At 60.3% G+C, this 47,028-nt stretch carries 40 protein-coding genes; 13 read left to right on the top strand and 27 right to left on the bottom strand.

Annotation, left to right across the window (positions count from 1 at the left end; genetic code table 11):
* Positions 1-63: 63 nt before the first annotated feature.
* From ispG to tilS, 7 genes are all read right to left on the bottom strand, one after another.
* Positions 64-1,212, bottom strand: a complete 1,149-nt coding sequence (gene ispG / locus FJY67_01955; protein ID MBM3328222.1) for a flavodoxin-dependent (E)-4-hydroxy-3-methylbut-2-enyl-diphosphate synthase — start codon at positions 1,210-1,212, stop codon at positions 64-66.
* Between the two features lie 121 nt (positions 1,213-1,333).
* On the bottom strand, positions 1,334-2,104 hold the full coding sequence (locus FJY67_01950) for a glycerophosphodiester phosphodiesterase (protein ID MBM3328221.1): 771 nt from the start codon (positions 2,102-2,104) through the stop codon (positions 1,334-1,336).
* Positions 2,067-3,674 carry a tetratricopeptide repeat protein gene (locus FJY67_01945; protein MBM3328220.1) on the bottom strand — a complete coding sequence of 536 codons (1,608 nt, stop codon included), beginning with the start codon at positions 3,672-3,674 and terminating at the stop codon, positions 2,067-2,069. The genes FJY67_01950 and FJY67_01945 overlap by 38 nt, the downstream gene beginning before the upstream one ends.
* A 365-nt stretch (positions 3,675-4,039) precedes the next feature.
* Positions 4,040-5,095 (bottom strand): Fic family protein, encoded by a 1,056-nt coding sequence (locus tag FJY67_01940; protein MBM3328219.1) that lies wholly within the window; start codon positions 5,093-5,095, stop codon positions 4,040-4,042.
* A gap of 1 nt (position 5,096) precedes the next feature.
* On the bottom strand, positions 5,097-5,654 hold the full coding sequence (gene folE / locus FJY67_01935; GenBank protein ID MBM3328218.1) for a GTP cyclohydrolase I FolE: 558 nt from the start codon (positions 5,652-5,654) through the stop codon (positions 5,097-5,099).
* A complete protein-coding gene (hflB, locus tag FJY67_01930; protein ID MBM3328217.1) occupies positions 5,647-8,013 on the bottom strand; it encodes an ATP-dependent zinc metalloprotease FtsH in 2,367 nt (788 codons plus the stop codon). Before hflB ends, folE begins: the two co-directional genes overlap by 8 nt.
* A 119-nt stretch (positions 8,014-8,132) precedes the next feature.
* Positions 8,133-9,632 (bottom strand): tRNA lysidine(34) synthetase TilS, encoded by a 1,500-nt coding sequence (tilS, locus tag FJY67_01925; protein MBM3328216.1) that lies wholly within the window; start codon positions 9,630-9,632, stop codon positions 8,133-8,135.
* Between the two features lie 169 nt (positions 9,633-9,801).
* Between tilS and FJY67_01920 the strand changes: the two genes are divergently transcribed.
* The 8 genes from FJY67_01920 (at position 9,802) to FJY67_01885 (ending at position 22,382) form a co-directional block, all read left to right on the top strand.
* Positions 9,802-10,116 (top strand): LapA family protein, encoded by a 315-nt coding sequence (locus FJY67_01920; protein ID MBM3328215.1) that lies wholly within the window; start codon positions 9,802-9,804, stop codon positions 10,114-10,116.
* A gap of 37 nt (positions 10,117-10,153) precedes the next feature.
* On the top strand, positions 10,154-11,323 hold the full coding sequence (locus FJY67_01915) for a tetratricopeptide repeat protein (protein ID MBM3328214.1): 1,170 nt from the start codon (positions 10,154-10,156) through the stop codon (positions 11,321-11,323).
* Positions 11,324-11,565: 242 nt separating this feature from the next.
* Positions 11,566-12,144 carry an SPOR domain-containing protein gene (locus FJY67_01910; GenBank protein MBM3328213.1) on the top strand — a complete coding sequence of 193 codons (579 nt, stop codon included), beginning with the start codon at positions 11,566-11,568 and terminating at the stop codon, positions 12,142-12,144.
* A 5-nt stretch (positions 12,145-12,149) separates the two neighbouring features.
* Positions 12,150-15,350 carry a T9SS type A sorting domain-containing protein gene (locus FJY67_01905; GenBank protein ID MBM3328212.1) on the top strand — a complete coding sequence of 1,067 codons (3,201 nt, stop codon included), beginning with the start codon at positions 12,150-12,152 and terminating at the stop codon, positions 15,348-15,350.
* Positions 15,347-17,851, top strand: a complete 2,505-nt coding sequence (locus tag FJY67_01900) for a hypothetical protein (protein ID MBM3328211.1) — start codon at positions 15,347-15,349, stop codon at positions 17,849-17,851. Before FJY67_01905 ends, FJY67_01900 begins: the two co-directional genes overlap by 4 nt.
* Positions 17,852-17,928: 77 nt before the next feature.
* Positions 17,929-19,680 (top strand): PDZ domain-containing protein, encoded by a 1,752-nt coding sequence (locus FJY67_01895; protein MBM3328210.1) that lies wholly within the window; start codon positions 17,929-17,931, stop codon positions 19,678-19,680.
* Between the two features lie 151 nt (positions 19,681-19,831).
* A complete protein-coding gene (locus FJY67_01890) occupies positions 19,832-21,184 on the top strand; it encodes an MFS transporter (protein MBM3328209.1) in 1,353 nt (450 codons plus the stop codon).
* Between the two features lie 22 nt (positions 21,185-21,206).
* Complete coding sequence (locus tag FJY67_01885) at positions 21,207-22,382, top strand: HAMP domain-containing histidine kinase (protein ID MBM3328208.1); 1,176 nt, start codon at positions 21,207-21,209, stop codon at positions 22,380-22,382.
* Positions 22,383-22,554: 172 nt separating this feature from the next.
* Here FJY67_01885 and FJY67_01880 read toward each other — a convergent pair whose 3' ends face one another.
* The 10 genes from FJY67_01880 to FJY67_01835 all read right to left on the bottom strand — a co-directional run bounded on the left by FJY67_01880 (position 22,555) and on the right by FJY67_01835 (position 29,420).
* Positions 22,555-23,247, bottom strand: coding sequence for an FKBP-type peptidyl-prolyl cis-trans isomerase (locus FJY67_01880; GenBank protein ID MBM3328207.1), 693 nt, complete (start codon positions 23,245-23,247; stop codon positions 22,555-22,557).
* 103 nt (positions 23,248-23,350) lie between these two features.
* On the bottom strand, positions 23,351-23,794 hold the full coding sequence (locus FJY67_01875) for a DUF2335 domain-containing protein (protein MBM3328206.1): 444 nt from the start codon (positions 23,792-23,794) through the stop codon (positions 23,351-23,353).
* Between the two features lie 325 nt (positions 23,795-24,119).
* The gene (locus tag FJY67_01870) at positions 24,120-24,485 is read right to left on the bottom strand and encodes a hypothetical protein (protein MBM3328205.1); all 366 of its coding nucleotides are present in this window, start codon (positions 24,483-24,485) and stop codon (positions 24,120-24,122) included.
* Entirely contained in the window at positions 24,472-24,708 is a 237-nt protein-coding gene (locus FJY67_01865) for a hypothetical protein (GenBank protein ID MBM3328204.1), read from the bottom strand. Before FJY67_01865 ends, FJY67_01870 begins: the two co-directional genes overlap by 14 nt.
* Before the next feature lie 164 nt (positions 24,709-24,872).
* The gene (locus FJY67_01860) at positions 24,873-25,127 is read right to left on the bottom strand and encodes a hypothetical protein (GenBank protein ID MBM3328203.1); all 255 of its coding nucleotides are present in this window, start codon (positions 25,125-25,127) and stop codon (positions 24,873-24,875) included.
* 2 nt (positions 25,128-25,129) lie between these two features.
* Positions 25,130-25,318: a hypothetical protein gene (locus FJY67_01855; GenBank protein ID MBM3328202.1), complete on the bottom strand. Its 189-nt coding sequence runs from the start codon at positions 25,316-25,318 to the stop codon at positions 25,130-25,132.
* 44 nt (positions 25,319-25,362) lie between these two features.
* The gene (locus tag FJY67_01850; GenBank protein ID MBM3328201.1) at positions 25,363-26,589 is read right to left on the bottom strand and encodes a hypothetical protein; all 1,227 of its coding nucleotides are present in this window, start codon (positions 26,587-26,589) and stop codon (positions 25,363-25,365) included.
* Positions 26,589-27,152 carry a hypothetical protein gene (locus FJY67_01845; GenBank protein MBM3328200.1) on the bottom strand — a complete coding sequence of 188 codons (564 nt, stop codon included), beginning with the start codon at positions 27,150-27,152 and terminating at the stop codon, positions 26,589-26,591. The genes FJY67_01850 and FJY67_01845 overlap by 1 nt, the downstream gene beginning before the upstream one ends.
* A 101-nt stretch (positions 27,153-27,253) precedes the next feature.
* Complete coding sequence (locus FJY67_01840; GenBank protein ID MBM3328199.1) at positions 27,254-27,928, bottom strand: hypothetical protein; 675 nt, start codon at positions 27,926-27,928, stop codon at positions 27,254-27,256.
* Positions 27,929-28,040: 112 nt separating this feature from the next.
* Positions 28,041-29,420, bottom strand: a complete 1,380-nt coding sequence (locus FJY67_01835; protein ID MBM3328198.1) for a hypothetical protein — start codon at positions 29,418-29,420, stop codon at positions 28,041-28,043.
* 89 nt (positions 29,421-29,509) lie between these two features.
* On the opposite strand from FJY67_01835, the gene FJY67_01830 reads away from it, so the two are divergent.
* Positions 29,510-30,178 (top strand): hypothetical protein, encoded by a 669-nt coding sequence (locus FJY67_01830; protein ID MBM3328197.1) that lies wholly within the window; start codon positions 29,510-29,512, stop codon positions 30,176-30,178.
* A gap of 151 nt (positions 30,179-30,329) precedes the next feature.
* Here the strand turns inward: FJY67_01830 and FJY67_01825 are convergent, their stop codons facing one another.
* The 6 genes from FJY67_01825 to FJY67_01800 all read right to left on the bottom strand — a co-directional run bounded on the left by FJY67_01825 (position 30,330) and on the right by FJY67_01800 (position 35,484).
* On the bottom strand, positions 30,330-31,637 hold the full coding sequence (locus tag FJY67_01825; protein ID MBM3328196.1) for a hypothetical protein: 1,308 nt from the start codon (positions 31,635-31,637) through the stop codon (positions 30,330-30,332).
* A 198-nt stretch (positions 31,638-31,835) separates the two neighbouring features.
* On the bottom strand, positions 31,836-32,687 hold the full coding sequence (locus FJY67_01820) for a hypothetical protein (protein MBM3328195.1): 852 nt from the start codon (positions 32,685-32,687) through the stop codon (positions 31,836-31,838).
* 33 nt (positions 32,688-32,720) lie between these two features.
* The gene (locus tag FJY67_01815) at positions 32,721-33,089 is read right to left on the bottom strand and encodes a hypothetical protein (protein ID MBM3328194.1); all 369 of its coding nucleotides are present in this window, start codon (positions 33,087-33,089) and stop codon (positions 32,721-32,723) included.
* A gap of 441 nt (positions 33,090-33,530) precedes the next feature.
* Entirely contained in the window at positions 33,531-34,592 is a 1,062-nt protein-coding gene (locus tag FJY67_01810) for a hypothetical protein (GenBank protein MBM3328193.1), read from the bottom strand.
* Positions 34,593-34,718: 126 nt separating this feature from the next.
* A complete protein-coding gene (locus tag FJY67_01805; protein ID MBM3328192.1) occupies positions 34,719-35,159 on the bottom strand; it encodes a hypothetical protein in 441 nt (146 codons plus the stop codon).
* A gap of 67 nt (positions 35,160-35,226) precedes the next feature.
* Entirely contained in the window at positions 35,227-35,484 is a 258-nt protein-coding gene (locus FJY67_01800) for a hypothetical protein (protein ID MBM3328191.1), read from the bottom strand.
* 229 nt (positions 35,485-35,713) lie between these two features.
* Here FJY67_01800 and FJY67_01795 point away from each other — a divergent pair, with 229 nt between their 5' ends.
* Positions 35,714-37,948, top strand: coding sequence for a M1 family metallopeptidase (locus FJY67_01795; protein MBM3328190.1), 2,235 nt, complete (start codon positions 35,714-35,716; stop codon positions 37,946-37,948).
* Between the two features lie 107 nt (positions 37,949-38,055).
* Here FJY67_01795 and FJY67_01790 read toward each other — a convergent pair whose 3' ends face one another.
* Complete coding sequence (locus FJY67_01790) at positions 38,056-39,678, bottom strand: hypothetical protein (protein MBM3328189.1); 1,623 nt, start codon at positions 39,676-39,678, stop codon at positions 38,056-38,058.
* Positions 39,679-39,698: 20 nt separating this feature from the next.
* Between FJY67_01790 and FJY67_01785 the strand changes: the two genes are divergently transcribed.
* Positions 39,699-39,755: a hypothetical protein gene (locus FJY67_01785; GenBank protein MBM3328188.1), complete on the top strand. Its 57-nt coding sequence runs from the start codon at positions 39,699-39,701 to the stop codon at positions 39,753-39,755.
* A gap of 3 nt (positions 39,756-39,758) precedes the next feature.
* Here FJY67_01785 and trxA read toward each other — a convergent pair whose 3' ends face one another.
* Positions 39,759-40,082: a thioredoxin gene (gene trxA / locus FJY67_01780; protein MBM3328187.1), complete on the bottom strand. Its 324-nt coding sequence runs from the start codon at positions 40,080-40,082 to the stop codon at positions 39,759-39,761.
* Between the two features lie 480 nt (positions 40,083-40,562).
* Positions 40,563-41,036, bottom strand: coding sequence for a ribonuclease HI (gene rnhA, locus FJY67_01775; protein ID MBM3328186.1), 474 nt, complete (start codon positions 41,034-41,036; stop codon positions 40,563-40,565).
* A 195-nt stretch (positions 41,037-41,231) separates the two neighbouring features.
* Between rnhA and FJY67_01770 the strand changes: the two genes are divergently transcribed.
* Both FJY67_01770 and FJY67_01765 read left to right on the top strand, forming a co-directional pair.
* Positions 41,232-42,581: a hypothetical protein gene (locus tag FJY67_01770; GenBank protein MBM3328185.1), complete on the top strand. Its 1,350-nt coding sequence runs from the start codon at positions 41,232-41,234 to the stop codon at positions 42,579-42,581.
* Positions 42,582-42,772: 191 nt separating this feature from the next.
* Entirely contained in the window at positions 42,773-43,666 is an 894-nt protein-coding gene (locus FJY67_01765; GenBank protein MBM3328184.1) for a lysophospholipid acyltransferase family protein, read from the top strand.
* A gap of 178 nt (positions 43,667-43,844) precedes the next feature.
* Here FJY67_01765 and FJY67_01760 read toward each other — a convergent pair whose 3' ends face one another.
* Positions 43,845-46,796: a hypothetical protein gene (locus FJY67_01760; protein ID MBM3328183.1), complete on the bottom strand. Its 2,952-nt coding sequence runs from the start codon at positions 46,794-46,796 to the stop codon at positions 43,845-43,847.
* Positions 46,797-47,028: the final 232 nt, after the last annotated feature.

The following is a 47,028-nucleotide window of genomic DNA, read 5'->3' as shown; positions in this document are numbered from 1 at the left end:
GTGCCACAAGCATCAAACCCCTACGCGGGCGCGATTCTTCGCGCCCCTACCGGGCATCGGTCATTACGCGGTTCGACCTCGCTCCTCTTCCACCAGCGCCGCCAGTTCCTCCCGGAACTTCGGCAGCAGATCCTCCTCCGCGACGGTGTGGACGATTGCGCCATGGCGCAGGATCAGCCCTTTTCCCTTGCCGCCCACCAGCCCAATGTCGGCGTCGCGGCACTCCCCCGGCCCGTTGACGACGCAGCCCATCACGCTCACTTTGATCGGCAAATCGAGGCCCTTCAGCATTTTCTCAACCTCCGCCGTCAGGCTGAAGAGATCAATCTCGATCCGCCCGCAGGTCGGGCAGGCGACCAGTTCCGGCGAACGACGCCGCACCCCGGTCGATTCGAGTATCCACCAGCAGACCTTGATCTCCTCTTCCGGCTCGGCAGTCAGACTGACCCGGATCGTCTCGCCGATGCTATCGATCAAGAGACTGCCGATCCCGATCGCCGACTTGATCGAGCCGTAGCCCTCCAGCCCCGCTTCGGTGATCCCCAGATGGAGTGGGATGTCGGTCGCCCGGCGAAAGAGGCGGTTCGCCTCCACCATCACCTTCGTCTCCGTTGCCTTCATCGAAACGACGATGTCGCGGAAGCCTTCCCGCTCGAGGAGTTCGACCTCGCGGAGAGCGGCATCGACCATCCCCTGCGGCGTAACGATGTAGTTATCGCGCTGGAGGATGTCGTCGGGCATCGAGCCGCTGTTGACGCCGATTCGGATCGGAATACCGGCTTCGCCGGCAGCCTCGACGACCGCTTTCACCCGGTCGCGCGAGCCGATGTTGCCCGGATTGAGCCGCACCTTGGCGACGCCGGCGGCGATCGCTTCGAGCGCCCGCTTGTAGTGAAAGTGAATGTCGGCGACGATCGGGACGCCGGCCTCTCTCACGATGTCCGGCAGCGCTGCCGAAGCCTCCTCGTCCGGCACCGCGACGCGCACCAGTTCGCAGCCGGCTTCGACGAGACGATGCACCTGCGCAAGGGTCGTCCGGACGTCGCGGGTGTCGGTCGAGCACATCGACTGAACGACCACCGGCGCGCCGCCGCCGATCTGGAGCGGTCCTACCCGCACCTTACGGACCGCAGGATCGCTGGTCCATCTCGTCTCGTGGTGCGCCTCGCGGCCGTTTGCGCTGCGGAGGGTCTGTAGTTTGCGTAAACCCATTCTACTTACAAATGGAAAAGGGTATGGGAAGAGAAGAATCCTGTGAAGTCCGGCCTACGAGCGTTAGACGAATCGAAAATCAAGAAATTGGATAGGGTGATGCGGAGTTACCGGAGGAGCATTAAATGCCTTCGCCCGGCCGCTTTTCGCGGATGAGCGGTTTAAGGTAGTCGGGACGGTCGGAGATGATCCCGTCGATGCCCCAATCAAGTAGCCTTGCCGCATCGTCCAGCCGGTTCACCGTCCAGGCGACGACCTTGAGCCCCTCGACGTGGGCTTCGACGACCCATTCGGGCGTCAGGAGGGTATGATGAGGGAGAAGATAGTCGCAGCCCAACAGGAGCGCCCCTCGGACACCGCTGCGACCGCGGACTATCCGGCCCGTTAGCCGGTCCACCAGAAGCCCCCGCACGAGCGACGGCTTATGGTCCCGGGCAGCCTGCAGCGCTTCCGGAATGAACGACGTGACCATAGACCGGTCGCTCATATGACACCGGTCGATCACGTCGAGCGCGTGCTCGACGGCGTCGAGTTCCTTCAGTTCGACATCGAAGGCCAGTTGCCCGCCGAAACGTCGAAAGGCATCATCGAGCGTCGTTACGCCTTCGCCGCCGCCGATGTCGGCAGCGCGCAACTCGGCACTTGTCAACTCCCGCACCCGCTTCGAGCCGTTATGCGGGAAGACAACCTCCTCGTCGTGATAGAGGACGCATTTCAGGTCTTTCGAGAGACGCACATCGCACTCGACCCAGCCGATGCCATTGTCAAGCGAGTAGGCGAACGCTGCGAGGCTGTTCTCAGGGCGGTAGTAAAGCCCGCCCCGGTGCGCGCTCAGCATGAATCCGTCGAAGGGGCTAATCATCGGCCGCAGCCTCCACTTCATGGTCCACATTCAACGTCGGACGAGACCGGGTCGTATCGGCGAGCCAGGCGCGCAACATCTCGATGCGCGCCCGGGCCGACTTGGCGCCCTGGTCATCGCTGCTCTTGAGGGCAGCGAAGCGTCGCTGATACCATTTAATGGCCTCCTCGTAACGTCCCGTTTTCTGATGGACGACTCCGAGGTAGTAGTAATTTTCGGGCGTCCCGCCGGCTTCGAGCGACTCCTTGAAGGACCCGACCGCTTCATCGTAACGTTTTACCCCGATAAGCGCCAGGCCGCGGTTATAGAGTGCCTTCGGATGACGGGGCGAGTATGTAAGGAGCGAATCGCAGGTCGCGATGGCTGCCGGAAAGCGGGTCATTTCGATCTCGAGCGACGACTTCGACAGAAGCAGCGTCGGCGATTTTTGATTGATCGCGAGGCCGTCTTCAAGCACCTTATGGGCGATCGGCCGGCGCCCGCGACGTTTCCACTCACTTGCCAGGAGCAGCCGCGCCGCCTCATAGCCGGGATCGAGGACGATCGCCCGCTCGAGGAGGTCAATCCGCGACTTCAATCGGAGGTCGGCAAGTCGCGCTTCTGATAGCCGTGCCAAGTAGAGATAGACCCGCGGATCATCGGGGCCATAGTGGAAAGCCAACTTGAGCGCCGACTCGGCTTCGTCCCAGCGGCGAAACTCGAGGTTGAACCGACCATATTGCAGGAGCCCTTCGGCACGGTCCGGTTCGACATGAAGAGCCTCGGTCAGCAGCGAGTCGATCTCGTCTGGATAAAGCCCCGGATTGCTCTGCAGGAGGTGGCTCGCGAATGCGATTCGGGGCGCTGCCCACTTGGGATAGTCGGCAGCGAGTTGCCGCAGACTGTCGAGCGGCGCTTGAGTCGTTTCCCGGGTCAGGCTAGCAAGTGCGGTGTAGTAGCGTTGGAAGGCAATGCCCGGCAGATTGGGAGGCATTCCGGGCCAGGGATTTGGATTCGACCGGTCGCCGATCCTGACGGCAACTTCCCGCGCCGCCCAGACTGCGGCGCGCGGCCCTTCGACGGGCGGCGTATCGAACTCCGCGACCTCGCGGTAGGTCTCCCCGCTCCGCCGCAGAATATGCACCGTGACGACGCCGGCGGTGTCCTTCAGTCCCACCCGAACGATGTAGTTGACTCGCAGATCGAGGAGCAATCGGTCGAGAGCATGAGGATCGGGCGGCACGAACCAACTGCCCGGCGTGAAGTTGCCGATCCGGACGTTGATCGGGTCCGGCGATGCGACGAGCCGGTTCTGGATCGTTTCCGACACCAGTTGCGTCCGCCACGCGCCGGTGGTGTAGTAGGTAGGGTCGTATAGGATCGTGTGGACCCGGATCGGCACCGGCGGCGGAGGCTTGAGCGACCAGAGCGCCGTATAGAGCGTCACGACAGATGCCCAGCCAATGAGTAGGACAAGGCGAAAGCGCCGGACGGTGTAGAATCCCGTCCCCTTCCAGACCGTCCACCAGATGAAGGTGAAGGCTCCGCCCACGAGCGGGATTATGCCAAGGCCGAAGGGTATCCAGCCGGAAAGATAGGCGAGGTGATCGGTGAGAAACACTGACTTTTATTCACCACAGAGGACACGGAGAAGCACAGAGTCAAATCTCTGTGTCCCTTTGTGCTCTCTGTGGTGAGATATCTATTTTCCCAATACGATAGACTTGCTGACCGTCCGATTTCCTGCAGTGAGATTCAACTGATACCACCCGGCGGGGAGGGCGGTGGCGTCGATGGTGAGAACGCGAGGCGGCGATTAGTGGTATCAACAACCACTTTAATGCCACTAATACTCTGGCATACGCTAATCGAGACAATCGTGTAACTTATTAAAATAAATTGAGTTGTGCATCGTGGAAGGTAGTCTGGCTGGAGATTCTAATACCATAAATGCCCCAAAATGCCCCAAAGTCGATTTCATTGCCTTCACAGTCCCGTCTTCCGCCAGCGCGCCGCTTTGCCATGTCCGACAACCTCCAAGCGTCCCTCTCGCCGGGCCGCATTCAGCACCTGACGAATATGGTCGATGCCTACTATTGAACAGCGCTCCGCGATCTCTCTAATGGTGAACGAAGCGGCTCGACTCTCTATTGCTGCCAGCACCATATCGCGCTTGAAGCCTCGCTTTCCCGACACCTTTCCAACCCTTTCCTCAAATTTGCGATACGCAGCCGTCAGCATGCCGAGGAAGTATTCCGTCCACGGCGCCAGACTGTGCTCGCCATTATGCCAACCGGCGGACGACAGTTCGAGCGTTCGGTAGTATTCCTCCTTAGTCTTCTCTATGATTCGCTCAAGGCTGATGTATCGACCGACCTCGAACCCTGCCCGATAGAACAAGAGCAGGGTGAGAAGGCGCGCCATCCGGCCGTTGCCGTCGCCAAAGGGGTGGATGCAGAGAAAATCGAAAACATATGCCGGTATCAGGAGCAACGGGTCAATTTGCTGCGCCTGCCAGTTTCGGTCGAAGGACTCGTGCAGGTCCCGCATCGCTTGATCGGTCAAGTGCGGCGCGACCGGAAGGAATCGTTGCCACCTGCTGCCATCGGGCAGGGTCTCGGTGATCTCGTTCTGTGAGACCTTCCAATGCCCCCCGCCGGCAGCGGTGTATCTGAAGAGATCGCGGTGGAATTGGAGGACGATGTTCACATTGAAGGGAATACCCCGGTGGTGCTCATGTATAGTGTTGAGAACGTCCCGGTAGCCAGCGACCTCCTGTTCGGATCGGTCACCATTGGGGGCTTGCCCCTCGACGATTTCCACCAACCGCTTTCGCGGGGGGGCAATTCCCTCAATCCGGTTGCTCGACTCCGTCGATGCTATGATGGCGGTGCGGCGCAGGGCTTGTAGAACTTCGGGACGCTGCCTGATAAAGAGCGCTTCTTGCCCGCGAAACTCGCGGAGTGAACCGACAGCGCGCAATAGTCGGTGCGATAGAGGCAGTCGTGCATCGAAATCGCTGTCGAATGAGTTAAGCCCCATCCTATCGCCCGCCCATCAGATTGAGCGCTTCCAGCCGGGTGATCTGCTTCCTCAGGTAGCCTCGTTGCGCCGAGGTGATCGTCTCGGTCGCCTCCCGCCGGACGCCCTGCATCGCGATGCAGAGGTGCCGCGCCTTGATCACCACGATGACCCCGTTCGGCTTCAGCCTTTGCACCAGAACATCCGCCAGTTCGGTCGTCATCCGCTCCTGAATCTGAGGGCGGGCAGCGACGGTTTCAACCAGCCGCACCAGACTCGAAAAGCCGGTTACCTGATTGTTGCCCGGAATGTAGCCTATCGAGACGTGCCCCCAGAAGGGGAGCAGGTGATGCTCGCACATCGAATAGAACGGGATGTCCTTGACGACGATCATCTCGTCCTGGTTTTCCGAGGTGTAGAGCGACACCTTTTCGGACGGCTCGACCCCGACCCCCTTGTAGATTTCGCCGAACATCCGGACGATCCGGTCGGGCGTCCCGGCGAGGCCTTCGCGGTCGGGGTCTTCTCCGATACCTTCGAGGATAAGCCTCACGGCACGGCGGATTTTGTCCTCATCCATCGCTGTCGGCGCTTCGCGGTTCGGACGGCCCGCTGGAGGGCGTATCTGCCTGTGAACTTCCTCCGGCACCTTCGCCTCCCGATGGGGTTGGGCGGCTGCCGCTGCGAGGGCGACGGCTGCGACGCCGCCTGGACGAAGTGCGCTCGGCACTATGCGCCGCTTCACCCGTCGCCGCTGGAGGTTCCCCGGCGGCAGCGGTCGGCGGCGACGCTTCGGCCGGCGAGTCGCTGCGGGGAGTCTCATCGCGCCGGCGACGCGCCATTTCGGAGGGGAGCGGACGGCGGTTCTCGGGGTCGCGGCTGCTGACGACCCCGTGCTGTCGGGCGAAGTCCCGTCTCAACTGCGACGGTGACCGCGATGCGCCGTCGTCGGAAGTCTTTCCGGCGGGAGGCGGTGTTCCCGGTCGGGGACTGCGGCTCTCGCCGGTATCGCCGGACGGGCGGGCTGACGACTGAGGGCGCCGCTCGCTGAAGGGCCGTTGCGGCCGCCGTTGACGTCTCTCCCGGCGCGCTGCACCGGACCCATCCCGAGAAGACGCTTCCGCGGGCTTCTCAACCGTCCGGTGGTTGACCGGCGGTAGTTTGCCGCCTTTCATCAAGATGTCGATTTCGTCGCCGTCGAGGATTTCCCGCTCGAGGAGCGCTTCCGCGACCAGCCGCAACTTGTCGAGATTCTCGCGGAGAGTCTTCTCCGCCGAGCGCTCGGCGTCGCCGACGATGCGGCGTATTTCGCTGTCGATCTCCTGCGCGGTACGCTCGCTAAAGTCTCGATGGGTGGAGAGTTCCCGTCCCAGGAAGATCTCCTCCTGCTTCTGACCCAGGGCAATCGCCCCGAGGCGGTCGGACATTCCCCACTCGCAGACCATTTTGCGGGCAATTTCGGTCGCCCGCTCGATGTCGTTGCCGGCTCCGGTCGAGTATTCGTTGAAAACGATCTTCTCGGCAGCGCGGCCTCCGAGCAGGTGCGACAGCGTCAACCGGAGGTAGGTGCGGCTGTAGTTGTGCTTTTCGTCGAGTGGCAGGTAATGGGTCAGGCCAAGCGCCCGCCCCCGCGGGATGATTGTCACCTTGTGGACAGGATCGCTGCCGGGAGTCAGTTTCGCGACGAGGACGTGTCCGGCTTCGTGAAAAGCGGTTTGGCGCTTTTCGTCCTCCGATATGAGCAGACTCTTCCGCTCGGTGCCCATCATCACCTTGTCCTTGGCTTCCTCGAAGTCGTTCATCGAAACCTGCTGGGCGCCCCTGCGGGCTGCCAGCAGTGCGGCTTCATTGGCAAGGTTGGCCAGTTCGGCACCGGCCAGGCCGGGAGTGCCCTTGGCGAGGACTTCGAGTCGGACGTCGCCCGAAAGTGGAATCTCCTTGGTGTGCACCTTCAGGATTCCTTCGCGGCCCCGGACGTCGGGGCGATCGACGACGATCTGGCGGTCGAACCGGCCCGGTCGGGTGAGCGCCGGGTCGAGGACGTCGGGGCGGTTGGTAGCGGCGATCAGGATGACACCCTCGTTCGACTCGAATCCATCCATCTCGACCAGCAACTGGTTGAGGGTCTGCTCGCGTTCGTCGTGACCGCCGCCCAGACCGGCTCCGCGATGCCGCCCGACGGCGTCGATCTCATCGATGAAGATGATGCAGGGGGCGTGCTTCTTACCGGTCTCGAAGAGGTCGCGCACCCGCGCCGCGCCGACACCGACAAACATTTCGACGAAGTCCGCACCCGACATCGAAAAGAACGGCACTTCGGCTTCCCCTGCGACCGCCCTTGCCAGCAGCGTCTTGCCGGTTCCGGGAGGCCCCAGCAGCAGCGCACCCTTGGGGATGCGCCCGCCGAGCCGCGAGAACTTCTTCGGGTCGCGGAGGAAATCGATCACCTCCTTCAGTTCCTCTTTGGCTTCGTCGCACCCCGCGACGTCGGCAAAGGTGATGCGTGGCTTGCCTTCCATCGAGAGTTTGGCGCGCGATTTACCGAACGAGAAGAGCCCCTTCGGCCCGCCGGCGCCGCCCTGCATCCGCCGGAAGAGATAGATCCAGAAGGCGATAATCAGAAGCCAGGGCAGGAATGAGATCAGGATCTGACCGACCCAGTTGGTCGTCTTTTCCTTGAACTGATAGTCGATTCGCAGACTGTCCCATTCGGTGAGCATCTGCTGGTCGATAAAAGGGAGGGTGACAACGATGGCCGTGCCGTCCTTGAGGCGGCCGTGCAACTCGCGGTCGATGATGTCGGCGGCGTCGATCTGATCGGACTCGATCAGTTGCCGGTATTGAGTGAAGGATTTGCGAACTTCGGGCTTCTCCGTAACGTTCAGGTAGTTGTATAGGATGTAGGCTACCAGCACGATCAGCGCCCAAAGCGTCAGCATCCGCAACCACTTCCGACGCCAGTCCATCTGGTCGTCGGGCAAGGTCGGCGGACGCCGCTTCCTGCCTCCGCTCCGCTTGCGGTCGCCCGGCGGAGGGGTATGTTCGTTCATAACGTCCTTTAGATGTCAGCCTGCGATCGACGCTCCAGGCGGATCAGCAGGGCGCGGCGGGTGGCCGCTCGAAGTTGAAAATGCTCCCCGATGCGATAGGGAGGCAGGGCAGCGATGTCGCTGCCAACGATCAGAACCGGAGCCGTTCGCCGCTGCTCAAGCGGCACTCCGGCAGCCCGGAGAAGGTCGGACACGCGGCAGGGATGACCGGCGCCCAGCGGCAGCATGCGGTCGCCGGGACGGGCCGGCCGGATCAGAAGGCCCTCCGATGGCAGTCCATCGCCGTCGATGACAAGTTCCCCTGAAACCGGTGGAAGTCGGACCGCGGCGGCGGCAACCTGCTCGATGATTATCAGGCTGCCGTCCGGCAGGTAGAACTTCTCACCCGGTCGCAACAACGCTTCGCGCCATTCGACCGGCGCAAGATATATCCGGATCGTCGAGCCGGACCTGATGATGCCGACGCCCCCGCCCATTTCGGTCGGACCGCGACGTCCGGTGAGGATCGCCGCATCGGCCTTTTGGCATCGCTCCAGCGCAATGCGAAGCGGGATCGCATCGCTCCTGCCTGCCATAAGCAGTTGCCGCACTGCGCGTTGGAGCAGTCCCTGCCTAATCAAACTATAATACGAAGCATAGCGGACATAATCAAGAGTTACGCAGCCCGGACCGGCATCGAGACGGGAATTGTGCTCTGCCTCGTCGATCATTCGAGCCATCTCGCTGCCGGCTTCGCGAATCAGTCCCGCCGATCTAAGGATACCCTTGCGCACTACGGGCCCGAACTGCGCCTCAAGAAGCGGAATGATCGTCTTTCGCAGCGCCGACCGGGGATAGCGCGACTCGTCGTTGCTCGGATCGGTGAAGTAAGCCAGGCCGCGTTCGCGGCAATAGGCTTCGAGTTCCTCCCGGCGAAACGACAGCAGCGGCCGGACCAGCCGGATGCGCAGATCGCCTTCCCCCATAATCTGCTCCGCCATCCCTCCCAGTCCTTCGACTCCGGAGCCGGCAAGGAGCCGCATCAGGACGGTTTCGATCTGGTCGTCCTGCTGATGTCCAAGCAGAATCGCGACGTTGGACGCTTCCGGCTCTTCGGCAAGCCACTCGCGAGCGGCGGAAGTCAGAAAACGGTACCGTAGTCGTCGTCCTGCGGCGTGCAGCCCATCCGGAGCGTGTGCGATCTCCGCACCGGCCTGTCCGGTGATAAATGGCACGCCATACTTATGCGCCATTTGACCGACGGCTTCGGCTTCGCCTGCCGACTCAGGACGAAGCGAATGATCGAAATGCGCCACCCGGATGCGGGCATCGGTTTCACGGGTTAGTCCAACCGCCAGATCGAGCAGCGCTGCCGAGTCGGGTCCTCCCGAACAGGCAACCAGGCTGCAACTGCCGGGCGTCAGGATGCCCAACCGGCGGCATTCAGCCCTGAAACGCCGTATGATCGACCCGGCAAATCTCGTTGGAGTGGCTTCCGTCGATGTTGCGTTATGACTTCTACGGGACATGCAAGCGAGGCGGAACTTGAATAATCATCCGGCTCACAATATACACTGCCCCCAACCCTATCCGGCAATCCTGCGCGTCGGGCTTGCTTTCGCCGGGCGGGGAGTCTATATTCAACATTCGGGCAATCGGCAGAAGGAACCGGCCTGAATCGGCCGTAAGGAAGGCACTATGTGGATAATACGCTGGACGATCATCGGCGCGGTAACCTTGATCGTGGCCGGCTTTGCGATGCAGAATGCCGGGAGCGTCGAAGTGATGCTCTGGACCTGGAAGTCGCAGCCGGTGCCGCTCTACCTCGTCGCCTACGCGGCATTCGCGGTCGGCATTATATTGGCCGCACTGATTGCAGCGGTCAATCAAGTGCAGCACCGGATGAAACTGCACCGGGCAAATAAGGAGATCAGCCGCCTCCGCACCGAACTCGACCGTCTGCGGACCGTAACGCTCGACGATGAACTGATGGCCGACGGAGGCGAAGAGTGAACGACACCTCCACCTCACCCCGAAAGGCCCGGCTCCAATGACTCCTCAGCCTGACAGCGGCCTGCTCTGGATGTTCGTCGCGGCGCTGGCGGCTATCGTCGGCGTTGCGGCTTACAGTTGGTGGCAAAAACAGCAAACCCGGCGCGTCATCCCGCGCGATCCCTATACCGAGGGGCTGAACCACCTCCTCGCCGGGCGGCTGCGCGAAGCCGCGTCCGCCTTTGCCGACGCCATCCGCGCCAATACCGATCATATGGACGCCTATCTGAAATTGGGGAGCATTCTCCGGCAGATGGGCAAGCCGCGCCGCGCTGCGCAGATTCACCTCGAACTTTCGGTCCGTGCCGACCAGCCGCCTCACGTCCTCGCGGCGATCTACCGCGAACTCGCCTGTGACCACGAGCAAGCCGGCAACCTCGACCGCGCCCATCGCTACCTCGACCGGTCTCGATCCCTGGACCCGGGGACGCCCGACGACCTCATCATCCGGCTGCGACTGCTGGAACATCAGAACCGCTGGCGCGATGCGGCCGAGTCGCTGAAGAAACTCAACTCCGTAACCGGCCGTCCCGACGACCGGCGAATGGCCCTCTACCTGTTGCAGGAGGGCGAAGCGCTCTGCGCTGCCGGCAAGGAACATGACGGGCGCGTCGCCTTCAAGGATGCGATGCGGGTCGATCCCCAGGCGCCCACCGGGATGCTCCACATTGCAGCCTCCTACACCCGCGAGAGCCGCGGCGACGACGCCTTCGAGTGGCTCTCGAAATTTATGCGCGAACAACCCGATCAGGCGCACCTTGCCCTCTCCCTGCTCGAACCGCTCCTCTACGATCTGGGCCGTTTCGGTGAGGTCGAATCTATCTTGAAAAAGTCCTTCGAACAGGCGCCGGCCAATCGCGCGCTGGCGGTAGCCCTCATCGATCTGAAGTCCAAGAAGGGCGAGGTGGACGACGCACTCGACCTCTGCGACCGGGCGCTCGAGTCGAATCCCGACGACGCGACCTTGTTGCTCCTGAAGACGCAACTCCTGAGGCGGCGGGGTGCCGACGACGAAGCCGGACGGCATCTCGACCGAATGGTCCAGGCATTGATTGCGAAATCGCTATCGCTCTACTGCCGGTCGTGCGGGGCGGAAGCCGAGCGGATCCTGCCGAGGTGCCCGGCGTGCGGCGAATGGCACACCTTTTACGGCGACCGCAGAAAGTGATATGCTGATGCTGATGCTATTAGGAGGTGCAGATTATTGTTGCCGTTCCTGGAGGGCGGATATTCCTGTCCGCCCTGATGAAGAGTTCCTATTAGGCAAGGGCAGACAAGATAGTCCGCCCTCCAAGTCAACTCTTTTCTGCACTGATTAATAATGCTGATGCTAATGCAAAAGAGACTACTGGTGGCTTCCCGATTTATCGGGGGAGCAAAAGCAGATTAGGCACCAATCATAAGTGAGGAATGAGCGCTCTCGCTCTATTATTGACGACGGGAAGCCTTACTGCCTTCGCCGCGCTCCCCGATGAAGCGCTGGTCGAGCTCTATCACGCCTCGGATGTCGCTGCGCTCGAGGCTGCGCTCGCATCGACCCCGGACTCGACCGCATCCGGGCAGTTCCTTCGCGGCTTGTTCGAGGCGGATGGTGCCGTTTCAAAGACTTGTTTCAGCCGGGCTTTGGAACTGAATCCAAGCCCTGCACTCGAAATCCTCCTGCGCGACCGTCTCGACCAGCACCGACGCGCCGCTCAGGCTGCCTCCGATGCGAATACGATGGCGAGTCCTTTGTTGTCGGAGCCGGGGTCTTTATGGACGGTGCAAACCGGCGCCTTTTCGTCACGCTCCGGTGCCGAGTCTTTCGCCCGCCGTATCGCGCGGTTCGGCAAAGTGGAGTATGTCACGAAGAAGTATCCCGACGGCAGGGACTTGATCGCAGTAACCGTCGGACGGTTCACTGACCGGTCGAAAGCGGAGGCGCTTGCGATGCAGATTCATGCCGGGACGGGGGTGAAGGGGATGGTGTTGAAGGAGGTGAGGAATTGAGAACATTGAGCGACAAAGATACTTGTGCTCGCCGGACGCCTTCGTCCGGCAGGTTTCTGAAGGCTATAAGGGAGCGAAGAATGACCCGATTCAGTAGGATAATCAACGGTGCAACACTGCTAATAGCCCTTCTCGCACCGCTGCACGCCACCCAACTGGTGCGTGTGGCGGTGGAGGACTATCGGGACTTTGAGCGCCTGCAGGCTGCCGGGCTCGACCTGACGCACCTCTCCCCCGACGGGATGGTCGAGGTCGCGCTCCGGGACGACTCCGACCGCGCGCGGCTGAACTCGCTCGGCCTAAACTACTACGTCGCCATCGAGGATGTCGAGTCGTTCTTTGCCCGCCGCCTCGGAGCCGCACGTCGCGACGATATGGGCGGCTACATGACCTTTGCTGAAATCGTCGCCCGGATGAACGAACTGCGCGAGATCGCCTCCGACCTCGTCAGCGAGCCGGTCGTCATCGGGCGCAGTCTGCAGGACCGCCCGATCTATGCCGTCAAGGTCTCCGACAATCCCGACGAGGACGAGGAGGATGAGCCGGAAGCGCTCTACACCTCACTTATCCATGCCCGGGAGGTGATCACCGCCGAGGTCCTCTTTGGAGTGATCGAGCACCTGATCGGCAACTACGGCGCCGACGACCGCATCACCCGACTCGTAGATGAACGTCAACTCTGGTTCATCCTCTGTCACAACCCGGATGGATACTACGAGAACGAGCGCTCCAACCCCGACGGCGGCGGGATGTGGCGTAAGAATATGCGCAACAACGGCGACGGCACGATCGGCGTCGATCTCAACCGCAATTTCGGCTTCCAGTGGGGTTTCGACAACGTCGGCTCGAGCCCCAGCGGCAATTCCGAGACCTATCGTGGACCGAGCGCCTTCTCGGAGCCCGAGACCGATGCGGTTCGCCGGTGGGTCAACAATCGCCGCTTCAGCATCTCAATCTACTTCCATTCCTACAGCAACCTCTGCCTCTATCCGGTCGGCTACGACTTCCTCCAGCCGCCCGATCTGGCCGTCTTCAACGCCCTGGGCCGCCGGATGGCTCTTGAAAACGACTATCTCGTCGGTGCCCCCTGGGAGATCATCTACCGTGTCAACGGGTCGAGCGACGACTGGCTCTATTTTTCCGATGAGCACCGTCCAATCTACGCCTACACGGTCGAGGTCGGCTCGGTGGAGGACTTCTTTTGGCCGCCGCTCAACCGGGTCGAACCGCTGGTGCGGGAGAATATTGAGACCTGCCTGGCGGTGGCGGAGTTTGCCGACCTTCCCTCCCGCGTTCTAAGGCCACCCGCGGTAACCGGATTCGAAGCGATCTATCGACCCGAAGCAGACGCAGTCCACCTTGTGTGGGATGAGGTTGAGGACGACGACAATCCCCCGTCAGGCTACCGGGTGCGGGTGCAACGGCCCGTAGAGCCGATCTTCGACGATGCCGAGTCTGGCGGCGCGCTTTGGGAGCGGGTCAATTTCGCCATTTCGCAGGTCGATCAACACAGCGGCCAGCGTTCCTACCGCGCTTCGATCGCTTCGATCATGGCGACGCTCACCCTCCGCGAGGAAATCCCCCTGCCCGACACTATTTGGGCCTGGGTCAATTACAACCTGCGCACCCAAAACGGACACGGTCTGGCTTGCGAAATCTCCAGCGATGGCTTCGAGTGGCATCCTCTGCCGGGCGATAGCACCCGTAATCTGGTGCTGAACGATCAGAACCTCGGGCCGGTCCTGACCGGCAATTCCAACGGCTGGCGGCGGGCCTGGTGGACCACCGGCGGTGAAGCCGATGCAATGCGGCGCATCCGGTTCCGGCATTACCAATTTGGCTCGCGGCGCAACGATGAGATAGCCTTCATCGACGACATCGGGCCGCTGGCGGCCTATGAAGACCAGGCGGTGCTTGCCGACAGTCTTGATGCGACCGAGTGGGATGACCGGTTCCGGGGCGACGAGTTCGAGTATCAAGTGCAGGCGTTCGATGCCGAGGGCGACAGGTCGTTCTGGTCTCCGCCCCGGCAGGCTGGTGCAAGGCCCGGCGTCACCCTGGCGCTTCCCCGCGGCTGGTCGCTCGTCAGTGCCCCGGTGAGCACCGATCCGCCATCGGTCGCGAGTATTTTTGCACGTCTGATCGATGACGACCGCTTGATCCTCATCAAGAACGGCTTCGGCCGGTTCATCCTGCCGGACTGGAATATCGATCAGTTAGGAGACTGGAATCCGCTTGCCGGATATCACGTCTGGTTGACTGAAGCCGCCGAGGTCGTCTTTGCCGGTGAACTCGTCGCCGCGGAGTCCCCCATACCGCTTCTGACCGGCTGGAATACGATTGCCTATCTGCCCGAAACTCCGCTTGACGCCCCTGAGGCCCTCGCATCGGTGCGGGACAATCTGCTGCATGTCAAGGATGGAGCGGGCCGGTTCTGGGCCGTCGAGGAAGGCTTCAATAACCTCGGCGACCTCGCGCCCGGTAACGGATACAAGTTAAAAATGCGCCGCTCGGACACCTTGATCTACCCGGAAGTCGAGGGGATTATCCGACACCGCATCCGGTTCGTAGCCGCCTCTAACCCCATCTATGACGCCCCCGGTCCCGAAAATCAGAGCCTCATCCTGGAATGGCTTGAGCCGCCCCTGACCGGGACTATCCAGTTCTTCGATGGCGAGGGTAACATCTGCGGTGCCTTGGAAACCGGCCTGAATTCTTTGCAGGGTCTCCGTCAGGGGGCAGCTATATGGGGCGAGACTGAGCCGGGCGGTTCAGGCTATGCCGAAGGGGAACGAATCCGCGCGCTTTGGCGTCCAATTGAGGGCGAAGGAAGTCGCGAGGTGCGGCTGATGCCGGTTTCAGGTCCGGACCGGTTCACCCGGGATGGCCTGACGCTCTTGATGGCGCTTCTTGAACCGGACCCGATGCCGGCCCGAAAATCGATCCTGAACGCTCACCCCAACCCGTTCAACGCCCGAACGACCATATCAATCGAGACGGCTCCGAGCGAGCCGGTTGATCTTCGGGTCTATGATCTCGCCGGCCGATTGGTCGGGGGAGTCAGGTTGCAGAGCCGCGACGATGGCGCCCTCAGTTGGGACTGGAATGCAGGAGGGCATCCCGCCGGGCTATACGTCGTCCAAGCCCGGATCGGAGCCGACTTGAATTCAGCACCCCGTAAACTGAAACTACTGCTTCTGCCTTGATGCAGAGTCGGCCGGGGGGAACATTCCGGAGGAACCGCCACCTCTGTCCCCATCCACTCGATCCGGCAGGAGGAATCCTGTTGCTGGCGCTTATTCTTGCGCCTTGTGCAACCGCCATCTCCTCACCGGGTGCCGAAAACGGCGCCAAGCCGCCCCTGGTGCTGGCGCTTTCGGGAGGAGGCGCACGAGGCCTGGCTCATGTGGGGGTCTTGCAGGTTCTCGATTCTGCAAGTGTTGAAATCGGCGGGATCGCCGGAGTATCGGTCGGAGCGCTGGTGGGGGCACTTTACAGTTGCGGTTGGAACGGCCGCGACATCGAGATGCACCTGCGGGCTGTGGACTGGAACGAAATCTTCCTCGATCAGCCGGAACGGCGCAGCCTTCCTCTGGCGCGTCGCGCCAACCAGTCCCGCCATCTGGTAACTTTGCGGCTGGGGGAAGACCTGACCCCGATTGTCCCGGCTGCGATCTCGCCCGGCCAAGCCCTTTACGACCGTCTTCTCTGGTTGACGCTTCAACTGCCGGCGCGCTCGAGCAAGCATTGGGACGATCTTCCGGTGCCGCTTCGGATCGTAGCGACCGACCTCGTTACCGGCTCGATGGTGGTGATCGAGCGGGGCGATCCGGCCCCCTCAGTGCGCGGTTCGATGGCTCTACCGCTGCTGTTCGATCCGCTTCCCTACGGCGACTCGTTGCTCATCGACGGCGGCATTGCCGAGAACATCCCAGTCTCGGCGGCGCGCCAACTGGGGAGTATCGTGATTGCGGTCGATGCCACCTCGCCGCTCAAGCCGGCCGGACTGCCTTATCAACCGTGGCAGATCGTCGATCAAGTGACAACCATCCTCGAGCGCGAAACGATGGCCAACTCCCTGGCAGGCGCCGACCTTATCATCAGGCCCGAACTCGGCGATCTTGCCAGCGCCCCGGTCGAGGCGTTCGACGACTTCCTTGAAGCCGGCCGCGAAGCCGCAAGAAAGGCGCTTCCCGGTATCCTGCACCTCCTGGAGGAGCGAGCGAGCCGCGATACGGCAGCGTCGGCCGCAGCACTTTCACCTGCAAACCCGACGGTTCTTCGACGGGTTGTGCTGATCGGCTGCCGGATGCTCGACAGCCGCGATCTATTGTCCCGGTTCGATGCACTCAGCGGGCAGAACTACGACTCAATTGCCGTCGCCGGCGTCTGCCGGATCATAGAACGCCGTTACCGGGAAGCGGGCTATCCGGTAGCGGAGGTCGCCAGGAAGTCGTTTGATCCGGCGACCGGGACGCTGGTGGTTACGGTGGACGAGGGTCGGCTGGGCGACATCCAGTTCATCGGATTGGAGCGGGTTCCCACAACCGGACTGGAACGTGAGATACCGCTTCGTCGCGGGAAAGTCATAACCCGCGAGGGGGTGCGCAAAGCCGCGGCGAACCTCTACGCCACCGGTCTCTTCAGGGGGGTTTATCCTTCGCTTGAACGCACCGGCGGACCGGGATCCGCCTGGATGCTCCGTGTCCAGATCATCGAGTATCCGGCTCCGCAAGTGCGGCTCGGACTGGCTTACCACGATGAGCAAGGCGCTCGCGGCTTTGCCGAGGTGAGTCTGCCCAGTCCGGCGAATTATGCGGCCCGGCTATCGCTTTTCACGTCACCCGGTCAACGTGACGTCCGACATAGCCTTTCCTCGGAGGCCGACCGTTTTTTTGGTTATCCGGCGACGTTCAGCCTGGAGGGACATTACCGGTGGCGCGAACGGGATATCTACGACCAGTATCACGCACGGGTAGGCTCGTATCGCGAATGGCGCGGCGGCGCGATCGTCAAAGTCGGCGGCGAAGCGCCCGATTGGGGCGGCTTGCGCATAACCGGTCGCTGGGAGGAACATCAGGGCCGTTACGGCGCGTCGCGTCCCAATCGCACCAGTGAGCAATATACGCTTCTTGCGTTAGGCGGCGAACTGGCCCTCGACACCGAGGATCGCCGGCCCTATCCCAATCAGGGCGTCAGCGCCGGACTTTCGTTTGAGACCGCCGTTCGCCCCTTGACCGATGCCGACCGGATCGGCCGGGAGTTCTGGCAGACGAGGTTCTATTGGGAATCGTTCGCCACGCCGAAATACCGGCATACCCTTGGGCTGCGATTAAAGGGGGTTACCTCGTCGCCGCAGACGCCGTTCGACGAACGGCCCCGGTTGGGCGGTCTCGAGTCCTTTCCGGGACTGCATCTCGATCAACTGACCGGCAAGCATCAGTTGTCGGGCGGTGCTGAGTTTCGCTATGACCTCCTGAGCCGTATCGTCGCCGATAGTTACGTCGGCATCCGGTTCGACACCGGAGCCACCTGGGACAATCCACCGCGGGTCTTCGAGCAGCGCGAGTGGTTGTTCGGCGCCGCGATCTACTTCGCGTTCGATACGGTCTTCGGGCCGCTGCATCTGCAACTGGGGCATCTCTTCCCGTCGGGAGGAATAGCCTCGCAGACGCTGTTATCGCTGCAGGCAGGAAACGCATTTTAATGACCCGTGTCGATGACGCCCGACCGCTGCTTCATTGATCATTGGTCATTAGTCATCCGCATTTTAAAAGGTAATCGATAGTGTTGAAACGACTTACGATTTGGGGGCTGGCATCGCTCCTCGCGGTGGGACTGCTCACCGCCCAGGAGCCTCGCAGCACAGCCGTAGATCAAGAGGCGCGTTACCGGGGCACAGGCTCCCAGATCCGACTCTTCGGCGACATCTACCGCGAAATCAGCAAGAACTATGTCGAGGAGATCGACAGCGACAAGTTCATCAAGGCCGGCATTCGCGGGATGCTCGGAACGCTCGATCCCTATACGGTCTTTTACGAGCCGGACCAGACCGAAGACCTCGAGGTGATCACCCATGGCCAATACGGCGGGGTTGGGATCGAGATCGGTCTGCGGGGGCCAAAGCGGGAACTGACGGTGATTTCGCCCATCGAGGAAACCCCCGCGGCTCGCAAGGGACTTCGCGCCGGCGATGTTATCATCGCCGTCGATGGTAAGTCCACCGCCGGGTTCACCACCTCGGACGCCTCCCGTCTCATTCGGGGACCGCAGGGCACCGACGTTACCCTCACCGTGCGTCGTCCGGGCTACGACCGGCCGCTGGACTACGTTCTTACCCGTGAACTGATTCGGGTGCGCGATGTCTCCTATGCCGGGATGCTCGACAACGACATCGCCTACCTGAAACTGGTGCACTTCTCTAACCGCGCCGGTAAGGAACTCGACAGCGCCCTGACGATGCTGATGGCGAAACGACCCAAGGGGCTGGTACTCGATCTTAGGTCGAACCCGGGCGGCCTGCTCCCGGCCGCAATCGATGTCGCCAAGGAGTTTTTGAAGCCCGGCGATCCGATCGTTTCCACCAAGGGCCGGGTGCCGCGCTCGGACCGGACATTCGAAGCCAAAGGCGAACCCAAGGCTGCCGAAATCCCTCTGGTGGTGTTGATCAACGGAGGCAGCGCTTCGGCTTCCGAGATAGTCGCCGGAGCCATTCAAGACCTCGACCGCGGAGTGCTGGTGGGAACGACAACCTTCGGCAAGGGCCTTGTGCAATCGGTCATCAATCTGAACGAAGGCGCAGCTTTGAAGATCACGACTGCGCGTTACTATACTCCCTCGGGCCGTCTCATCCAGCGCGATCGAACGGTATCCGACAGTTTAGTCGCGTTCGGCAGCGATGACGAGGACGCCGGCGAGTCCGTCGAACTACCGGACCAGACGGCAAGTGCCGACGGCGATTCGGCGCATCCCAAGTTCGCCACCCGCGCCGGTCGCAGCGTCTTCGGCGGCGGCGGTATCACTCCAGATGTAAAGGTCGAATTCCCGCCCGTCGATCCGGCCGGAGTGGAAATGTTCCGTCGCGACCTCTTCTTCACCTTCGTCAGCGACTGGATCACCAGGTTTGGCAAGCCGCAGCGCGTCGAAGTCGATGCGGGATTGCTGAAGTCTTTCGACCGGTTCCTCGACAGCGCCAAATTCACACCACCGCTGCGAGGCGAATCGGATCTTAAAGCCCTTCGCGACATTGGCCGGACCGATTCACTCGACAAACGCTATTTCACGCTCCTCGATTCCCTCGAAGCGCACCTCCAACGTGACAGCCGCGCGACGACTCCGGCCCTGCGGGAGTTCATCCGGCAAAATCTCGAGCGGGAGATCGCGAATGCAACCCAGGGCCGGGACGGGCGCATCAAAGCCTCCCTCGACGACGATCCCCAAATCTCTGAGGCGGTTCGGATCCTTAAGAGTCCCGACGAATATGCTGCTCTGCTCGGTTCGACCGTTGCGCTGGGCCGGAACAGGACCAGGCAATAGAGGTTTCTTCCAAGTGCGATGCAGCATTTTGCGCCGTTAGGTGATGCGAGGGGCTGTCCTATGCGGCAGCCCTTTGCCATTTTCTTGAAAACGCAGCGCCAACACTGCCTAACTTCGCATCTTTGCTTTGCTCCGGTCGTAATATATCCCTATGTCCATCATCGGTCGCTTGATCCGCTTCCGGCCCCGTCACTACCTTCAGGAGGCGGGCGCCATCACCACCGCTCCGGAAGTGCCTGTCGCGGGTCAGAGAGCCGAGTCACCCTCGCACCTTACGCGGTATATGACCTATGCCGCACTGATGGGGGCGGTTCCCGGTCTGCTCGGATTCGGAGAAGTGATCGCCCGTAAGTCGCTCGGAGCCTCGGCCCTTGAGGTAACCGCGCTGACCATGATCGCCCCGCTCGGCGCTGCCTCGTCGCTCTGGTGGGCGAGGTTGATGCAAGGCCGTAGTCAGGGGAAGTTCATCCTCCTCTTCGGCAGTCTGGGCGCGCTTTCGGTGGCGAGCGGGATGTTTCTCTCCGGGGTCGGACACCTGCTGGCTATCTGGCTGCTCTATCATCTTTTCATTCAAGCGCTCTTCGGGCAGGCGGAGAACCGGGTCTTGCAGCAGCATACCGATCCCCGGCGCACCGGGCGGGTCTATGGCCTGGCACAGTCGCTGGCGATGGGCATCGCGGGGATTCTGGCTTTCGGAGCCGGCATCTACATGGACCGTGTCGATACCGGTTATCGCCATATCTTCCTCCCCATGGCGCTTATCCTCTTTGGCGCAGTCTATCTTTTGGGGACGATACCGACTCGGCGGGCATCCGGCGACCGGGTCGAACTGGGCGGCCGTCTCGCTTACCGACCGGTAGCCCAGATGATCGAACTGCTGACGAAGCGCCCCGACTTCCTCCGCTTCGAGACCGCTTTCATGCTCTACGGCATCGCCTTCATGATGATCCTGCCGGTGGTGCCGCTCTATCTTGTTGACGACCTCGAGTTAACCTATCGTCAGATCGGCACTGCCCAGGGCGCGGTGATGAAGACCGCAATGATCCTGGCTATTCCGGTCTGCGGACGGTTCTTCGACCGTTCGACGCCGCACCGGATGGGGACATTGACCTTCTGGCTGCTCGCGACCTATCCGCTGCTGCTGCTGTCCGCGCTGCTCTTCACCGGCACCCTACGGCTGATGGCCATTCATACGGCGTTCGCCGTTTTCGGTATCGCGATGAGCGGCGTCGTGGTGCTATGGAATCTTTCGTCTATCCGCTTTTCCGGCGGTGAGGACTCGAACATCTATCAGTCGGTGCATGTGGCTGCGACGAGCATCAGGGGCTCGTTTGCGCCGCTCCTGGGACTGGCCTCCATGAGCCTCTTCGGACGCCCGGTGACGCTGGCTATCAGCAGCGCCCTCTGGATGCTGGCCGGACTGATGATGATCTGGATGCGTCGCCTTGACTTGAAACGTGGCGATTACCGGACACTGCGCGCCCAAATGCACCCGGTTCACTGATTAGTGGGGAGTAAGGAGCGCTATGATCATCCCCTATCGCTATATTGGCAGTTTCAAGGGGGCGATGTTCGCAGCGGCGGTCGCGATCGTTCTCGGCGTCCTCTACTACACCGACCGGATGGTGAACGATCTTCGCGAGTCGTCGCGCCGTTACCTGACGCTTAAGGTCGAGCGGTTCAAGTCCCTCTTCACCGCCGGTGATGACGCTGCGCTAAACGCCTATCTCTCCGAAATGGCGACCAAGGACTTCCCGCTCATCGTCGCCGACGGGCAGGGACTGCCGATGTCCTGGTCCGGAGTGCCGGAACTCGAAGCCCTTCCTTATGATGCCGCAAGACTGCGGGCAGCGGACTACCAGCGCGAATGGCTAAGTGCCGGTAATCAACCGGTCGAAATCGCCATTCCGGAATTCAATCTTACCTTCTACTTCTGCTACGGCGACACACCCCAGATCATACGGCTGCGACTGCTCCCCTATATCGAGGTGGCACTGGTCGGAGGCTTGATCCTCATCGGCTACATTGGATTCGTCAGCATCAAGAAGGGTGAAGAGCGGTCGGTGTGGGTCGGTATGGCGCGCGAAACGGCACACCAGTTGGGGACGCCGCTCACCTCGCTTTACGGCTGGGTTGAACTGCTCGGCGAACGGGGCGGCGATCCGGCAATGAAGGAAGAAATGGCGCGCGATCTGGAGCGGCTTCGGACCGTTGCCGAGCGGTTCAACCAGATCGGCTCTTCCGCGCCGCTCACAAGGACGGCACTGAAGCCGGTGGTTGAATCGGCAGCAAACTACATCCGCCGCCGTCTGCCCGAGACCGCCGGCAATCAGGTTGCCATAACCGTCGAAGTTCCGGCTGACCTTCAGGCTGCGGTCAACCCGATGCTCTTCGAATGGGTTATTGAGAATCTGGTCAAGAACGGTGCCGAGGCGATGAAAGGCCGCTCGGGGGCGCTAAAGGTGATCGGATCGAAGCCGGGTCGAAGGGTCGCGATCGACGTGAGCGATGAAGGCGTCGGGTTGCCGCGACGCCTTCATCGGGAAATTTTCCGTCCGGGCTACACTACCAAGCCGCGGGGGTGGGGATTGGGGCTTTCACTATCGAGGCGGATCATCGAGGACTTTCACCGCGGGCGCATTTTCGTCGCCGAGTCGGCGCCCGATCGGGGCACGACGATTCGGGTGCTGATTAGTGGGTAGGGCTACCGCCCTTCATCTGCTTGAGAAAATAAGCGTAATACCCCTGCTTCGTCATCCCCGCGCAGGCGGGGATCCAGTCGAGTCCTTCCGATCTGGGTTTCAGCCTGCGTGGGACGACGTTCAAATATCACCTCTCGTTGTAAGCGAGCACCTGGAAGTACCCCACGCTCCCTTACTTCTGCAACCCGATCAACTCGACTTCGAAGATCAGCGTCGCATTCGGGCCGATGTCCGATCCGGCTCCACGCGGTCCGTAGGCGAGGTTGGGCGGAATGAAGAATTTATACTTTGACCCCACCTTCATCAACTGGAGGCCTTCCGTCCAGCCGGCAATGACGCCGCTGAGGGGGAACGAGGTTGGCTCGCCGCGCTTGTAGGAAGAGTCGAACTCCTTGCCGTCGATCAGCGTCCCGCGGTAGTGGACGGTGACGTAGGATTCCGCGGTCGGGCGATCGCCGGTGCCTTCGGTGATCACTTCGTATTGCAGACCGCTGGCGGTCGTAACGACGCCGGGCCGTTTGCCGTTTTCGGCAAGGAACATTTCGCCTTCCTTTTGATTCTGGTCGGCGGCCGGCTTGTCGGCATCGGCGACCTTGTTCATCATATCGGACTGGAACTGCTGCATCGTCTGCGACATCTGCTCGTCGCTGAGCATCTGCCCAGAGCCTTCGATGCCGTCCTTAAGGCCTTGCAGGAAGGCGGCGGTGTTGATCTCGATACCTTGCATCTTAAAGGACCGGCCAATGTCGATGCCGATCGAGTAACTGACCTTGTCGGCCTGGGTGTCGAGTTTGACCTTCTCCTGGGCGTTGCCCTGGCAGCCGGCAAAGACGAGTCCGCAGGCGATGATGATGGTGCGGCGCATGGGGAACCTTTGATTAGAAAGCCTCAAGATAAGGCACTGCCCAACCGATTGCAACCGGTCGGGCAGGTGAGAGTGAGCTATTCGAGTTGTTGCTGGCACCCTTCTAAGAGCCTTTTCCTTTGCGTACACTGGTGAGCAAAGCTGTGGCAACGGCCACGAGTGAAGGCAACCCGAAGCCGCTAGCCCAACCATACGCACCCTTATAGGCCAAAATACCGGCAATGGTTAAAGTAAGAACGCCAAGAGTCAGCACAAACCACTGCGCTCGGGTGAATGCCGATCTCGCAGCCTTAAGTTCCAATCGCATGGCTTCGCTGTCCAACTTCTCTTCGCTTCTGCGGTGTTCACTTTCACGTATGAACTGAGTCGTTATGGTCTCGGCAAGACCTGGCAATACATCATCATAGCCCTTCAATATATCTGGTGGGGGTAGTGGGCCGTAATGAAGATTGACCTTAGTCTCACTACCTTTGACAATCGACAACGGATCGGGCCGCCGTCTTGCATCTATCTCGCTTCTTCGTCGCTCAGCGCGATTTGGATTCAAAGCTCAGTTCCGGATGTTGATCTCGGACTTTGTTCATTGCAGACCACAGCGCTTCGCCTACACGCTGCCAGTCACTGGCAAGAGCCTCTTCAACGCTTTTGGGCCGGAGACTTCCCAGTGCCTCAACAAGAGTTTCTCCTGTTGGCAAACGAGGCGGTTCGTCGGGAAAGAGCCTGAATGTCGAAGTTGCTTCCAACAATAGCCTGATAGCTCTTGGCATTGTGCTCATCTCACGTGTAATAGGATTAAAGTAAATCAATATACGATCGGCGGCGATACTTGTCAATCCGAGGTGGTCAACAAGGATGGGTGATTCAACTTCCCCTCACCCCCACGCCCCCTCCCCCGCCTTCACCTGCAAGTGCAGATGAGTCCCCTGCCCGACGTCGTGAACGAGCGCCGTCTTCATCTGCGGACGAGAGACGTCATATCTGAAGATCTGGTTCACCTCTCGGGCGAGCGTTTCGGCAACACCCTCCGGCCAGTCGCGGGTTCGGATATCGACGCCCCGCCAGGTTGCGTGAACGCCGGAATCGGTCGTTTGCGGCCGAAAGATCGACGTCAGGACGATGTCGAAGCCGCATTGCTCCTTCACCCACGAATCGACGAACCGCACCACCGCCCGGAGCCGCAAACTTAGGCGTCCGTCACGCCACTCACCGGCTACCTCGTCGGTTTTAAAACGGAGCATCGTCGGACGTCCTCCCGCTCCGCTCCCGCTCCACGATCTTCTGACCGACCTTGCCGCCGGTTAGGATGCCGAGCAGCCAGATGAGCGACTCCGGAAGTTCGGGTATCCCGGCTCCGGTGATAGATTCAAACAGCCATACCCCGAGCGCCAGGATCCAGCCGAGCACGAAGATAAGCCGGTTTGACGACAAATTGCCGTCCGAGTCAGAGAGAATCGATTTCATATGCTTTCTTCTTAAGTGAGTTTGCTGAATAACTACCTCCCCTTTGCCCCCCCTACTAAGTAGGTGGGGGAATGAAGGGGGGGTGCTGACGAATTACACCTAAGAGCCGTTTTTCAACAGACTCATATATTCCCCCTTGACCACTTGCTCACTTGATCACTTGTTCACTTGATCAACTGAAATAGGAACGCGAGCGTGTTCCCGATGCCGGCGACGACGGCTCCGACCCACAGCGCAGCCCGGCGATTGCGGGAGAGCGTTGCGGCTTCGGAACGTTGCTTGAGCCGGTCCACTTCGACGACCAGGCCTTCCCGGCCATTGCCGTAGAGCGACTCGTCATGCCGGTGAAGTTGCTCTTTCAGCGGGTCGAGGTGCAAGCCCAGAAGTTGATCCATCGCCTCGCGGTCGGATTTGGTCATATTTACTCCGCAAGATTGTCATAGACTTCGATGAGTCCCGCCCAGCGTTGCGCCGACTCTAACGCCTGCTGCCAGGATTCTGCTATCTGCTCGCGGGTTCCGATGGCTTTCACTTTGGCGCCCAGTTCGAGCGCTTCTTCGGGCGTCTCGGCTTCGGCAATCAAGACGCTGTCTTCAATCCGATAGGTCATTGCTCCTCCGGTTGTTCTTGATACTTGAAACTTGAAACTTATCGTCATCCGTTCACGCTCCTTGAGACCTCCCGCCAACTCGTGCCGTCGAAGACCAGTTGCAAGACCGTCCCGTCCACGCTCGTGAACGCCGCCGAGAGATTCACCGAGTTCGCCGCTTCCGTCGCGTCGTCGGTGATGGTAATCTTGTCGTTGAGGAAGATGAGGGTTAGGGTCTGTCCGTTCTCCCCGCCGGTGATAGTGCCGATGGTATTGCCGCCCCCGTCGCCGGTGAGGCGCATAGTGTTGGAGATGACGGCAAAGGTTATAACTCCCGGACCGAAGGTCTGACTTTCGCAGGTAGAAGCATACACTCCGTGCCGGTTGACGACAAATTGTGCCGCTCCATTGACAAGGCAGCGAATGAGGCGCTGAATGTCGCTGCCAAAGCCAAGCCCCGCTCCGCTGTCCGAGCGGTTGATTTGAAAGTCAACGCCGGTCTGCGCACCGCCCTGATTGTAGTAGGTCGTTACCTCAAGGAGACCGGACGACCGGTTGCCTGTCCAACCCGCCGCTGCCAGTGCCGCAACCCGAATCCGACCAGACCCTGCCCCACCAGAGGAGGCAAAGAGATAAAGGTCGTTATTGGTTGCTCCGCCCGCGCGGACACGAGTGTCGCTCGTGCCGGCACTTCTGAATGTCCCCGATGAGCCTTCCGCGTTCACATCCCCGCCGGAGGTGATAGCTCCGGTGGTCGTGAGTGCGCCGTCGCTCGTAAGCGTCATCGGCGTCGTATAAGCCGCGCCGTTGTTCGAGCCTTGAAAGAGCAGGTTCGAGGTGATGGCACTCGATCCCGCAACCGGCTGATTCCAAATCTGCCAGTCGAAAGTGCGGGACTGGGCAGTTGCCGCGCTCTTCCACGCCGTTCCCCGAAAGCGAAGCGAGGGCGATACCTGCGCCGTTACGCCGGAGGTCGATGCCGCCCGATTGTCAAGGAACAGACCCATCGCCGTCGAAGCGCCGAGCGCCGTCGGTGTCCGCGCCAGAACCCGCCCCGCCTTCGTCGCACTGAAGACCAGCGAATCGCCGTTCCAAAGCGAGAGGCTGTCCTTCAGCGTCGTCCGACCAAGCACGTCGAGCGTATCGTTGAAGACCGTCGGGAGAACGACTGCACCGCCCTTGAACTTGGGCGAACCGCCCCGACCCCACGAGCCAATGTCGCTCGCCGTCAAGAGCCCGATGGCGAGGAACGCCAGCAGCATCCTTTGAGCCTTAAGCCTTGAGCCTTTCATCAATTCTCCCCCCAAAGCGTCCAAGCGATGTTGACGCTATCCGCCGTCGTAGTCCCGAAGACAAAGCGAATGAATCCGCCGCGCGGGATGCGCAACGGATAGTCCCACCGCCGCGCCGTATCCAACAACGCCTCATAGACTCCCTGCCCGTAGAGCGGATGGTTGAACCCGCCCGACTGGATGAACCGGTTCGTCGAATCGGCGCTCCACGCAGCCGCCGCGGTAGTGTCGTAAGCCAGTTCAAACCGCGCTGAACCCACCACCGCCGAATCCCCGACATTGTAATTCGACACCTTCAGAGTCAGCGTGAATCGCTCCGGGTTGAACCGGGCGATGTTGCTGTTATCGACCGCCGCAACTGATGGGCTGTAACCGATTTGCAGCCAGGATGTCGTATAGGTATTCCCCGCTCCGTTGATCCGGCCCGAGCCGCTCCAGATGACGGGAGTGTGTTCGCTCGACAGGAAGTCGGAGGCTGTACCGACCGGCGACACGCCCGGCTGAGCGAACGACAAATCGAAGAGAACAGCACCGAGCGCGCAAATGATCTTGCAGAATCTCATCGATAGACCTTTGTTAGTTGTGAATTGGACATTAAGCCATAAGCCTTTAGCCTTAAGCCTTGAGCCTTTACGATTTTCCGCCCGCTTTCTCAATCACCCGCTTACTCGCTCACTTCATACCACTCACCCCGATATCTGAAGCGATGGACCTTGACCGGCATTTGGCCATTCGGTGCCGCGAGCGCGAAGCCGGTTCCCGGCTGAGCGCCGCGAAAGACGAAGGAACCTTCATAGACCTTCAGGATGTCGTCATAGTAGAAATAGGCCGCGCTGCCGTCATAGTCGCGCCCCGGCGTATGATCGCACCGGCGGACATCTTCGCCGCAGACCGAGCAGGTCGGACGGCGAAACGAGAAGCCGAGCGAGGCCTCGCACCAGATGCCGCCGTCGATGTTGACGCGAAGGTCTTCGGCGGCGGAATGAGCCCGCATCCAATAGAACTTCGGCACGACATAGGTTATGCCGGTCCGGTCGTCCTTTTCCAGGCTGCCGCCGAAAAACCGGGCTACACCGAGGCCTTCCTTGCGATGCCCGACCAGCGCCGGAGCGCCTTGTACCAGTTGTAGAAGTCTCGGCAGGTCGGCCGTCCGGAAGCGGCCAAATCCGGCATCGACGGCATCTCCCGCCAGACGGCAGCGACGGATCTGAACGTCGCGCGCCGTTACCGGCACCGGCGGTGGATTAGGTAGATTGTTGATTGCAATGATGTCGTCGTCGCCGCCTTTCGACGGATCGGGCAGCAATAGCCCCGATAATTCCCGATATAGCCAGTCCATAGATTTGGAATTTGGGTTTTGGATTTGGGATTTGGCACTCACGCCAAACACTTCTTGCTTCAACTTCAGATTTCCGCCCTGCGATGCCCTCTGCAAACGAGGGGAACGGAAATCAAAGCCCTAACTTCCGCTTGCCTTCCTCCTGCGAGATGTAGCCCCGCTCGACCATTCGGTCGATGCAGTCGAATTCGGCGCGTTCGGCTTGGGCACGTTCCAACCGGAACGGATCGGGATGGCGGTCGAACTCATTCCGCGCGACGCAGCCCGTGCCGTTCAGTTGCAGTTCGAGATTGGCGACCCAGTCGGCAACTCCCGCGCCGGTCAGTTGATGCGACTGCACCACCTGCATCAGCAGATCGTATTGCGACTGGACCCAGTTCTGCGTCGAACGGTGCGTCCGGCCCAACACCCAGGGAAAGAGTTTCAGCCCGGTGATGACATCTTCGATCACCTGCTCGCGGTTGAGCCGCCATTCCCACGACTTGCCCGATCCGCCGACCAGTGTAACTTCGACATCGCTCCAGGTGAAGAGGTTGTCGTCTGGCTCGAGGTTGCCGAACTGCGCCACCACTTCGTTGAAGAACCGGTTGGCACGTTCGGTGTATTCGTAGTCGCCCTCCCAACTGAACCGCTCGGGCCGGCCGATCTTGATTTGCAGCCGCGGGGTCCCGGCATTATGCGATGACCGCGCCATATCCTCGAGCATCAGTTGCTCGATCTCGCTGACAAACGGGATGCAAGCCAGCGGTTCCGAGCCGAGAGGGTTGGCAAAGTCGATCCCCAGCGTTCCGTAGAAGAAGTAGCACGGATCGAAATAGACCTTTTCGGTATTCTCATCGATGCCCGATGGCACTTTGCGGCGACGCTGCGCCGCCGTCACGCCGTCGCCTGCCGGGCGCAAGACAAAGGCGCGCCAGCCGTCCGGAGTCGCTTCCCAGCCTATCGACTCGGGATCGACGAAGCGGACGTGGTCGATGCCCTTTCCATCATCCTTGAGGACGGCCTCGAGGGCGCACCGGCCGGTAGTGAACAGTTCGAGAAAGTAGCCTTCGGCCAGTTTGACGAATCCCGATCCACGGCCATAGGGGGCTTCGAGAAGGCGGTCGTCGAGGGCTTCAAGCAATTTCTCCGCCGCACGGCGCTGATCGGCCGGGCCTTCCAGAGTCCGGTTCAGCCGTGTGGCGGTGAGCCGCGTCCAAGCCCAGACGCCCGCCGAAATGATCGGAATCGAATCGCGCAGGTAGCGGTGCAAAGCCACCCGGCTGCCGCCGTATGAAAGTCCACCCCCGGCGGTCTCTAAGCGGCCCGATCCCCGCATCACCCGCTCGAGACCGCGCGGCTCCCAAACCCGTCTCAGATGCCGTTCCGGGGAGGGGCGCGGGGTTGGAGTGATGACAGCCATGGCATCGAGCAACCGTTTCCTGCCGCGCACCTGCACCAGGCCGTCGAGCGTCCGCGCGTCAAGATTCCTGCGTCGTTTGAATAGGTTCATTGCAGATGTCCCTTATTTGCGTTGTGCAAACTGGTCGATTATCTTTGTAATAGTAACTGGTTCACGTTGTTACTAACCCGTGAATAAACTTGAACATCGACGAACTGACCCTTCGGCTGCTGGTGATTGTGACGCCGGGGTTGGTCTGCTATTTCATCAGCCGGCAGTTGATCGCATCGGCAGGACAGTCTGGCTTGGAAGTCGTCCTGCGAATATTCCTCTATGCATTTCTCTCGTATCTTCTTGTAGGCATTGCCAGTTTGTTGATTCCCGGCATGAAGTCCCTGGATCCCATCGCCCTCTTCTTGGATCGCCAGGCAAGGGTTGACACCAAACTGCTCGGCTATGGGACGCTTGCCGGGGTGGCACTGACATACATCCTCTCCTATGCCTGGAAGTTCGCTTGGGCAAACCGCCTAGGGATACTCATCGGTGCAACCCGCCGATATGGCGAAGAGGATGTTTGGGAGCAATTCCTAAGCTCCCCGGATTCCAAAGTCAACAGCGGTTGGTTATTTGTCCGGGATCACACTGCCGATCTGCTATACTATGGCTATGTCGCCAAGTATTCTGAATCACGTCAGACGCGGGAACTTCTTTTGCAAGACGTCGCAGTATATACAGCGCAGGAGGGAATGCATCTTTACGACACCTCCTTCGTTTATCTTCAACGCGAGTTGGGTCAAATCACCTTGGAAATCCCGCTCAAGGGCGGTGTCTCATCATCCGAAAGTCAGGAGAATCAACTAAATGTCTGAAAGCAAGGCATCATCCGATTCAACACCCGCGCGAACCCCTTTAAGGGGCATGGAAAAGACAGGGGGGGTGAATCCACCTCCATCCAAGCCTCGCCCGCAGGTTACTCCTCCTTCATTGAAGCCGAAAAAATAGGGGTTTTGGCGTTGCGCATCACCTTCCCACCCCGGCTACCCGCGCCCCGGACCAGGCCGGCCTGCTGCCGTCCAGCAAACTGACGACGAGGTAGCGCAGCGCGTCCATGGCGTGGTCGTGGACATCGTCCTTGTAGGGTTTGCGGCCACCCGCCGGGTCCCACCGGTAATGCCGGATATGCTCAATCGTCCGGACGCATTGCGGCGCAAAGCGGAACCGCACCGCGCCGTTTGCATCCCTTAGCAGCGATTTTACGAGATCGACGCCGGTCAGGATTTCCGACGGCCGGTGGACGATATGAAAGCCTTCCCGCCTCAGCCGTTCAACCGACGAAAGGCCCTTGTCGGTGCGCTGCTCGCCGGCTGGATCGCAAGCCGTCCAGATGACATCGCTCTCGGCCAGTCCGTTGCGGGAATCGACCGCCCGTATCGCCAGCCCCATAGAATCGACCGTCGCGTCGCTCCCCTCCCATTCGTCGAAAACCACCAGACTGCCGTCGGGCAGTGCTTCCGCCCAGATCACATAGGGATTGCGGTAGCCGAAGTCGATGCTGCGAAAGGTCCGCCCGCGCCCCCTCCGCCAGAAGTAAGTCTCCTGCAGAATGTGCAGTTCCGGATCGAACTCGCCATAGACCCGGTCCGCCAGGATACTGAAGTCGATCTCCTGTTCCTGCCGCCAGCGTTCTTCGGAAAGACCGCGCCGGGCACTGCGCTCCCATTCTTCGTCGCGAAGCGGATGCTCCATCCAGTGCAGCCGGAACTTCGCGCAGGCGTCGTGAGCATCGCTCCAGAGGCGGTAGAAGACGTTGTCGGTGCCGTTGGGGGTTGAGACGCCGATGAACGTCCCCCCGGAGTCAACCGCCGGCTTGACCGCCGTCCAGATGCCTTCCGACCGCGGTGTGAAAGCCATCTCATCCCAGAAGACGCCGGCGGGGCTGTGCATCCGGACGGCCGATTCGGTCGCCGGCAGGGCAATGATACGGCTCCCATTGGGAAAGGTCGTCTCACCCTCCTTCACCTTGATACCTTCTCCCAGACCTTCCGGCAGTTCGCGGATCATCACCTTGAGCCGTTTGACCAACTCCCGGGAGTCGCGCTCACCCTTCGAGAGGAAGAGGTAAAGCCCCGAAGGTTCGTAGAGTGCCCGATAGAGATGCACCGCTGCAATAGACCAGGTGGCCAGCATTTGGCGCGATTTGGCGATCAGGAGAAGCCGGTTCGCTGATGCGCATTCGACCATCCGGCGCGCAAATTCGTAGTCCGGAAAGGGCTTTATTCCACCTCTGGCATCGAGCGTTCGGATGTTCGTATGTATCCAGTCCCACAATTTCGGATTTTGGATATTGGATTTTGGATTTTGTTAGGCAGAACGACCAGTTCATCGCTTGGTGCAGTTCACCCAGTATTCTCCCCCCTGCTTTGCGGGGGGGCAATTTTGTTTTGCTTTTTGCCCCCCTGTAGTCCCCCCGCCAAGCGGTGGGACACGGGAGCGATTAGACTGCACACTTCATTACCCGTTCCTCGTCTAACGTTCGCTCCATTCCCAACTGCTGTTGCCGGATTTGCCGGCCGGCGTCTGGACGGGATGCGTCAGGAACGGGCGAAGCGTTTGCCAGGCGGTTGTTTCGTAGGAGTTGGCAAGTTGCATCCAACTGCGCGCCCGTCCTTCGGGCGAGGTTGCGCCGTCGAGCAAGGCTCGCGCTGCTAGTCCCCTACATACCGCCGAGAGGGTCATTTCGGTCGCCGAGGTGATCAGTCCCTGGTCGGTCGATGCCGCCCCATAAGGCGGCTTCAGTCGGGGCAGTATCTTCGCTTCAACCTCGGTGATGGCTTGCGGAATAAGGGCTTGAACGCCGGCTGCCGCCGGTAGTTGATAGTCCACAAAGAGCAACGTATCCGACAGGTCGCGGTTGCCGGTCACGTTGAAGACCTCGCCAGTCGCGTAGTTGATGTCGTAATCGACGTCGCGCTCCAGTTCCTCGTAACTGCGATACCAGATTTCGACGCTCGACGCGTCCGGGATCGCGCTATCCTCGATGCGCCGGATGCGCCCGCCTTCCCAATCGACGGCAAAGTCGTTCTCCGCCGAATAGATCTGCTGCAGGACCGCATCCGCCGCGACGACGATTTCGCCCGGGAGGATCTGCAAATGCGCCAGCGACGCCCAGTTCTCGCCGTTCAGGATGACCTGCTGATGGACTATCTCGGACGGCGGAAGGGGCCGCTTGACGACCTCGCTCTGCGGCACCAGGCCGCGATGCGGCAGGATGCCAATGCCGTTCGATCCGATTAAGATCGGCACGTCGTGATGCTGCGCAGGCGGCTGGTCAAGGTTGAGCAGGTGGTTAAGGACCAGGGTTGAATCGGTCCAGGACATAGGGATTCCCTACTGTTCGTGTATGGTTAATGACTACTGGATCAGCATCACCGTTGCCGTCGCGGTGAGCGTCGCATTCTCGGCGACGTTAGCAGCGGCGATCGTCGTATCGACGCCGTTCAACCGGGCTTTGACGGTGTACGTCGTGCCGCCATGCTCGGCGTAGAGTGTCAACCGGTCGCCGGCGGCGAAACCTACGGCGCCGGCATCCGAGCGGTGATTAGCCCCGTCCCAGACGTCAAGCCCGATGATGAACCCGGCTCGCGGCAGCGGCAGGCCGTCGCCGGTCTCACCGCCCGCGCATTTCAAGGTCGTCGAAGCCGTCGTAACGAGGGCCGAGAAGTGGATCAACACCTCGGCTCGCTTCGCCAGCAGATAGTTCAGGGTATGGTTGAGTGACATCGTTGCCCTATCGGTTTCGAGATTCGCTAAATCCTTGAATGGAAGCCACGATCAGCATACATTATGGTCGCGGAGGTTGAAGGCCTGGTGACCTAAGCAGCCTGATACACTGCTGCCCTTAACGGGGCGGGGTTCGATTCCCCCACCCTCCGCTGAATCCTGTAGAACTTGCAAAAGGCTTGACAACGCCTCGAGACATTGTTAACTTGTAAGCGTATCAGGCTGCACTTAGGCACGGCCTAAGGAATCGAGCCTACGTTGACCGCTTTATGCGTGACAACGGCAAGTGAACGGGGCGGCTTAGGTTGCCCCGTTCTCTTTTCTCCCTCCCTTCATCCTTCATCCTTTATCCTTCCAGAGCCGGGGCATCAGGGCCCGGAGGTTGGTTTGACCCGTATAGCCCCGGACTCCGGAGATATTCCATGGCTTTGCGCCGCGACTTTAGTAGTTCGACATCAGCGCAGCGCCATCGACCATGATGGTATAGACCGATTCCTTTGAGACGACCGCCGACTCGAGTTTCTGGTTGATCACCTTCTCGGCTTCGATCATCAGCGGCTGGGCGACCGATTCACGCACCGCAAACCGGGCGTCGAGAGCGATGATCTCGGTCGCCGTCGCGTTCGGCGCAACGACGAGCCGCGCGTTGACCGGGTAGATCGAGCGGAAGTCGCCGGTCTTTTGCAGCAGTTCGCTGCCCTGCCAGACGAGCGGGTCCTGGAACTGGTCGAGGTTGACGATGGTCTCGATGTCCGACTTGGCGGCGAGGATATGGGTCATCCGGGCGGGGACGTCGAAAGCCATCGCAAGGTGGACGAGGTCGGAATAGGCGAAGGTTCCGGCATTGCCGTTGAAGACGTCGCTGGCGCCGGCCGAGACGTTATCGCCTCCGGCGAGCAGGCTGTAGATTTCGTCTATCTCGTCGTAGGCCATTTGCGCGCCGATCCACCAGAGGAAGACCCGGAACTCGGCTAGGTTCTGATTGCGCACAACGCGGTAGGAGAAGTCGAATTGCCGACCGCGATCGACGATATGGGCTTCCTTGTCGCGGTGGAGCAATTGAACCCGGGGATAGGCGGCACCCTCTTCGGCACGATGTGCCAGCGATTCCCGTGCGACTCCGGTCTGGATGTAGATCGGATGCACCTTGGGCCCCTTCTCCGGCACCGACGCCGCAATCAGTTCGACCGGGTTCTGCACCTTGCGGTAGCCCCGCTCGATCTCGCGCAGGATATATTCCGGCAGGAGAACCAGCCCGCCCCCGACGAAGAACTGCTCGAGGACTATGGAGCGCGACCCTTCGGCGCTAATGCCGTGCAGCATCAACTGCCGTTCGAAGGCATCCAGCGGCGATCCCGGTTCGGACGGGTCGATCTGTTCGAGGAGTTCGCTGAAGGAGAGTCCCTGTTCCTGCGCCTCGGCGTAGAGCGCAAGGTTGCCGGCTCGCGAGTGCGCTACCACGACCTCCTTTAGTTTCCGGGCATTCTCGAGATTGATTTGCATAGTGTGAAATTCCTTAGGTGATTGAGGGTTGGAACTTGAGTATCAAGTATCAAGTATCAAGTATCAAGACGGCACTCAGTGCTTCATAACTATGACTTCTTGACACTTGTTACTTGGCACTTGATACTATCCGAGCCAGACGTCGCAAGTGCCGGCGCCGGAATCGACGGCGATCACCTGTCCGCGCATCAAGTGGCCTCCGGCGGCGATGTCGGCGTCGGCGGAGGCTTGCCGCACTTTGCCCGCGCCATCGCACTCGACCATCTGGTTGATCACCGGCGTCGTCGCGGCATACTTGAAGCGCGCCACGCCGCGCGCCTGCACTGCGCAAAGCGCCGGGACCGTGGTGCCGGCCCCGAGTTCCTGCGAGACCCAGACGACCTTGCCGAAGAGTTTGTCGCCGGCAGCGCCCATTCCGACCTCATTCGAGTCCGAAACGACGCATGCCGTCAGGTTGTTGTCGAGGTCCGACTGGGTGAAGTCCTTGTTGGCGGAGGTATCGACCCGAAAGGTCAGAAACGGCGTCCCGCCGATGCCGTTGTTGTCGATCTGAAAGTTCGTTGCCATAGTTTCCTCTGTTGGTTGTCAACGGGTATTAAGCCTTGAGCCTTGAGCCCTAAGCCCTGAGCCTTCGCTATCTCCCGCTGCGGAAGCGCTCGGGGGCGTCAAGGGATGTGCTCCGCTCGTTCCCGGCCGGCAGGATCAGGCCGCTCCATGAGGGTTCACGAACTGGCTGAATGTCGTCTATATGCGACATATAGGCGCCGCTTCCAACCGGTCCTGTCGTGACGCCCGTCTCCTGGCGCAGGCTCTCATTCTCCCTGAGAACCGCATCGACATCGACTTCGATGACGATCGGCGCAGGCAGCGGCTCATCGGTGTGGTGTTGCATACCGGACTCCTCGTTAATTTGATGGTGATAATATACGACATTATACTCGCTCTTGTCAAGTGCAAAGATGGATATAAGCGACAGCGCGTTCACTTTTGTCAACTTCTCGTCGCTAAGTTCGGTTCACCTTCCCAATACTCCCCCGTGCCTGCCGGCGGCTTCTTGCGCCTTCACCGCATAGACCCTATATTGAGGCGTCGCACCCCATCCTTTTCCCGGAGGTCTCGTCGTGTCCGTTTCGTTTCATCGTATTGGCGTTCCCTTTGTGACGGTGCTTGCGCTTATGGCCATCCTGCCCGCAAAGGCTCAGGCGGTCTCGGTTCGGTGGCCGCAGGAGGCTGTTCAAGTCGAGGTCCGCTTCGACACTGCCGCGCACCGGGTCGAAGGCGTCGCCCGTTTGACGCTTCCGCCCAAAGGTCCCAAGTCAGCCGGATTCCTTCTTAACAAGGACTTCACCGTCACCGAAGCGACCTTCGCCGGTGAACCGCTCACCCTCGAGCGACTTGACGACTACGACACAACCGAGGTGACGGAACACTACGGCACCTACGGACGCTGGAATCCCGGCCGGGCCGCGTTCTATTACGGCAAACTCGGGAAGAAGCAGGCCAAGGCGAAGGCTCCGGTGATCCTCGAGGTGAAGTTCCACGGCAGCCTCTACCGCCCGCCCGACAACCGGCAGTTCTCGCGCGAAAAGATTGCCTTCGAAGTCGATGGCACCATCGGCAGCGAGGGCATATATCTCTCGGCTGGCGCCTTGTGGTATCCCCGGCTGCCCGATGCGCCCTGCCCGACGACCATCACCGCGCGTCTCCCCAAAGGCTGGAAATGCGTGACCGACGGATCGGTTACCTCGAACAAGGAGGAAGCCGCCTGGGTTGAAATCACCCACGAGAGCCGGACGCCCTCGGACGGCGTCAACTTTTCGGCGGCGCCCTGGCAACTCTACGGCGACGAAATCGACGGGGTTGCGCTCGAAGCCTACTTCCTGCCGGCTCAGGCCGAACTCGCACGCGGCTACCTCGACGCCTGCAAGCGCTATATGCAGATGTATGTGCGGCTGATCGGACCCTATCCCTTCCCGAAATTCGCCGTCGTTGACAACTTCCTGCCCTCGGGTTATGGCATGCCAGGCTGGACGCTGCTCGGATCGGAGGTGATTCGCCTCCCCTTCATCAAGGATGTCTCGCTCGGCCACGAAGTGCTCCACAACTGGCTCGGCAATTCACTCCTTGTCGATTATCGCGGCGGGAACTGGTGCGAAGGCCTCACCACCTACCTTGCCGACTACCGCTACAAGGCTGACTCCGACAGCCTAGCCGCGGTCGAGTACCGAATGAACATCCTGCGCGATTACGCCGGCTACGTCTCCGCCGGATCGGATTACCCTCTCGTCGAATTCACCGAACGCGAGAACCCGCGCGACCGCGCCATCGGCTATGGCAAGACGGCAATGGTCTTCCACATGCTGAAGGGCACCCTCGACCGTGAAGAGCCGGGTAACTTCGAGGCCATGTTGCGCGATGCCTATAAGAAGAATGTTTGGAAGCCGATTGCCTGGAAGACCTGGCGAGAGCAGTCCGAGCGTCAAAGCGGTCAGCGGCTCGACTGGTTCTTTGAGCAGTGGATCGAATGGCAGGGCGCACCGGAGATTTCGATCGGTGAGGCGCGCCTCGAAGAAGAGGAAGGCTCGTGGCGGCTGGTGATGGAAGTCGTTACCAGGGGCGAAGGAAAGCGCCCTTATATGTATTTCCTGCCGGTGCGGGGGATCTCCGACGAAGGCCGGGTGGACTACACGGTCTTCATTCAGGAGTCACCGCAGAAGATCGTGGTCGGCGGGCCGGGCAGTGCTGAAGCCGTGGTGCTTGATCCCGGCTTCGACCTCTTCCGCAAAGTCTATCCGGGCGAGACGCCGCTCACCTTCGCATCGTTCTTCGGCGACAAGGAGGGCCTCCTCGTCGTTCCCTCGCAAGGTAAAAATGCAGAGAGTTATCGCAAAGCCGCCGAGGGATTGAAAAGCGAAGGCCAGAAGGTGTTGACCGACGCTGAATACCGTGCAATTCAGGAGGCTCGGCAAGCCCCTCAATCACTCTGGATCTTCGGCTCACCGGCCGAGAATTTCCTCTGCCGGGACTACCCCGACGACGACACGAGGCTCGAGTTTCTGCCCGGCCGCGAACCGCGTTGGAAGGAAGATAAACCGGTGCCCGAGGGATTCAATTTCCGCGGCGAGATGTTCCGCGGCGGAGCAATGACCGCAACCCTTATCGGCTGGCATCCCTCCGCGACCGGTAAGAAGTGCATCGTCCGAACGGTAACCCTGCCCTACGGCGATCCGGTAGCCGGAACGCGCAAACTGCCGCATTACGGAAAGTATAGTTACCTGCTCTTCGAGGGCGATACGAACGTGCAGAAGGGCGTCTGGGCGGCGGCGGGCGAGAGTCCGATGGTCTGGAGGAGGTGAGGGGGCAACCTTCCCGCATCAGTTTCAGATAGGCTGATACGTCAAGCGCCCCGGCGGGAGGTTGTTCGCCGGGGCGCTCGTTTATCATGCTTCAGGTATCACAGACGTTACTTCAAGAGTGTAACCCGCAATCCCGGCCCAAAGTTCCCGCCGCCCTTACCAATCGGGCGCAGGTGATAGGTTCCGGAGGGTAGATTGCCGGCTCTCCATACCAGCCGGTGCGACCCCGCTGGCAATGCGCCCGTGGCTATCACCTCCAGTTGCCTTCCTCGACCATCAAAGACGGCAAGCCCCGTTCTGCTTGATACTCGAACTGCGATGCTCAGTTCGCCGTTAAACGGATTAGGCCAGGCCGCCATCGCCATCCCTCCGGGAAGATGCACTTCGGAACCCGGCGGGACCGACTCCTCTTCTTCTTCTACAAATTCATAGCAGCCTATATCGGGGGCCGCGCCGAAGAAGTCTTCGTCGTCGATCCAGACGATCTCCCTTCGCTGCCACGAGTAGGCTTGCGTCCCGGTGTCGATGCAGGGGCTTACCTCGGCCCACAAATGGTAGTCCCCTTCTCCGACGAAGAGCGGGTCCCAGGTGGTGTTCTCCTCCTCCCAATTCAGTTCGCCGCCGTTGTTGAGGGCGACGCCGTCTTCGCCGAATTGGAAGCAGGAAAAGGCAATGGTGAAGGAATTCGACTGGGCGCTGAACGAAACCGACGGGCTGCGACCGTTGTCCCAGATGATGGAGTTGACCGCCACGACGTGGGAATTGTTCAACTGGTAGATCGCGCCGGCTTCGCGTCCGGCATCGTTACCGGTGATGGTGGTGTTGACGATGTCGGCGCGCGAAAGATACATCGTAATCGCTCCGCCCTGGACGGTTGCGGAATTGCCGACGATCAGGCAGCGATTGACACGCGCCACGGTGTTGTTCTGAAAGGAGAGACCGCCACCGGTTCCGACTCCGCCGGATGCAACATTATTAAGGATGTGGCAGGAATCGAGGTTGACAGTCGAATTGGCTGCGTAAAGACCGGCGCCCCCGCCATTGGCAACGTTGCCTTCGATGGTGCAGCCCCGAAACTCGTAACGGCCGGTCATAGCCATGATAGCACCCGCCCGGGCGGGCGACTGGCCTACGCCGGTCGATTCATTGCCGCGAAAACCGCAGCGAATCAGTTCACCGGTGGCGCCGGAGATCTGCAGACCTGCCGCATAAAGCGCCCGGCAGGAATCGACCCGGACGTCGAAGAGATAGGCTTGCCCGCCGTTCCAATAAATGCCGCCGCCAACCCCGCCGCGCAGATCGACCTGCCGGGCTTCGCATCCGGTCACCCGCAGGCTCCTGAGCCGGGGCGAGGCATTCGCTATGTAGATCCCGCCGCCGTAGGGCGCGACGCCGCCCTGTAGAGTCAGACCTTCCAGAACCGCCCCCTCGTTCTCATTATTGTCGAAGACGACAATGCTCCCCTCATCGTCGCCGGGCGTGAGGACGGTCTCTTCGATCAGACTCGTATCCCTATCGACAAGATAGGTGCCCCCAATGACGATGTTGCGGCCCTCAAAGTCGATCCGCTCGCGGTAAACACCTGGCGCGAGCATCACCGTGTCGCCCTCCTCAGCGTCAACGATGGCAGCCAGAATGAAGTCATAATCCTCGGGGACGCGCAGTATAAGCGCCTGCGACGATTCCATACCCAGACAAGTGAGCAAGGTAATGATCAGTAAAGTGCGCATCGGTTGCCTCCAGTGGTGAGGTGATTACTTACTTCGTTCGGCTGTCGAATCCCTCCCGGACGCCGGCGTTACACTAATCCTTACAGGTGCGGAGCAAGGGCGCGCATCAGATGCTCCTTCGGCAGCGCTCCGACGATCCGCTCGACCGGCTTCCCGCCTTTGAACAGGATCATCGTCGGGATGCCCTGGATGCCGTAGCGCATGGCAACCTGGGGATTGTCATCGACGTTCAGTTTGCCGATCTTCAGTTGGTCGGCTTTCTCATCCGCGATCTGTTCGAGGATCGGCGCAATGAACCGGCAGGGGCCGCACCAAGGGGCCCAGAAATCGACCAGAACGGGCAGTTGAGCAGCATCGATCGTGGTGTCGAAATCGGCGTCGCTCAGGGTAATCTCACGAGACATGGAACTCCGTTGGTGGTTTTACGGGGGGCAGTTCACAGTTGCCCTTTCCGAGAGCGGGTGTTCGCGTAGGGTCGGATTCCAATCCGACATCCGTTGGGAGAATTGGAAATCGCCCCTACGCGAGCAACTGTAAATTACCACCGTTGATAATTGGTCACCATTTAGCCAATAGCATCTGTCATAATGACAGTATGACTGCCCTTATGACGGGAAGCGGATGGTGAATTCGATTTTCTATGTAATACGGCAACAACCGGGCCATAAGTCAACACGGGGTCGGCTGTCACTTATGTAACTGAAGAATTCAGAAGCCGACATGATCGACCCCTTGTATCTGCTTGAGAAAATAGGCGTAATAAACTTAGATCGTCTTGCCCGCGAAGGCGGGCATCCAGGCGAGATTGACTTGACTGGATTCCCGCCTACGCGGGAACGACACCCTTGTTACGCACACTTTCCAACTTGATACTTGCTTGCTTGTTATTTCGGAATCGCCGTTCGCGCCAGGCGGTCAACCTCGCGGTTGAGCGGATCGGCTGCATGCCCACGCACCCAGTGCCACTCGATCCGGTGCTTCGCGGCAAGTGTTTGCAGTCGTTCCCAAAGGTCCCGGTTTTCGACCGCCCCGCCGGTCGATAGCCGCCACTGCTTCCTGATCCATCCCGGCAGCCACTCGGTCATCCCCCGCACCAAATAGGAGGAGTCGGAATAGACCTCAACGACTGAGGAACGCTTCAAGGCTTCGAGCGCCCGGATCGCAGCGGTCAACTCCATCCGGTTGTTGGTCGTCGAGGCTTCGTAACCTGTAATCTCCTTGCGATGGACGCCGGAGAGCAGAATCGCCGCCCATCCGCCCGGTCCCGGATTGCCGCTGCAGGCGCCATCGGTGTAAATCGTTACGACCGTTGGCGGGCGTCCCGATGGGTGGTTTGGACCGTCATTCAACAAAATCATATTACGCGATTCGACGCCGTTCTGCAATCGGGTTCGGGCTTTTGCCGGGGTCTTCACCTGCTCGGGCTGTAGTCGGTTGCGGCAACGCTTGATTTCACGGCCGCCGATCCGCTATATTGAGTGCCCAAGGATCGGATCCGATAGCCGGATCCGCTGTAACCGCGCCTCCTCAGGCTCACCAAGTCCGGTAATCTTATGCCCCGGTCGTCCTCCACATCTGCCCGTCGCAACACCGCATCCCTGCTGGTTACGAAATATATGGGGTCGAAGAAGGCGATTCTCGACTTTGTAACCGGCGAACTGGTGCGCCTTACGTCCCCCGGCGACATCATCATCGACCTGATGGCCGGCACCCACACTATCGGCTATGCGATGAAAGACCGCTGCCTAATAGTCGCCAACGACATCCAGCGCTATTCGATGGTGATCGGCCAGACGCTGCTCAATTACAATCCGGAAATCCGTTTCGACGGCGAGATTCGCAACGCCTTCCGGAGATACTTCGCCGCTAATATGCGGCACCTCGAAGGCCTCTTCGAGACGCCCCTGCGCATGGAACGGCTCTTTCTCACCGAAGACCCAACGCGGCTGCCGCGCTGGGAGCAGTATTGCGACTTTTGCGAATCGTTCCCCTATGTTGGACGTCCGGCGGTGGCCTCGGACTGGCCTGAGGATCTGACCCTGCTCTTCGCCCAGCAGCGCATCAACGCCTACCGAACGCTGCACAAGTTGGAGCCTTACAGCCTCTTCTCGCTCTACTACGCCAATTCCTACGTCGGTCTTAGGCAGGCACTCGAGATCGACTCGCTCCGCTATGCTATCGACAAGGTTTCCGACGAATGGCTCCCCGAACATCCTGAGGCTGGCGGCGAGCCGCTCCTGGAACGCTGCCTCTTGATGTCGGCGCTGATAGCGGTCGTCAACCGGATCAATCCGTCGCCGGGACATTGGGCGGCGATTCCCCGGGTAACCGAGAAGAGCCGGGACTGGCTGGTAACCCAGCGCCGTCTGCCCGCTCTCGACATCTTCTTCAACCGCATTGCCCACTTCGAAGAAACCTTGGCCGCCCGGCAGTCGCCGTTCGGCCCGCACGTGGTGATGACCGAAGACTACGCCGCTTTCATGAGCGAGGTTCACGAGTATATCCGCAAAGCGCGCATCATCTACCTTGACCCGCCCTATTCGCAAGGGCACTACAGCCGGTTCTATCATCTGCTCGAGACCCTCACCCTCTACGACTACCCCGAGACCGAGCACGACGGCCGTTACCGCAAGGACCGGCATCAATCGCCGTTCGCTCGCAAGGCCAAGGTTGCCGCCGCCGTCGGCCAAATCTGCGAAGTTGCCCGCGAAGCCGGAACGCTGCTCGTGATCTCCTATTCCCACAACGGAATTATTCCCCACGCCGACGCCTTCCGGGAAATCCTCCGCAACTACTATCCGGCGAAGAAGATCGCGCTACTGGCTCTCGATTCGGTTCACTCCAAGTTAGGGCAGGCCGAGAGGATGCCAACGCAGGAATACCTCTTTACCTGCACGCCGTAAACTAATGCCAATGCAAATGCTGATGCTGATGCTGATGCTAATATTATTAATCGGGGCATCAAATAGTAGCATCAGTAGGACGGACATTCTTGTCCGTCCATTAGGGCAGGCAGGAATGCCTGCCCTAATGGAGAATACCACAATTATCTGCACCCATTAATAATTGTCATTTTCATTAGTATTAGCATTCGATGACCCCCTTTCGTGAACGGACAGAGGAAGCGCTGCTCCTGGCTTTTGCCTTCGTTCTGCGCTGGCTTCCGCTCGAATGGGCTCGCGGGCTGGCCGGAGCGGTGGCTTTCTTAGGCTCGCAGATACTGAACATTCGCAAAGGTGTGGCGCTCGATAATCTAACTCACGCCTTCCCCGACATGCCGGAGCGTGAGGCGGTGCGCATCTATCGTAAGGTCTGGCGGCATTTCCTCGAGGTGGGAGCAGAGATGGCGCGTCTTCCGCGCTTGAGCCGGGCGAGCCTCGATCGCTACATCGATATGACATCCGCCCAAGTCCTGCAGGATGCTCTGAAACAAGGGAAAGGAGTGATCTTCGCAGCCGGACATCTGGGGAACTGGGAATGGCTCGGCGCCGGCGCGTCGCTGCTGGGTCTGCCGATCACTTATGTCGTTACGACTCAAGCCAACCGGCGGGTTGAGGAATGGATGGACCGGATGCGCAGAACGGCCGGTGTCGAGATCATCCCCCGCCGCGAGGCCGTCCGAGGCGTGCTTTCAGCCTTGAAGCGCAACCGTGTCGTCGCAATGTTATGCGATCAGGACGCCGGCGACGCCGGGGTCTTCGTTCCGTTCTTTGGGCGTCCCGCTTCGACGCCGCGCGGCCCGGCGCTCTTTCACCTCAAGACCGGCGCTCCGGTGGTATTCGGTGCTGCGCTGCGCAAGGGCCGACGCTACCAGGCACACTTTGAGAACCTCTCCCTGCCGCCTTCCACCGGAGACCGTGAGACCGACGAATATGCCCTAATGGCCGCGATCACTGCTCGCCTTGAAGCGGAAGTGCGCCGCCACCCGGATCAGTATCTCTGGCTCCATAGACGGTGGAAGACTAAGGTCGGGAGCAATCGGGAATAAGATCGCTCTTGAGGAGCCGAGTCTATACAGAATGTCATAAGTCCGCGTCATACCCGCCTACGCGGGTATCCAAACATGTAATTGATTATAATGGAATAAACTGGATTCCCGCTGGTGCGGGAATGACGACGACTTGCGTCGTCGTGACTAAGTCATCCTTCAATTTCTTCCCCTGCCTTCATCCCTCTACCTTCTGCCTTCCATAGACCTCCTTATAGTAGTCCGGGTAGAGCGCCTTTGTGCACTCCGGGCAGATGGCATGCGAAAACTGCGCCTCGGAGCGCCGGGCAATGTATTGCTCGACGCCCAGCCAGAAGCCCCGGTCGTCGCGCACCTTTTTGCAATTGGCGCAGATCGGGATCATCCCGCTAAGAACCTCGACTGTCTCCTCAACTTCGTGAAGTTCCCGCTCAGTCTCGGCGACCTGGGCTTCGAGCCGCACCTTGATCCAGCGCAACTGAGCCAGCCGTCGCTGCAAGACCAACGTCCCGGCGGCAAAGCCAGACCCGATCAGGGTAATCCAAAACCACCAGGTCTCATAGAAGTATGCCGGGATGACGATCATCAGCGGGGGATCGTAGGCACTCCAGGGAGTGAGCGCGCCGCGACCGCGTAGGTAGAACTTCAGTTCTCCGGGAGGCAGGTGGTGAAAGACGGCTTCGGTCTCGCCGGTCAACTTGCCATAGCCGGGAGTTGCGCCTTCGAGATGCCACGTAAAGGTGTTCTGCCGTTCGTCGGTGTAGTCGCCGAGCGCCCACCGGATACGGATGTCACGTTGCCCGCGCTTAAGGCTGATACTGCGGGGAGTCCCGGCGCCGGAGTTTGCAGCCGGCCGGTTCCAAACGAGATCAATCCTTGTGCCGGCAGCTTCGACTGCGGTCAACACCAATGGACGCGGATGACCCCGGGCTAGCCGCAAGGCGCGCATGTCGAGCACCGTCACGCCCTCGCGCTGGACAATTAGGAAGCGCTCCCCGCCAAGATCGTGCAGGGCAACGACCTCATCGCCCGGCAGGCCGAAATTGCGGTCAAAGAGGGTCGGGGGTGCTGCGGACGCCCGGCTGCCGACAGGATCGAGGCTTTCAGCCACCAGCAGCCCTCCCGATGTTGCCAGCAGCCACCTTCCGTCCGGAGCAGCGATCAAGTCGTTGAACGAGAGCCGCCGCGACAGGTGTAGTTCAACCGGTCGGACCGTATCCCCGTCCACCACAAACAATCCTTCGCTGGCGAGGAAATAGAGGCGGTCCCGAACGTTCTTTGACTTATTGAAACGGCCTGGCGGCGACGGCGTCGGAAGCGTTTCGGCAGAATCTCCGACGATCTTGACAAGTGTGCCGCTGAAGGTGCCGAGGAAGTAGGTTGAATCGCGCCAGTGCTCGCCGCAGGTAACGACCAGATCGGTCATATAGGGTGGCGACTCGCGATGCCGCAAGCCGACGACCGCGCGGGTCGAATCGGTGAAGTCGATGCGCTCGATCCAGGTTCGGTCATAACGGGTAAGGAGCGGCGGCCGGTAGCGATAGAAGTAGAACCAATTGCCTATAAGGAGACTGCCGTCCGGGCCGCCATAGAGAAAATTGGCGAAATAGGCGCGCGCCGCAACAGCGGTATCGGGCGTAAGTTCAACTCCATCCCACGAGCCGAAAAACCAGCCGGCGTTGATCCAGAGGCGGTCCTCTAAATCGCGGGCAAAGACCGGAATCTGATAAGCTGGATCGAGTTTACCTAATAGTAGATCCCGACGCTCGTTATGCGAACGATAAAGGCCCAGTTTGGTCGCGAATATCAATTCGCCATTTTGATCGAGGGTCATCCCCAGGACACCACCTTCACCGACGGGCGGCTGAACCGGCCAGGGTTGAACCCGATCCCCGTTCAAGACGGCTAATCCACCTTCACCACCGACGAGGGCGCGGCCGCCGTCAAGCGCAAGCACTGCACCGGCTCCGGCAAGGAGGGGGTATCGTTCGGAGGTGAAGATTTGAAACGCACGGGTGACCAATTTCTGCACCACCCCGGTGCGGGTCAACACCCAAAATGTCCCTTGCTGGTCGTGCATCGCCGCGGCTACTTCGCCGCCCGAAAGACCGGACTCTCTATCGAGTGTCAGGGTGTCGTCGTTAGCAATTGCTACCAACCGTCCGGACCCGCCGATGAATTGACAACCTTCGTCGTCGATAAAGAAATAGACGGGATTCCCGGCCAACCGGTTCTGTTCCGGTGCCGCTTCAAAGGTCTTGCCGTTCCAGCGAAAGAGCCCTCCCACCCGCGAAAAAGCCCAGACGACGCCTCCCAGGTCTTGTTCGATGCCGTTCAGGAACCACTCCCCACTGGTTCGACCCGCGACATCGTAGCGATGTTGCTTGATAAACGAAGCGCTCCGCCCGGCCGGATCGACCATAAGCGAACTATCTATCGACTGATAGAGAAAATGCGACGGGCCGAAGCGAACGTCCGGATGGCGAACGCGGAAGGTGTCGTTGGGAAGAGTCTCGTAATCGCGCTGCAATTTCGGATCGCGCAGTTCGAACAGGCGATAGAGGTCGTCGGGGCGAAAGGCGAGGACGCCGTTCAGTTCCGTGGCGGCCCAGATGATGCCGGTCACCGTGTCGCGTTCAAGATCGACGCAGAGGTTGGAAGAGCGGTCGCCGGGAAGCAGCAGCGCCCAAATGAAGGGATATAATCCTTCGCCTTTGCGGATAAAGATGCCGCCTTCGGTAGCCGCGATGATCATATCGCCGGCGAAGACGACGTCGCGGACGCCGGTGCCGGTCCAGTCGGGAAGGGGGGCGACAATTCCGGTGCGCGGATCGTAGCGGCTGATACCGCGCCAGGTGCAGATCCAAAGCGATCCATCGGGGGCTTCGACAAAGCGGTTGACGTAGTTGTCGCAGAGTCCGTCGGCAACCGAATAACACCGGAAGTTTCGCCCGTCATACTGAACGACACCGCGCTCGCCGGCAATCCAAATGAGCCCCTGCCGGTCCTGATGAACGGCATTGATGCCGCCGGGACCAGGCAGACTCCCCGCTGGATATGTGTAGAGCGGATACTGACCGGCCAGCCCCGGAATCGCAAACGATGCCAATAGCATCAGCGTCGCTGCGAAAGTGTTGATGCCAAGTGCCATTTTACCTGACTCATAATACGGAATCGCTGCCCGGTATGCAAATCGGTGAAGGATGACCTATATTGAAGCGCAGAATGCAGAATGCAGAATACAGAATGATGATTAAGTGCTTATCCGTAAATAATTGACTTTTCGTCAATCGTTCCTTATATTGTTTCCCAAGGTGTTCAAACGGGGGTCTTATGCCTCGCATCGAATCTTGGGAAGTGTCAGATGCCTTCTGGCAACGCGT

The sequence above is a fragment of the Calditrichota bacterium genome, from assembly GCA_016867835.1.
Classification (GTDB): Bacteria; Electryoneota; AABM5-125-24; order Hatepunaeales; family Hatepunaeaceae; genus VGIQ01.
Note: the sequence above shows the minus strand (reverse complement) of the source record. Positions and strands in the feature narration are given on the sequence as shown.

What these genes read in the sequence shown, in the direction of transcription:
- FJY67_01805 (MBM3328192.1), bottom strand. Translation starts at nt 35,159, where the DNA reads ATGGCAACGAACTTTCAGATCGACAACAACGGCATCGGCGGGACGCCG.
- FJY67_01840 (MBM3328199.1), bottom strand. Translation starts at nt 27,928, where the DNA reads ATGGACTGGCTATATCGGGAATTATCGGGGCTATTGCTGCCCGATCCG.
- folE (MBM3328218.1), bottom strand. Translation starts at nt 5,654, where the DNA reads ATGGATGAGGACAAAATCCGCCGTGCCGTGAGGCTTATCCTCGAAGGT.
- FJY67_01885 (MBM3328208.1), top strand. Translation starts at nt 21,207, where the DNA reads ATGATCATCCCCTATCGCTATATTGGCAGTTTCAAGGGGGCGATGTTC.
- FJY67_01760 (MBM3328183.1), bottom strand. Translation starts at nt 46,796, where the DNA reads ATGGCACTTGGCATCAACACTTTCGCAGCGACGCTGATGCTATTGGCA.
- FJY67_01770 (MBM3328185.1), top strand. Translation starts at nt 41,232, where the DNA reads ATGCCCCGGTCGTCCTCCACATCTGCCCGTCGCAACACCGCATCCCTG.
- FJY67_01940 (MBM3328219.1), bottom strand. Translation starts at nt 5,095, where the DNA reads ATGGGGCTTAACTCATTCGACAGCGATTTCGATGCACGACTGCCTCTA.
- trxA (MBM3328187.1), bottom strand. Translation starts at nt 40,082, where the DNA reads ATGTCTCGTGAGATTACCCTGAGCGACGCCGATTTCGACACCACGATC.
- FJY67_01790 (MBM3328189.1), bottom strand. Translation starts at nt 39,678, where the DNA reads ATGCGCACTTTACTGATCATTACCTTGCTCACTTGTCTGGGTATGGAA.
- FJY67_01915 (MBM3328214.1), top strand. Translation starts at nt 10,154, where the DNA reads ATGACTCCTCAGCCTGACAGCGGCCTGCTCTGGATGTTCGTCGCGGCG.
- FJY67_01920 (MBM3328215.1), top strand. Translation starts at nt 9,802, where the DNA reads ATGTGGATAATACGCTGGACGATCATCGGCGCGGTAACCTTGATCGTG.
- FJY67_01865 (MBM3328204.1), bottom strand. Translation starts at nt 24,708, where the DNA reads ATGAAATCGATTCTCTCTGACTCGGACGGCAATTTGTCGTCAAACCGG.
- FJY67_01890 (MBM3328209.1), top strand. Translation starts at nt 19,832, where the DNA reads ATGTCCATCATCGGTCGCTTGATCCGCTTCCGGCCCCGTCACTACCTT.
- FJY67_01835 (MBM3328198.1), bottom strand. Translation starts at nt 29,420, where the DNA reads ATGAACCTATTCAAACGACGCAGGAATCTTGACGCGCGGACGCTCGAC.
- FJY67_01810 (MBM3328193.1), bottom strand. Translation starts at nt 34,592, where the DNA reads ATGCAAATCAATCTCGAGAATGCCCGGAAACTAAAGGAGGTCGTGGTA.
- FJY67_01860 (MBM3328203.1), bottom strand. Translation starts at nt 25,127, where the DNA reads ATGACCAAATCCGACCGCGAGGCGATGGATCAACTTCTGGGCTTGCAC.
- rnhA (MBM3328186.1), bottom strand. Translation starts at nt 41,036, where the DNA reads ATGATTTTGTTGAATGACGGTCCAAACCACCCATCGGGACGCCCGCCA.
- FJY67_01855 (MBM3328202.1), bottom strand. Translation starts at nt 25,318, where the DNA reads ATGACCTATCGGATTGAAGACAGCGTCTTGATTGCCGAAGCCGAGACG.
- FJY67_01800 (MBM3328191.1), bottom strand. Translation starts at nt 35,484, where the DNA reads ATGCAACACCACACCGATGAGCCGCTGCCTGCGCCGATCGTCATCGAA.
- FJY67_01815 (MBM3328194.1), bottom strand. Translation starts at nt 33,089, where the DNA reads ATGTCACTCAACCATACCCTGAACTATCTGCTGGCGAAGCGAGCCGAG.
- FJY67_01870 (MBM3328205.1), bottom strand. Translation starts at nt 24,485, where the DNA reads ATGCTCCGTTTTAAAACCGACGAGGTAGCCGGTGAGTGGCGTGACGGA.
- FJY67_01880 (MBM3328207.1), bottom strand. Translation starts at nt 23,247, where the DNA reads ATGCGCCGCACCATCATCATCGCCTGCGGACTCGTCTTTGCCGGCTGC.
- ispG (MBM3328222.1), bottom strand. Translation starts at nt 1,212, where the DNA reads ATGGGTTTACGCAAACTACAGACCCTCCGCAGCGCAAACGGCCGCGAG.
- FJY67_01910 (MBM3328213.1), top strand. Translation starts at nt 11,566, where the DNA reads ATGAGCGCTCTCGCTCTATTATTGACGACGGGAAGCCTTACTGCCTTC.
- FJY67_01850 (MBM3328201.1), bottom strand. Translation starts at nt 26,589, where the DNA reads ATGAAAGGCTCAAGGCTTAAGGCTCAAAGGATGCTGCTGGCGTTCCTC.
- FJY67_01765 (MBM3328184.1), top strand. Translation starts at nt 42,773, where the DNA reads ATGACCCCCTTTCGTGAACGGACAGAGGAAGCGCTGCTCCTGGCTTTT.
- FJY67_01950 (MBM3328221.1), bottom strand. Translation starts at nt 2,104, where the DNA reads ATGTGGACCATGAAGTGGAGGCTGCGGCCGATGATTAGCCCCTTCGAC.
- hflB (MBM3328217.1), bottom strand. Translation starts at nt 8,013, where the DNA reads ATGCTGACGCTTTGGGCGCTGATCGTGCTGGTAGCCTACATCCTATAC.
- FJY67_01820 (MBM3328195.1), bottom strand. Translation starts at nt 32,687, where the DNA reads ATGTCCTGGACCGATTCAACCCTGGTCCTTAACCACCTGCTCAACCTT.
- tilS (MBM3328216.1), bottom strand. Translation starts at nt 9,632, where the DNA reads ATGTCCCGTAGAAGTCATAACGCAACATCGACGGAAGCCACTCCAACG.
- FJY67_01845 (MBM3328200.1), bottom strand. Translation starts at nt 27,152, where the DNA reads ATGAGATTCTGCAAGATCATTTGCGCGCTCGGTGCTGTTCTCTTCGAT.